This window comes from Pseudomonas sp. NPDC090755 (assembly GCF_044769005.1).
Lineage (GTDB): Bacteria > Pseudomonadota > Gammaproteobacteria > Pseudomonadales > Pseudomonadaceae > Aquipseudomonas.
In genome coordinates, this window is record NZ_JBIVXC010000009.1 from 1 (window position 1) to 55606 (window position 55606).

Consider the following 55606-nt stretch of genomic DNA (forward strand, 5'->3'; position numbering starts at 1 on the left):
CCATGGATGGCCTGCAAGCACCGCAGGGCCATGGATGGCCCTTCGGTGCGCCCCGGCGGGAGCAATGCCGGAGGGAAGGGACCCGTAGCGAAGCGAAGGGCCGGATGCAGGGACGCACGGTTTGCGCCACTTTGCCATGACAAAGTGGCCCGCCGTAAGGGCGCAAAGGTGAGTTCGCGTCACCATCGCGAATGGATCAGCTCGCAACATGCCAGACCAAAACGCTGGCACTGAAGTCGATGGGCATATCCATTCCCTGCGGCGGCTCCAACGGCTGGTTTCGCCCTTTACGGCGACCCACTTTTGAAGGCAAAAGTGGGCAAAACCCGTGTCCCTGCATCCGGCCCTTCGCTACACCCTTGCTCCCGCGGGGGCGCGCCGAAGGGCCGTCCCTGGCCCTGCGGCGCTCCCCACTACGCAAGGGTTCCACTCGGCCTCCTGAAGGGACGATCGGTGGCGCCTGGAATATCGCGCGCTCAGAAGCAAGAGCAAAAACAGAGCAATGCCGAATGCAGGGACGCACGGTTTGGCTACTTTGCCAAGACAAAGCAGCCGCCGTAAGGGCGCAAAGGTGATCCGGCGCCACCTTGGCAAATGGAGATGCACTCATCCCTCAAGGCCAACGCCACGGCCAACCACAGCCTGACGCCGCATGCGCTGGGCCAGTTTCGCAATGAGCTTCAGCGCAATGGCCGCAAACATCGTCGAGAACGCCAGCACATACCAGCCCCCCATGGGAATACGCTTGAAAAACGACAGACAGAACACCAGCGCAATGACCCACACACCCATGCTGTGCAGACGCTTCCAGGCCGTACCCCCGAGCCAGCGCATCGGTGCCTTGAACGACGTCAGGGTCAGCAACAGGATGAACACATAACCGAAGGTGCCGGGCAGGCTCGAAGTCACGGTTCGCCCGGCCCAGAACAGCGCCGGAAAGTGCTGGGCATACTGATAGATCAGCACCCCGTGCACCGCATGGGAAAAGGCAAACGCCAGGCCCAGGTAGCGCCGCTCGCGCAGCAGCCTGCGGGTGCTCTCGCCCGGCAACAGGATCGCCAGCGATGAGGCCAGGAAGGTCAGCAGAAACAGCGCATACGAACTGCGTGCAGTAGCACGAATGGCGCTGCGCAGGCCGTCTGAGCCCAGCGGGTGGGCGGCCAGGGTCAGCGCGGTCATGGCCAGGGTGAGCAGGGCGAGGAGGCCGAACAGCTTCCAGCCTGAAGGCAAGGCGGTGAGTTTCATGGGGGGCTCCGGGTGCAGAAGGCGACGACGGAGTGCCGTCGCCTGGTCTGCCCGGGAGTCTTGCAGGGGCGTTTATCTGCAGTGTGTCGGCCATTGGCGCTTATGTATCGGCATGTACAACCGACCTCACGCAGCGGCCGGACGCAACTCGATCTGCGCGCACAGGCCGCCACCCTCGCGGTTGCTCAAGGTCAGGGTGCCGCCAATGGCCTGGGTCAGTTGCTGGGCGATGGCCAGTCCCAGGCCCGTGCCACCGGTGTTGCGGTTGCGCGAACTTTCGAGCCGGTAGAAGGGCTTGAGCACCTCATCCAGCTCGTCGGCGGGAATACCGGGGCCGTTGTCCAGCACACGGATCACGGTGCTGTGGTTGGCGCCATGCTGGACCTCCAGCTGCGCGGCGCCGGCGAACTTCAGGGCGTTGTCGATCAGGTTCACCAGCACCCGGCGCAAGGCGTGGGGGCGGGTGTCGATCACCGCGCCATTGGTGGCCCCCAGCGCAACCTGCTGGCCACTGTCCTGGTAGTCGAGCACCAGGCTGTCGAGAAAGGCGTCCAGTTGCACCCGGCAACTAGCCTCGGTGCTGCCGTCGATGCTGCGGGCATAGGCCACGCCTTCGCGCACCAGGTGTTCCATGGCCTCCAGGTCGTTCCAGAGTTTGTCTTTTTCCGTGGAGGCGTCCATCACCTCGACCCGCAGCTTCATCCGCGTGATCGGGGTCTGCAGGTCGTGGGAGATGGCCGCCAGCAGCTGCATGCGCTCCTTGAGGTAGGCGCTGATGCGCGATTGCAGCGAGTTGAACGCCACCGCCGCGTAACGCACCTCCCGCGGCCCGCTTTCATCCAGCTTCGGGCCCGGGGCGTTGGGATCGAGGCTGTCCACCGCGTGGGCCAGGCGGGTCAAGGGGCCGATGGCCGTCTTCACCGCGAGCCAGGTACACAGCAGCAACAACGCCAACTGGATCAACAAGACCACCGGCAGCCAGGTCGACAGCGGCACCGACGCAGGTGTGACATCCACGGTCAGTGGGTTGCCATCGGCCAGGCGCAGGTGCACCTGAAAGTGCGGGCGCGGCCCTGGAATGCTCTGGTAGTCCAGCGCGTACTGGCTGCCGATGGCCTTGTCGATGGACTGCGCGGCCATCGGCGCATCGGCCAGGTTCAGGGGCCGGCCCGGTTTGCCGGTGTCCAGGCGGTACCGGTAGTTGCGCCGCTCCAGCCGTGGCAGCCAGGTCGCGCGCTCGGCGGCCGGCAAGCGGTCGAGGATGGCCACCGAGGTGGACACGTCCTGCTCCAGGTTGCCCAGCATCATCGAGCGGGAACTGACATAGCGCTCGTAGAACTGGAAGCTGAACGACAATCCGTAGGCCAGCACCAGGCCGGTGAAGAAGATCAGCGCCAGGCGCGAGGCCAGGGTGTGCGGCCAGCGCAATTGCAGCTTCATGAGGGCGACTCGACCAGTTGCACCGGCAGCGAGAACACATAGCCTTCGCTGCGCACCGTCTTGATATAGGCCGGCTCGCGGGCGTCATCCAGCAGGCGTTGGCGCAGGCGACTGACCAGCAGGTCGATGGAACGGTCGAAGATGTCCGCCTCGCGGCCCTGGGTCAGGTTGAGCAGTTGTTCGCGGCTGAGCACCCGCTGTGGGTGGTCGAGAAATACCCGCAGCAAGCGGTACTCGGCGCCGCTCAGGGCCACCAGGGTGCCCTCGGCATCGAGCAGGTGCCGCGCGGTGGTGTCCAGGCGCCATTGGCCAAAGGCGATCAGCCGGCTGCTTTCGCTGATGGTCAGGTTCGGCGGCAGCATGCGCGTGCGGCGCAGCACGGCGTTGATCCGTGCCAGCAGCTCGCGGGCCGAGAAGGGCTTGGTCAGGTAGTCGTCGGCGCCCATCTCCAGGCCGATGATGCGGTCGGTTTCATCGTTGCGGGCGGTCAGCATCAGCACCGGCGTGGCCTTGTGCTTGCCGGCGCGCAGCTCGCGGCACAGCAGCAGGCCGTCGTCGCCGGGCATCATGATGTCGAGCACGATCAGGTCGACCACATTGGATTCGAGAAAGGCACGCATCTGCCGGCCATCGGCGACGATGGTGGTGCGCAGCCCGTTCTTTTTCAGGTAGTTGCCTACCAGCTCTCTGATTTCGCGATCGTCGTCGACGATCAGCACATGATCGACATGATCCATGCCTGGCTCCTGTTCAGCGCTTTGGCGCCAGTGTACAGAGCGCCGGTGGCGCTTGCCTGCCGGGGTTTGTATTGCAGTGTATCTGCTGCGCCGAGAGATACCTGCTGAAGCAATGCGCAGGTTTACGGACACATCGTCGATACCTGGAGCGCCTCAAATAGGTCTCAACGGGAAGGGCTGTTCCTCCCCGGCAAAAGGGTGAAGCCTCACCCGGGAGACGCGAGATGAACTTCAAGACCCTGGCCCGCATCGGCCTGTTCGCCACCCTTGGCCTGGGCGCCTTCAGTGCCTTCGCCGACACCGCACAATCGGTACCCAGCTACCATTACGGCCAGCATCTGGATGTGAAGAAGGTGGTGGCTATCCATGACGACAACGCCAACCAGTGCGGGATCGTCACCGCGCAAATGGACTACCTGGACTCCCACGGCCAGCCCCATAGCGTGAAATACCAGAACTACGCCACCGGTGCCTGCCACGAAGGCGGCTAAGCGGCCTCAAGGAGAGAGAACGTCATGGCTTTGTTCACATCTTTGGGCGGCGCCCTGCGCCGCCTGAGCCCGGCGCGGCGCAGGGTCGGTATCGCCGCCGCGCTGGCCCTTGCAGTGGTCGTGCTGGGCCTGGGCGGCCGGCTGTTCGCAGGCGCCTCGCAAATGGACAGCCTGGGGCCGATGCCCGAGCTCAGCGGCGCCGTGCAATGGCTCAACTCGCCGCCGCTGGACCGCGAGGCGCTCAAGGGTAAGGTAGTCCTGGTGGACTTCTGGACCTACGACTGCATCAACTGCCGGCGCAGCCTTCCGTACGTCAACCAGTGGGCCAAGCGCTATGCCGACAAGGGCCTGGTGGTGATCGGCGTGCACACCCCGGAGTACGACTATGAAAACGATATCGGCAACGTCCGCGAGCAGGTGAAAAAGCTCGGCATCGAGTACCCGGTGGCCATCGACAACCGCTACACGATCTGGAACGCCTTCTCCAACCAGTTCTGGCCGGCGCACTACTTCGTCGATGCCCGCGGCCAGGTGCGCTACGTGCACTTTGGCGAAGGGGCGTATGACACCCAGGAGCAGGTGATCCAGCAATTGCTGGCGGAATTGCCAGGGCAGGCGGGCGCTGCTGCTCAGTCCCTTGAGAAGTAGCCTGTGGGCAGGGGCTGGTCTGCCGTCGCAGGGGCCCGCAGGGCTGCGGACAGCCGCACCATGGCCGTTTCGATCTCCCGTTCGCTCAGCGAGGCGTAGCCCAGCAGCCAGCCTTGGCGCTTGTGCTCGCCCTGGTACAGACGGCTGAGACCCGGCAGCAGCACGCCGGCCCTGGCGGCCAGGTCGATGGTGTGCGATTCGGACCAGCCCGGTTCCAGCAGGCAGGGTATCTGCAGGCCGCCCGGCGGGCGCAAGGCGGTGACGATGCCGGGCAAGTGCCTGGCGATGGCGTCGAGCAGGTAGCGGCGGCGTTGGGCATAGAGTTTGCGCATGGCCCGGACATGGGCGTTGTAGTGGCCGTCCTCCATGAAGCGTGCCAGGGTCAGCTGGAGTACCTGCGGCGTGTGTCCGTCGATGATGCTGCGTGCGTGGCTGAAGGGTTTGACCAGTTCCGGCGGCAGCACCATGTAGCCCATGCGCAGTCCTGGAAACGTATTTTCAGGGTTTCAAGCTCGAACGCGATTGCCATGTGGTCTGCCGTTTGTGGGTGAACTGGCCGGATCAGGCAGGCCAGTTTATTCGTGGACTTGCGTTTGCGTCACGCGCTCCACGGGATGGCGCGTTAGACTGAGCAATCCCATATCTGCAACGAGGTCACCTGTGAAATACGCCATTGCCCTGCTGCTGAGCCTTGCGCCGTTGCTGACCAGTGCTGCCCAGGTCGGCGAGCACCTCAAGCCCTGGACCTTGCTCGACCAGTATGACCAGGCCTACAGCCTCAACGAGCAGACCCGTATCTTGCTGGTGGCGCGCAACATGGACGGCGCCAAGCTGGTCAAGGCGGCCCTGGCCGAGCGCCCCAAGGGGTATCTGGAAGCTCGGGGGGCAGTGTTCGTCGCCGACATCCAGCGCATGCCGGCGCTGATTTCAAAGATGTTTGCCATTCCAGCCATGCGTGACTACAGCTACCGCGTGTTGCTCGATCGCGAGGGCAGTGTGGCCAGCCGTTATGCCGGTGCCGAGGACAAGGTGCTGTGGCTGCAACTGGACAAGGGGCAGGTGGTGGCAGAGCACGAATACGCCACGGCCCAAGCGCTGCGCCAGGCGCTCGAACACGCGGTAGGAGAGGGCTCGCCCCGCGATTGACCCCCACCACCGCATCGCGGGACAAGCCCGCTCCTACAGCCCCGTAGGGCCTTGATTTGACCGCTGTCAGCGTCGGTATAGACTCCATGCACATCGTTGCTCAATGTGCAGTTTGAAAGGAGTTCGAACATGAAGTTGGGATTACCGGTGTTCCTGGCTGCGGCCGCGCTTTGCGTGCCAGCGGCACAGGGCTTTCAACTGCAACCGCAGATCAAGCATGGCAACGAGTTGATCGTCGCGGCGGACAACAGCGGTTGGTACCGGCGCATGAACGATATCGGCGCATGGGCCGTGGACAAGTATTCGCACCCGGTGCATGAAGCCATCACCGCGCTGATGTACCAATGCAAGGGGGGTGTCTGCCCAGAGAACCTGGTGCCCGTTACCGCCCCGCCTGCCGTGCTGGCCGGGGTACGCTGGAACGACAACCCGCCATTCATTCTCAAGCGCACCTCGCTGGCAGGCTGCGCCAACCGCTACATCCAGTTACCCATCGAACCGGTGTGCTGGGCCGATATCTTCAAGGCCGGGCAGCGTGATGCCAGTAAATCGAAGAACCCGGTGTTCTATCAGTACGATCCGGGGCAGGCAGAGCAATATGCCTTGCTGTTGCGTTCGCACTTCGGTGACCTGCAGTTCCTGCATGCGATGGCCTCCCGGCCTGATGAGCGTGCCGGGCACACCCGCGACAAGATCATGATGTGGGTCGAGTTCACCTGGCGCATCACCACCGGCGAGTTCGACCGCGGTACCGACATGGTCCAGGCGAGCCAGCGGATGAGCCTGGGTTCGCCGACCTTGCTGGATTACTTCGGCCGTGGAGAAACGGTGCAGTTGTTGTTTTTCAAGGGGGAGCCGGCGTTCGCCCGGGAGTTCAAGGACTTCGCCTTTGGCTCATTGCTGCACCTGGTTCAGGACAGTTACTCGACGGCCCACCTGTCTCGCACCTCGGCCAGTGGCAAGTTGTGCGAAGGTACGTCGTACGAAGCACCGGGCAGCATCGAGCAGTTCTACAACTATGTGGGCCAGAATGCCAATGCCCACTCCGAGCGCGACACCCACAACGCCTTTGTCAGCCACTGGCGGCAGGAGCCTCCGCCCAATCTGGTGGACGTTGGCGCCGTGTTGATCGAAATGAAGCAGCGCAACGACACTTGGGAAACGGCAAGGCCGTACTTCGAGTGCCTGTTCCGGACCGTCGATCCACTGGCCAGGCCAGGGCATGGCGGAATCTAGTCAGGAGGCCGTTGTCAGCACGGGTACCTGCAGGGTCGACTTCACTCGCTCCAGCACCACGATGGTCCTGAACCACTTCACATTGGGGTTATCGTGGAACAGCCGGTGGGTCAGGGCCTGGTACTGGCTCATGCTCGCCACCGTCAGCACCAGCATGAAGTCGGCATCGCCGGTGACGTAGTAGCACTGCTGGATCTCGGGCCCGGAGAAGGTCTGCTTCATCAGCTCAAGGTCCGCCGACTGGGTACGGTCGGCGTGCACCTCGACCATCAGGGTAATCACCTGACCGACCTTTTCCGGGTCGATCACCGCCGTGCTGGCCTGGATGAAACCGGTTTTCTTCAGCCGCTGGATACGCCGTTGCACCGATGCCGTGGACAGGTGCACCTGCTCGGCCAGGGTGCGTAGCGGTACGCTGTTGTCCTGCTGCAGGGCATCGAGCAGGGCGAGGTCGAAGTCGTCGAGTGCAGGTTTGGCGTGCAAGATTTTCTCATCCAGGCAGGGAAAAACGAGGGCACTTATCAGCGGCGATGCAATAAATTACCACGCATCGCTCCCTCACAAGAAGAACGCCGACATGGACTCTCATACCTCATCCAACGCTACCCTTGGCGTGCTGCTCAACGTCCTGGCGTCGGTGCTGTTCGCCGTGATGTACGCCTACACCAGCCTGCTCGCGCCCCTGGATGGCGAGGAAATCTACGGCTGGCGGATTCTCCTGACCGTGCCCTGCCTGACCCTGATGGTGATCGCCAGCGGGCACTGGCACGAAGTGCGCCGGCTGTTTGCACGGTTGCTGCGCGAGCGCCTGTTCTGGGCCGTGCGCCTGCTGTCGGCGGCCCTGCTCGGGGTCCAGCTGTGGCTGTTCATGTGGGCGCCGGTCAATGGCTACGGCCTGGATGTATCGCTGGGCTACTTCATCATGCCGCTGACCATGGTGGTGCTTGGCCGCCTGGCCTTCAACGACAGCATCAGCCGCCTGCAACTGCTGGCCTGCGCGGTGGCGGCGGTAGGCATCATCAACCAGGTCGCCATTGCCAAGGCCATTACCTGGCCGGTGCTGGCGGTGGGGCTGGGGTACCCGTTGTATTTCTGGCTGCGCCGGGTCAGTGACAGCAACAACATGGGCGGCCTGTGGTTCGACATGACCTTGAGCCTGCCGGTCAGCCTGTGGCTGGTGCTCAAGGGGGGCGTGGTGCTTGAGGTGGCCGGCAGTGGCTCGACCTTGCCCTGGCTGGTGCTGGGCCTGGGGGCGATCAGCGCTTCGGCACTGGCACTGCAGGCACTGTCGGGGCCGCGCCTGAACCTGACCCTGTTCGGCCTGCTGGTCTATGTCGAGCCGGTGCTGCTGGTGCTGGCCGCGATCCTCCTGGGTGAAAGCATCGCCCCGGCGCAATGGCCGACCTACATCGCCATCTGGCTGGCGGTGCTGGTATTGGTGGTGGAGGGCGGCCTGAGCCTGAACGGCGGCCGCCGCCGCGGTTACTCGCCCAGCCGTTGCTCGCGTGAAGGCGGATAACCGAAGTAGGCGCTGTAGCACTTGCTGAAATGCGAGACCGAGACGAAGCCGCAGGCAATTGCCACATCCATCAGCGGCAGGTCGGAATACTGCAGCAGGCGCCGGCTCTTGGTGATGCGCAGTTCCATGTAGTAACGGCTCGGCGAGGTGCCCAGCTGAGCCTGGAACAGGCGGTCGATCTGGCGTCGCGAGCGACCGCTGTAGGTGGCCAGCTGGTCCAGGCTCAGGGTCTCTTCCAGGTTGTTTTCCATCAGTTCGACGATGGTACGCAGCGGTACGCTCATGGACTTTTTCGAGCTGCTGTCCACCCGGCGAAAGCGCGCCCCGGAGAACGCCAGGATTTCCTCGACGCCGGCCGCCAGGGCTTCACCCTGTTGCAGCTTGAGCAGCGCCAGCATCATCTCCAGCGCACCGTTGGGGCTGGCGGCAGTCAGGCGGTCGCGGTCCAGGACGAAACTGGCCGGGGTGATGCTGCTCTGCGGGCTGCGCTCGGCCAGGCTCGCCCGTTGCTCCGGGTGAATGGTGCAGCTGTAGCCGTCCAGCACCCCCGCGCGGCCGAGAAAGTAGGCGCCGTTCCACAGACCGCCCAGCGCCAGCCCGTGGTCGGCGGCATCGGCCAGCAGCTTGTCCAGTTCGGGGTATTTGAGCGGCGTGCGCAGGCCGCCGCAGACCACCAGCAGGTCCAGTGCCGGCCGCTCGAACGGCGTTGCATAGATCTCAAGGCCCAGGTCGCTGGTGACCCGTTCGCTGCCCAGTGACAGCGGGGTGATGCTGAACAGGTTGTTCTGCAGCAGGTTGGCGGTGACCAGCACATCCATGGCCACGGTGAAGCTGGCCATGGAGAAGTTTTCCAGCAGCAGGAAGCCCACGCGCCAGGCGGGTGAGGACGCAGCTTCCGGGTGCTTGAGGTTCAGCATGTTTGTTGTACTGGTTTTCTTGCTGAAGTGGCGAGGGGTGGGCAATTTGAGCTCCGCGGGGCAAAGATGACGGCATGCATCGAATGATGCCAGAGATTGGGTGTTGCGACTGCTGCGCAATCAATCGCAGGCTTCGCCAGCTCCTACAATGTATGGGCCTCTGCCTGTGGGAGCTGGCAAAGCCTGCGATCGAGCGCGAAGCGGTCGCTTGCTGTAATTGGCCAGCAATGGCACGGTTACCCGCAAACCTCAGGAGCCCACCGCCATGCACGGCCAGCCCTTCCATCCCTGCCAGGCCCTTGCCGACACCTTGCTGCCCCATCTGCCCGATAGCAGCGGTGACGGCGCCCACGACCTGGCGCACATTCACCGGGTCTGGACCAACGCCCGGGCCATACAGGCCGAGGAGGGTGGCGACCTGGAGATCCTGCTGGCCGCGACCCTGCTGCACGACTGCGTGGTGGTCGAAAAAAGCTCGCCGTTGCGCAACCAGGCCTCGACCTTGTCCGCCGAGCGGGCCTCGGCAATCCTGGCCGGGGAGGGCTGGCCCGCTACGCGCATCCAGGCCGTCGCCCACGCCGTACAGACCCACAGCTTTTCCGCAGGCCTGACCCCCACCAGCCTTGAAGCGAAGATCCTGCAGGACAGCGACCGCCTCGACGCCATCGGCCTGGTTGGCGTGGCCCGCTGCTTCTATGTGGCCGGGCGCAATGGCAGTGCCCTGTACGACTTCAGCAATCCCTACGCCCAAGGACGCGGGTATGAAGATAACCACTACGCAATCGAGCACTTTCACACCAAACTGCTAAAACTGGCCTCAGGTTTTCAAACTGCAGCCGGCGCACGCATGGCCTCTGAACGCCACGAACGCCTGGAGCAGTTCCTGCGCAACTTCATGCACGAGATCGCGTCCAACCACACCTGAACACTAACGCCGAGCCGCACCATGCCCACATCCCACCTGGACCCGCTGCGCAAGGAGATCGAACAACTGCCGATCACGCCACCGCCTGCGCCCTGGCAGCTGAAGGCGCGGTTCACGGTCGCAGGTCTTCTGGAAGTGGGCTTCGACCGCGACAGCGAACTGTTGCTGATCGCTTCGAGCTCGGGCCGCAGCGTGATCGATTGCCGCAGTGGCGAGCGGGTCGCCCGCGATCGCACCGACAACCTGGGCAGCGACCGCCACCTGGAAACCCGCGGCATCGGCCCGCTGCAGGAGAGGATCATCCGCATGGCCGGCATCAATGGTGGCGGCCTGCCAGTAGCCACGGCCGATGGCTGGATGATCGAGGACATCACCCTGGTATGGCCTGCGCAGCACCTGCTGCTGGTCGAACCCGGCTCCTGGCTGCACGGCGCCCGCTATCACCGGCCGGCGGTGTTTCACAAACTGGCGGTGGAGCTGGAGGTGAGGGCGTTCGGGTTTTCCTATAGCGGGTTGAGTCTGGTGATTGCCAGTGGAGGGGAGGTGGTCGTTTTTGGGCGATGCTGACCGATTTTTCGATCCCTTCTTCAGGGAGAGGGTGTTCGAAATCGGGGAGAGTGCAGGCTGGTGTGGATTCAAGCAAGCATCCATCTAACGGCCTGCTCGCGTCGGATGATCTTGTCAGTGAAGGGCCAGGGGCGCGGGTAGCGATGTTTGACGTTGTGCGTCGGCATAATCTGGCCCTGTTCGAAGTAGCGCACCACCTCTTCGCTCCAGACCGACTTGGGCATGTAGTGCCAGTTGATTTTCCAGTAGCCGCTCACCGGGCAGGCCTCGCCGCTGTGGGCGCTGGAGTTGAGGGGCAAGAGGTGTGACTGGTTGAAACCCGCTGCGCCTGGCATTGGCTTGCCGGTGGCAGGGTCGAGGCGTTTGGCCTTGGCCAGTTCACCGATCAGGGTTTCGCTGGGCTTGGGAGGGGGGACATTGGCGAGGCGCTCTTCCAGCCATTGCAGCTTGCCATCCCAAGGGGGCAGCTTGGCGGGGGGCAGGGGCACGATTTCGTTGATTTCGGGGACTTTGGGGTTGGCGTAGGAGTAGTTGGCGAGGATACGCCAGATTTTTTTGTAACGATCGGCACGCTCATCATCTTTTTGCTGACCTAGATAATGTATTATATTATTTGGTTTAGGGTCACGAAAAGCAGCGGACAAACGAGAGGCTGCGCTCTCGTGCCCTGCAGCTACACCGAGTTGGAATATTTTAAGTGCATCTTGGTATTGTCCCAGTCCTTTTAAGTTGACCCCTAAAGCTACAGCAGCTTTTCCATGACCTTGCTCCGCAGCACAGCGATGCATCTGGCGGGCAATATCGGGAGCGATATCGCTCGGTGCCAGCTTTTCTGCAATGTAATACTGCGCCTCGGCGTTACCTTCATCTGCTGCCTTGCGATAATATCGTAGCGCCATCTCTGGATCGTTTTTTAAGGCCACCGCCCGTTGCAAGAAATAGCCTATAAAGAAATGGCCCGTAGCAACTTCCGCATCAATGAGTTGTTGGCTCATCCGCAGATGCTCTTCTCTTCCAAGTTGGTAGTGACCGCGCAGCGCACCATTCTGCAGGTTGATGTTAGCCTTGTAATGGCCACTCTCCAGTGCTATACGGTAGAGTCGTTCTATCTGAGCATAGATTGCTTCTTCCTGCCTGAGTTGGTTATTTTTCTCCAGCCAACGGGCGTACTTGAACAATTTATCGCTATCCACGGAGGTTTCGGGGAATTGCTCATGTTTACAGGTAAAGACCAAGTTGTCCTTGATTTGGGAGGGCGAGCTCACGGGAGTATCCTTCTTCAAGTCAATCATGGTGGGAGCTGCAATAATAACTCCCGCTAGCAATAGGCAAGTAATTAATAATGATTTGTGCATCAATCCAAGTTACTCAGGGTTGGTTCGTCATAACGGAATTCGACCAGTGAGGCGTATGGGGCTCCATGCTGTTTGTCATTTTGACGGTTTTTATTATCCTGGATTATCTCGCTCCAAGCTTCGAATGCCTCCGCTGGGGCATCCTGTACCCCCTCTCCATTAGTGTGTAAATCCCACAATTTCCGTCTCAGCGCCTGAGTCTCACTCGCCCATTCATGGGCAATATTCAACTCACTATCGACCTGCATACTGCGTGTATTGATATTGGCCGAGCCGAGGGTGGTGAACACATCGTTGACGATCATCAACTTGGAGTGGATGTACACCGGCATCCACGGCTTCCCGGCGGGCGAGTCGGGGGCGACCAGGGAGCACACATGGATCTTCAGGCCTGGGCGCGGTTCCGGGGTGATGGTGCTTTCCTCGATCTTCCTGATCTGGTCCTTGAGTACGGCTTGCCGCCAACGACGGTCGCTGGCGCGCTGCTGCTGAGCGTCCCTGGCCTTGCTGCTGGCCTCGCCACCGCCCAGCGTGTCGGTGAGGCTCGTCATGGTGATCAAGGCCTGCATTTCGAGCAGCTCGGCGAGCGTCGGTTCGGCTTTGGCCGCTTGGGCTTGCGCCTGGTTGATGCGCTGCAATTTGGTGACCTGGGGTATGGTGTCGGCGCGACCAAGGCTTGCAAGCATGCGCTGGGTGTTCACGGTGCCTGCGCCAATGCCGTCGTCGGTGGCGTTGGTGATCACAAACAGGTGCAACGCGCCGTGCAGGCCGGGATCACGTCCTTCGCGGGTCTGGTCGGCGGCCGCTTGCTTGATCGCCTCGGCCAGGGGCGGCCAGCGGAAGTACTGGTTCTCGATGTAGATGAACTGGGTCGCGTTGTTGACGGCCTTGAAGTGCAGCGCTTCGATATCACGCTTGCCTTCCTGTGGCTGGGTCCGGAGCAGTTGGACGAGCTGCTTGGTGGCCTCGGGACTGCATTGAAGCTTCGGCCCCACTAACCTGGCCTGGCGCAAGGCGAACAGGTCTTCGCCGGTCTCCTTGCGCCAGGCGCTGGCGAAGTTGTGGTGCAGGTGTTCTAGGATCGGCCCGCTGACCCGGCTGGAAATGTCCTGGCGAGGTGTATCGCCCCGTGGGCCACGGTTAGGCGCAGGCTTGGCGTCTTGCGAACGGTTCAGCGCAGTGTGATCGTCGGTGTCCCAGTACTCGTCAAGCATGTTGTGGCCCATGACAAAGCCGACGGCACGGTCTTCCAGTTCGTAGTCAACCAGCACAGCCTTCTGATGATGGGTCGGTGCGATGGTCATTGCGAAGTTGGTGCTGGGGCTGAGCTGCGGATCAAGGCTTTTGTAGCGTGCCTGGTAGGCAATTTCAGCCCGTTCGAAGAGGCCGAAGCCGCGACCGACGAACACCGGAATATTCCGCTCTGCACGAAGTGCTGCAGCCATGTTGTCGGGCATTGCGCAGAGGTTGAACCATTCGCGGTCATAGGCGTATTGGTCTTGTGTCGAGCGTTGCAACACTCGATCCCCAAGGCGAAATGGCCCCTTGCCGGGCAGGTTGGCTTCGCCGCCAAACCCGGCACTGTTGAACGGAAACTCCCAGCCGAGGATACGCACCTCCACCCCCTTGCGGGCTTTGGCCATCAACAGTTCGCCAATACAGGGCGCGTTGCCGTCCCTGATGAAGTACATCGACGGCTGAAAGCCCCAGCAGATGATGTCGACGGACTTTTCCGCCTGGGCGATGGCCAGGTGCACCGCCCTGAAGGCGACTTCGCCGTTGATCAGGGGCTCGAAGGTGGCCGTCGCAGGGGGGTATTCGGTGTTGGTCACATACCAGGGCGATGAGCACGTCGCCTGCTGGGTGTGCTGGAGTGCAAGTGGCACAACGATCTCGGGCTGGCTCATTGTGTCTTTCCTTTCTGCGCCGTTGTACTTTCCATCGCCGCTGTGTAGAGGGCGCGGTGGTCCGCATGTGAGTCGGGCTGGCTCAACTCGCCATCGGTTTGCGAGGGGTGATTGTGCAAACCCTGGTTGGCCAGGTGCCCCTGCTCGACGTTGCTGTACTCGTCCGGCACCGGTATGCGGAAGGTCACGCCATTGGCCATCTGCAGTCGGTAGTGGCGGGTCACCACCTGATGCTCGACCGACAGTTGCCCGCTTGCGTCCAGCACCCCTTGCTGCAACACGCCGCCGTCGGCGAAGAGGGTGTAGGGCATGCCGGTCCAGGCCGCGTGCGGAGCATTAGGGGCCTGGGGGATGTTCAGTGTTACGGTTTGCGGCAGCACCTGACGCTTGGGGTAGTCCGGGTGCGCGGCGGTCATGTTGGCCGCCCCGCTGTATTCGAAGCGCGCCGACTTGACCTCGTAGTCGCCCGCCGTACCCGACTCGATGCGCCCGGCGTCGAGGGTGATGTAGCTGCCACCGGCATTGAGGGTGATCTTTTTCTTTGCGGTGAGGCGGATCTCGTCTTCCGTGCTGGTGATCTCCAGGCCCTGGCGCGCCAGTACCTGCAGGCTGTCGTTCTGCGCCTGCACGCAGACCGGCCCCTGGTTGGCCACCAGCTTGATACCCAGCTTGCGCACGAACAGGCTCAGGCCCTGGCCGACACCGATGAACAGGCGCTTGACCACACTGAGGTCGGCTTCGCCACCGGCGTTGAGCATCAGGTTGTGCTGCGCCGCCAGCTGCAGGTGCGCGCCACTGCTCAGGGCGATGCCCTGCGGAGCGCTGAGCAGCAGCACTGCCGCTTTCAGTTCATCGAGTTGCTCGCGTAGCAGGGCCACCTGCGCGGCCACGTCGGCGGGTTCGACCTGGCTGGCCTGGGCATCGACGCTCAGTGCTTGCAGTTGTTCGCCGGCCTGTTGCAGGCGAGCCCGCGCCGCGCTCATTTCCAGCACCGGGCCCTGGGCCTTGACCTGCCCATCGGCGCTGATGAACACCCCCTTGCCCGCGCGGATCGCGCCCCAACCATCGCTGCGCAACTCGAAGCCTTCACCGCGCTTCTGCTTCTTACTGTCGACCAGATACCCCAGGTTCAACTGGCTCTTGCCGCTGTGCTCGGTACTGAGCTTGATGTGCTCCTGCCCCCGCGTGTCATCCAGGCGCAGCTTGTTGTTGGCCGGCGTGCGCAGTACGTTGCGCTTGTAGTTGCGCAGGCTGACATGATCCGGGTGCTGGTCGTCGTGCAGGGCGTGGGCAATGTACGGACGGTCCGGGTCGCCCTGTTCGAAGGCCACCGCCACTTCGGTGCCGGCCAGCAGCGGCAGGTGCAGGCCGTGGGTGTCGCCGGCGTAGGGCCGCGCCAGGCGCAGCCACAGGCTTTCTTCGCCCAGCCGCCAGCTGTCGCGGTCGAACAAAAAACGCACCTTGTAACGGCCGTGCAGGTCGATGTGCCCGTAAGGGTCGTTGGCCCGCGTGCTGCTGACCCGCGCCGGCACGGTGCCGGCGATCTGCGGCTTGTCCAGCAGGGGTGGACGAAAGCAGATCTCGTAGTCGAACGGCATGCCTTCGAAGGTCACCCGCAGGCTGCTATCACGCGCGGCCTGCACACGCACGGCGGTGATCAACGCCCGCTCGGCGAAGGCCGCAGGCGCCTCGCCGGCGACCTCCAGCACCTGCCCCGGCGCCATGGCGGCACTGCTGCTGGCCCCGCTCAGCCGGGTGCGTTGGTTGAGGTAGCGCTCGTGGCGCAGGCGGGCGTAGAAGTAGCCGCTCTCGCTTTGCAGGCGTTCGTCGCGGGCGTAGCGATCGCCCAGTTCGCGGTAGGCTTCGGCGTAGTGGTAGGCCTCGCCGTAGGTGCCTTGCGCCCCTCGGCTGTGGTCGATTTCGCCGTCGAGATGAGCATGGGCATCGCGGTGGTCATAGGCGCGGATGTTGACCTGTTGCTCCACCACCTGGTGGCTGGCCTGCAACTGCCACACGGCATCCTGGTCAGCGCTGCTCAGCCCCGACGGCGATAACTGCGGCAGTACGAGGCCGAACTGGTAGTGGCGGGTGTCGTCGTGGAATTCCACCACTTCGATCCCTAAGCGCTCGTCGCTGCTGAAGCGGTACCAGATGCCGACCTCGGCCAGCAGCCGGCTGATGAAGGCCAGGTCGCTTTCGCCGTACTGCATGACCTGTTCGCGTCGCGGGTACTCGCGGGCCAGGGTGAAGAGGAAGTCCTCGCCGCGAAAGTCGTGACGCTCGCGCAGGATCTGCTCGACGATCTGCGGCACCGAGCGGTCCTGGTAGATCCGGTACTGGCGGCCCAGGCCAAGCCGGGCCAGGCGCGGCTGCAGGGTGACCTGGTAGCGCGCCTCGTCGCGGGAGGCGGACAGGCGCTGGAAGGCGCCGATCATCCCGTAGCGGGTGCGCAGCGGCTTGATCTCGGGCTCGGGCAGGCCCAGGTACAGCAGTTTTTGCGGCGGCGGATGCAGGCTGAACGCGGCGCTGCGACCGAGCAGTTGGTCGGCGGCCAGGTCCAGCACCGTGCAGGTGAACTCGATGGTGTAGCTGAACGGCTGGCTCAGTTGCTCCCTGCCGTCGAAGGCCAGCACGTCGAGCGGCGCGTCAAGGCGGGTGACCTTGAGGCGGTGGCGGTTGTGGGTGAGCAACGGACCGATGACGCTGGACATGCTGGCGAGCCTCCCTGGCTGGTGGTGTGCAGGGGGCGTTGTTTCCACCCTGACTACAGCATCGGGAAGCTTTTCATGGTGGTGCTTTTAGCGGATATGGGAAATGTCCTGTGCTGGAGTAGGGCGCTTCTTTGATGGCAATATCGGCTCCGTTGTTGAGAACGGAATTTCCTTCACTCCTCACAGGGCACACATCCATGGTCACCTGCTACCTGCGCTACGTCCTCGATCCCTACAAGCTCGCCGAGTTCGAACACTACGGCAGACTCTGGATTCCCCTGGTCGAGCGCTTCGGCGGCCAGCACCATGGCTATTTCCTGCCCAGCGAAGGCGCCAACAATATCGCCCTGGCGATGTTCACCTTCCCGAGCCTGGCCGAGTACGAGCGCTACCGCCAGGACTCGATGAACGACCCCGAGTGCCTGGCGGCCTTCCAGTATGCCCAGGACACCCAGTGCATCCTCAGCTACGAGCGTTCATTCTTTCGCCCGGTGTTCGGCAAGGACTGATCCGTTGAAACGGCGCTGGCGGTCGAGCACCGCCAGTGCAACGTTGAAAGCCCCTCCCTGAATGACCCCTCGTCGCTTTTCGGTAGGATTTTTCCCATTGTGTGGGAATCCTGTTTCACCCTTTGGGAAAACCTTGTGCACCATGTTCACAAGGAGCCCATATGAACTACACCACCCCGACCGACCGCCTGCTGCAGATTCTCGTCGCCCTCGGCCAGGCCCATGAAGCCGTGTCGGCCAAGGAGCTGAGCCTGCAGCTGGAGCAGCCCTTGAGCAGCACCTACCGGCACCTCAAGACCTTGCTGCGATGGGGCCTGGCCGAAGACAACGGCCATGGCCGCTACCTGCCGGGGCCGGCGTGCCTGCAACTGGCGAAGAAGTTCGACCGTGAGGCGCTGCTGGTGTCGCAGGCCAAGCCCGAACTCAAGCGCCTGGCCGAACTGAGCCAGGAAAGCGTGGCGCTGATGGTGCCGAGCAATGGCCAGGCCATCTGCATCGAGCTGATCGACAGCCCGCAACCGCTGCGCTGCTGCTACCAGAAGGGCCTGGCCCAACCGCTGCTGGTGGGGGCTTCGGCGCGGGTGCTGCTGGCCCATATGGAACCGGAGCGTTGCCAGGCGATCCTCGCCGAGCACGGGGTGGACGCCGACGGCATTGATGCCTACCGGCAAAGCTTTATTGCCATTCGCGCCCAGGGCTACGCCGTGAGCCTGGGCGAAATCGACGACGGCATCTGGGGCGTCAGCGCCCCGGTGCTCGACAGCCGCGACCGCCTGCATGGCGCGATCAGCCTGATGGCCCCGGCCCTGCGCGCGGCGCAGAACAGTGAGCGCCTGACCCGCTGGACCCGTGAGGTCGCCCTGCGCGTAGGGGCGCGGCTGGACTGAATCAACCTGGAGTACCTTGCATGAGCGCCAACCTTTCCTTGCCGATCTGGCAGGGCCGTATCGATGCAGCCGAAGGATCGTCCGCCCTGCGCTGGCATCAATGGGTGCAGCCCTACCACAGTGAGCAACCGGCCGGCACCGCGCTGGTGGGCCTGGCCTGTGACGAAGGGGTCACCCGCAACCAGGGCCGCAGCGGCGCCCGCCAGGGGCCACCAGCCCTGCGCAAGGCGCTGGCCAACCTGGCCTGGCGCGGTGAGCGCCCGGTGTATGACAGTGGCGATATCGTCTGCCTCGGCGCTGACCTGGAAGGCGCGCAGCACGCCTACGCCCGTCGTGTCTGCCAGTTGCTCGACCAGGGCCATCTGCCCCTGGGGCTTGGCGGCGGTCACGAAATCGCCTATGCCAGTTTTCTCGGCCTGGCCGAACACCTGTGCAAGCAGGAGGCACGTCCGCGCATCGGAATCCTTAACTTCGACGCCCACTTCGACCTGCGCCACGCCGCGCAAAGCAGCTCGGGCACGCCGTTCCGGCAGATCGCCGAATACTGCGAGCAGGCCGGGATGGCCTTCGACTATTGCTGCCTGGGCGTGAGTGAGCTGAACAACACTCAGGCCCTGTTCGACCAGGCCGAGCGCCTCAATGTGCGTTACCGCCTGGACCGGCAGATGCAGCCGTGGTGCATCCCGGCCCTCGAAGCCTTTGTCGATGAATTTCTCGACGGCATCGACCACCTGTACATGACCCTGTGCCTGGACGTGCTGCCCGCCAGCCAGGCCCCCGGCGTCAGCGCGCCGTCAGCCCATGGCGTCGACCTGATGGTGGTCGAACACCTGGCCCGACGCGCCAAGGCGAGCGGCAAGCTGCGCATGGCCGACGTCGCCGAACTCAATCCCGGCCTCGACCAGGACCAGCGCACCGCCCGCATAGGCGCACGGCTGCTGGCCAGCCTGGTCGACTGACCTTTTGACCCGACTCTCTCCAGTATAAAAACAAGAGTGCTTACCCATGCTGACCCTGCAACTCGATGCATTGACCACCGTCGCCCTGGCATTACTGCTGCTGGCGATGGGCGCGAAACTGAAAAAGCACAGCCACTGGCTGCGTCAATTGTGCGTACCGGCCCCGGTGATCGGCGGCTTCGGCTTTGCCCTGGTGGTGTGGCTGCTGCGTGACCAGCAGTGGCTGGACATCAAGCTCGACACCGCCATGCAGACTCCGCTGATGGTGTTGTTCTTCACCACCGTCGGTCTGGGCGGCAGCCTCGGCCTGCTGCGCCAGGGCGGCAAGATCCTGTTCATCTACCTGGGCGCCTGCTGGGGCCTGGCGCTGCTGCAGAACGTGGTCGGCGTGAGCATGGCCAAGGTGCTGGGCATCGATCCGCTGCTGGGGATCATGGCCGGCGCCGTTTCGCTGGAAGGCGGCTTCGGTGCGGCAGCGGCCTTCGGGCCGATTGCCGAAAGCCTCGGCACGGCCGGCGCCACCACCGCGGCATTGGCTTCGGCGACCTTCGGCATGGTGGCCGGCGGCCTGCTCGGCAGCCCACTGGCGCGCTACCTGATCGACCGCAAGAAGCTGGCGGTGCAGACCGACCGGGTCGATTCCCTGCAAGCCCTGGAAAAGGCCAACGAAACTCCCGCCGTCACCCTCGACGCCACGGTGATCCTGCGCCTGTTGACCTGCATGCTGGTGATCATGGTGATGGGTTTCTGGATCGGTGATGCCTTGAAGGCGCACCTGGGGATCGTCCTGCCGGTGTATGTCGGCGCCATGTTCGTCGCCATCGTGCTGCGCAACTTCAACGACCGCGCCCGCCTGATCGAGATCCCCGACAACGCCGTCAGTACCATCGGCGACATCAGCCTGGGCATGTTCCTGACCATGGCAATGATGAGCCTGAAGTTCTGGGAGCTGGAACAACTGGGCCTGCCGCTGCTGGTGATCCTGGTGGTGCAGGTGGCGATCATGGTGCTGCTGTGCGTGTTCGTGCTGTTTCGCCTGTTCGGCGGCAACTATGACGCGGCGGTGCTGTGTGCCGGCTACATGGGCCACGGCCTGGGCGCCACGCCGAATGCGGTGGCCAACATGGGCGCCATCTGCGACCACTACAAGGTGTTTTCGTACAAGGCCTTCATCATCGTGCCGCTGTGTGGCGCGGTGCTGATCGATATCGTGGCCTTGCCGTTGATTACCTGGTTCATGAACGCCTTCAGTTGATCGGGTGATTCGTATCGCGGGGCAAGGTTGTAGCCGCTGCCGCCAGGCTGCGATTGGTGGGAGCGGGCTGTCGATCGCAGCCTCATTCCAGAGCAGCGGCTACGGGGAATTGGCGTTCAGTGGCCATCGCCGGCGTTGCCGGCTCCCACAGGGTTTCGGTGTAAACCGCCCCCTGTGTGGGAGCTGGCGAAGCCTGCGATCGACTGCGCAGCAGTCGCAATGCCTCTACGACCGCTTCGCAGCCGGGCGGCAGCGGTACACGCCATGGGTCATACCGGTTGACGCGCCGTACGCCGCTGCAGCGCGCCCCGCGACAGGCGATCGAGCAGCAGCGCCACCGCGACGATCGCAAGGCCCGCGCGAAGGCCCAGGCCCATCTCCATGCGTGTCAGGCCACGGGTGACTTCTGCTCCCAGCCCCCCAGCCCCCACCAACCCGGCCAGCACCACCATGGCCAGCGACAACAGGATGCACTGGTTCAGCCCCACCAGCAGGGTGGGCATGGCGCAGGGCAGTTCGATCTTGAGCAGGATCGTGCGTGGTTTGGCACCCGTGGCCTGGCCCAGCTCCAGCAGGTCCTTGGGTACTTGGTTGAAGGCCAGGGTGGTCAGGCGCAGCATCGGTGGAATGCCGTAGATGATGGTGGCGATGATCGCCGGCACCTTGCCCAGGCTGAACACCATCACTGCCGGGATCAGGTACACCCAGGGCGGCACGGTCTGCATGACGTTGAGCACCGGGCCGAGGATCGCCTCCAGGCGTTTGACCCGCGCCGCGACGATACCCAACGGAAAGGCGATGGCCACGGAGATCAGTACCGAGACCGAGACCAGCGCGATGGTTTGCATCGACGCGCTCCAGAAACCACTGATCCAGCAAAAACCCAGCATGCAGGCGGCCAGCAGCCCGGCCCGGCGACTGATGAACAGGGCCGTTACGCCGGTGATCAGGACGATCATGGCCCAGGCTGGCAACGCCAGCAGCCCCCCTTCGATGCCGCCCAGCGCCGCCTCGATGAAGCGGCTGATGGCAGCGAACAGTGGGTGCAGGTTGGCGTTGAGCCAGTCGACCGCCGGGGCCAGGTAGCTGCCCGGGGAGAAGGTGATGTCAGTGAGTGCCATGGCCGATTCTCCGGGTGGTGCGAGTGGTGCTTTGTGCCAGGCGATCGAGGATCAGGGTGAGGATCACGATGGCAATGGCGGCATTGATCGAACGGGCGATATCCAGGGTGCGGATGGCGCCGTAGATCACCTCGCCCAGACCGCCAGAGCCGACGATGCCGGCGATCACCACCATGCCGAAGGCCATCATCAGGCTCTGATTGACGCCGGTCATGATGCTCGGCAGGGCGAAGGGCAGGCGGATCTTGAAGAACTGCTGCCAGGCACTGGTGCCGCTGGCATGGCCCAGCTCCAGGAAGACCTTGGGCGTCATGCTGATACCCAGGGCGGTCAGGCGCAGCACCGGTGGCACCGCGACAATGAACGTGGCGACCAGGGCGGTGGCGGTGCCATAACCGAGCAGGGCAATGGCCGGCAGCAGGTAGATGTAGGGCGGAAGGGTCTGGATCAGGTCCAGTACCGGTTCGAAGATGCGCTTGAGGGGCGCCGACAGGCCCGCTGCGACGCCCAGTGGAATACCCACCGCCAGGGCCAGGAGGGTCGCGGTCAGCACCAGTGCCAGGGTGCTCATGGTTTCGGGCCACAGGCCCATCAGTGCACACAGGCCCAGGGCCAGTGCCGCGCCGATGGCAAAGCGCAACTGTCGGGTCAGGTACCAGGCCAGCAGACCGATCAACAGCGCCATGACCGGGAAGGGCGCCAGGCTGAACAGCCAGTACACGGCCTGGTACAGGCCCTTGAGCATTTCATCGAACAGGTCGAACACGGCGGCCCCATGGTCCGACAGCCATTCCAGCGCGGCATCGACCCGGGCGTCGAACGCGTCGGCAAAGTCATCCGGGTTCATAGCGATTTCTCCAGCTGCGTTACGGACGGTTCGAGCCCCTCGCTGGCTGGCGATCCCTGCACCCCACGCAGCAGGTCGCGCTGGGTGACGATGCCGACCACCACGCCCTCCTGGACGATGCCCAGGGCATCCTGGCCGCAGCGCACCATCAGGTTGATCAGGGTGTCGAGGTCGCTTTGCGGGCTGGCGCTGGCGAGCGCGGCAAGATCGACCGCGGGATGCGCGGCGCGGTAGTCGGCCGGCGAGGTCATGATCGAGTGAGCCTTGACCAGGTGCAGCCGGGAGATACCGGCGACGAACTCCGCCACATAGTCATCGGCGGGGCTCAGCACGATCTCTTCGGCGGTGCCTTCCTGGATGATCACGCCATCCTTCATGATCGCAATGCGGTCGCCGATGCGGATCGCTTCCTCCAGGTCATGGGTAATGAACACGGCGGACTTGCCCAGCGACTTGGTCAACTGGCGGAACTCATCCTGCAATTGCCGACGGATCAGCGGGTCGAGGGCGCTGAAGGGTTCGTCCATGAGGATGACCTCCGGGTCGGAGGCAATCGCACGGGCCAGGCCGACCCGTTGCTGCATGCCGCCGGACAGTTCGTCCGGATAGCGGGCAACCCAGTCGCCGAGGCCGACCTTGGCCAGTGCCCGTTCGGCCACGGCATGGCGTTCGGCCTTGCCCACGCCTTGCACCTCAAGGCCAAATGCGGCGTTCTCCAGCACCGTGCGGTGCGGCAGCAGGGCAACGCTCTGGAATACCATGCCGATATGTTTGGCCCGTACCTCGCGCAAGGTGGCGGTATCGAGCCTGGCGATATCCTTGCCCTTGACCAGCACTTCACCGGCGGTGGGGGTGATCAGCCGGTTGAGCAGGCGGATCAGCGTGGACTTGCCACTGCCCGACAGGCCCATGATGCAGAAGATCTCGCCACGGCGTACCTGCAGGCTGACGTCCGAGACGCCGACCACGCAACCGAAGTCCTGCAGGATCTGCTTCTTCGACAATCCGCGCTCGCGGTAGGCCTGCATGGCGGCAGGGGCCCTGTCGCCAAATATCTTCCACACGGATCGGCAATCAACCAGTACTTCTTCAGCGCTATTCGTATTCATATCGCACCCGACGAACCAGAGGTTTCTGGTTTGTTCTTGTCAGTTCAAGTTCGGCAGTGGCAGTAACAGGACAACTCAGTACTTTTTAATGTTGTTCCAACGCTTGAGCAGCTCGGCGTGGCTGTCGGTCCAGTCCTTGATCGCCTGGTCCATGGATTTGCCATCCTTGACCGCACCGTTGATGGCGGTGATGTCGGCCAGCGGTACATAAACGCTGGCAATCACTTCACGCGCCTGCGGGTTGTTCGCCGAGAAGCCCTTCTGGCCGATCCAGTAGTAGCCCTGGGGCGGGGCGAAAGCGCCTTTGGGGTCCTTGAGGAACTTGACGTCGAATTTCTGGAACATCCACGACGGCTCCCACAGGGTGACGGCGACCCACTCCTTGCGGTCCACGGCCGACTTCAGGGCTGCGGTCATGGCCGCGGTGCTGCCTTCGAGCAGGTTGAGTTTCAGGCCGTATTCCTTGACCGCGGTGGCAGCCTCGCTCATCAATCCCGAGCCGGGTTCGATGCCGACGATCTTGTTGCCGAACTTGTCAGCCTGTTCGTTGAGCTGCTCCAGCGAGTCGATGGTCACGTACTTGGGCACGGCGATGGCCTGGTAGAGGCCGTGGGACACCGGTGAGATCTTCTCCAGCTTGTTCTTGTTCTTGTTCCAGTAATCCTGGGCAACGTAGTCGATCTGCGAGGCGAGGACCTGCACATCGCCCTTGCTCAGGGCGGCGTAGGCGATGCCCCATTCGGAGAAGGACGTGACATTGACCGTGTAGCCTTGATCCTCCAGGGCTTTCTTGGTGATGCCGGTGATCGGGGTGAGGTCTTCCCAGGACAGGGTGCCCATGTTGATGACTTTTTCTTCAGCCTGTACCTGGGCGATGCCCAGGCCGACCAGTGCCAGAGTGCAGAGTGCCTTGCAAAAGCGATTCATAGTGAAGCTCCTGTTGTGGTGTCGGTTGGGGCGCGCAGGCCCCGTGTTGTTATTGAATTTCACCTGCCTGCGCCGAATCCGGCGCAGGGTTCACCCCGCAGGCTTCTTGCCGCGTACCGTGCGTGACTCCTGTCGTCACCGGTTCAGAAAGTGCTGGTGCCGGTTTCAGCCAAACCTGTCATCGATCAGTGCGTCGGCATTGATGGAATCGGGCGCGATGAACATCTGCATGTTTCCCCGCGACAGTTCCCAATGCTCGAACACCAGGTCGACCACGGCGGACTCATCGTGTTTGCCAAAGGCCTCGATAAAGGCGTCGTGGTGCTCGACGGCCAGCACCAGGTGCTGTTCCATCTGTTCGTTGCGCGGGCGGAAGAAGGTGTGGCCGATGCGCGCATGATCGATCAGCAGGCGGCCCAGGCTCGGCTCAAGGTATGGATTGCCCGACATCTCGCCCATGATCTGGTGGAAGCGGTTGTTCTCCACCACCATCGACAGCGCGTCGTGGCCCAGGCTTGCGCGACGAAAGCGCTCCTGGGTGGCCTTGAGGTCGTTGAGCTGGCCCGGCTTGAAGTTCTGCACGGCCAGCCGGCCGATGGCCGCATAGACCATGGGCGCCACCAGAAAGAAATTCCTCAGGGTCGAGTGGTTCATCGGTGCGACCCGGGCACCGCGGTTTTCTTCGATGGCCAGGTAGCCTTCGCCCGCCAGGCGGCGGAACACTTCCCGCACCGGGGTACGCGACAGGCCGTAGCGTTCGCTCAGGCCCAGCTCGTCCAGCACCTGGTCCGGATCCAGCTCCATGGTCAGGATCTGGCGTTTCAGATCCTCGTACAAATCGCTCTTGCCACTTCTCACCTTGGAACCTCCGTATGTGACGGACTACCCGGATTCGTTGACTTCCAGAGCAGACTCGCACGGGTTTCGGGAGTGGTCAATCGAATTGTATTCTTTGTGTATACCGACAGAATTCTGTGAAAATACACTCACACCGCGGTTTTCCTAGGCTTTTCATCGATCTAGGTAAAGCCTGCGTGCCCTGGTCGCTGGCGCGAACGGAAACGTACCCGTCGCGGGCGGACAAAAGGTTGCCAAAGCCCCATAAGCAGGGGACATTCGCTGGGGAAACCGTTCATCGAATCAGCTGTAGACACATTGTCTAACGCTGCCCTATAGTCATTATACAAATTGTAGACACAGACCTATGACCACCAAGAAGGCTGCCATGAAAGCCACCGCTGACGCCCAATCGACCACCGCAGAAGTGCCTCAGGACCGCAAGGGTTTGCTTGCCGATTCCCTGCGCCGGCGCATCCTGAGCATGGAGATGGCGCCAGGATCGGTTGTCGACGAACTGGCCTTGAGCGACGAGTTCGGTCTGTCGCGCCCCCCGGTGCGCGAATTGCTGCGCCAGATCGCCGCCGAGGGCTATATCGAGCTGGAGGCCAATCGCGCACCGCGGGTGGCGGCCATGAACCACGACTCATTGCACAGCTTCTTTCTGGCAGCACCCCTGATCTACATCGCCACCACGCAGCTGGCCGCCACCCACGCGACCCAGGCCGAGATCGAGGCGCTCAAGGGTATCCAGGCTTCGTTTCGCAAGGCGATCCAGGAGCAGGACGTGGAGAACCGCGTGCTCTACAACGACGAATTCCACCTGGAGATCGGCAAGATGGCGCACAACGACTATTTGATGCCCAGCCTGCGACGCCTGCTGATCGACCACACCCGACTGGGCAAGATCTTTTATCGCCACCCGACCACCGACGACATGCAGCGTGACCTGGAGCTGGCCTGTGACCAGCACGACCAGATGATCGAGGCCATCGAGCGACGTGATCCGGAACGGGCCGGGCAACTGGTGCGCGCCCACTTCGAGCTGTCGCGTCGACGCATGGCCGAATACGCGGCACCGGAGGGCATGGATGTGGCGCTGGTCTTCTGAAGATTGAAATCCCGGGCTCAGGGTTTCGACCCTGGGCCCGGGAGGATTGAACGCTAACAACAAAACCCAGGTTCACGCTATGACAAAAGTAACCTCGCTGCCTGCCGATGATGCCACCTGTGGCTGGTTTCACCTGAGCAAGCCCCGCAAGCCCCGGCCTGCCCACTTTGGTCATACCCGGGCGCGCTGGGTCGTGCTCGGTGCCGGCTTCACCGGCCTTGCCGCTGCACGCCAGCTGGCGGTGCATTTTCCCGATGAGGAAATCGTGCTGATCGAAGCCCAGGAAGTGGGGTTCGGCACCTCCGGGCGCAATGCCGGATTTGCCATCGACCTGCCCCATGACATCGGTGCCGAGGATTACATTGGCGATATCGCTATCGCCAGGACCACCTTGAAACTCAACCTGGGTGGCCAGTCCTTCCTCAAGGAACTGGTCGAGCGTTACAACATCGATTGCCAGTTCAAACACTGTGGCAAGTACCAGGCGGCCGTGGAAGACCGCGGTATTGCGGTGCTGGAAGCCTACCGGCGCGGTCTGGACAAACTCGAACAGCCCTATGAAATGATCGAGCAGAATGACCTGCCCGACCATATCGGTACCTCGTTCTACCGCAAGGCCCTGTTCACCCCGGGCACGGCATTGATCCAGCCGGCAGCCCTGGTGAAGGGCCTGGCCGACAACTTGCCGGCCAATGTGACGCTCTACGAGCGCACCCCCATCAGCGATGTCGAATATGGCGAGAAAACAGTCCTGCGCCATGCCAACGGCAGCATCACCGCCGACAAGCTGGTGCTGGCCAACAACGCCTTCGGCATGAGCTTCGGCTTTCTCAAGGGTCGCATGCTGCCGGTGTTCACCTACGCCAGCCTGACCCGTGTGCTCAGCGCCGAGGAGCAGGCGCGCCTGGGCGGCAAGCCGTACTGGGGCGTGATCCCGGCGGATCCGTTCGGCACCACCGTGCGGCGCACGCCGGACAACCGCCTGCTGATCCGCAACAGTTTCAGTTTCAACCCCGACGGGCGCAGCAACCGCAAGTACCTGGCGCGTTTTGCCACCCGTCACCAGGCCTCGTTCGAACGCCGGTTCCCGATGCTCCCGGATGTGCCGTTCGAGTACACCTGGGGAGGCGCGCTGGCCTTGTCGAGAAACCACATGGGCTTCTTTGGCCAGCTGGCACCGAATGTCTATGGCGCGTTGTGTTGCAATGGATTGGGCGTGACCCGCGGTACGGTCACCGGAAAACTTCTGGCCGATTGGCTGGCAGGTGAAAACAATGAGTTGATCGACTTTCTCCTGCAAGCACCAGGGCCCTGTGCGAATCCACCGAAGCCGCTGGTTTCGCTGGGTCTGAACCTCAATCTGCTGTGGGGACAATACCGAGCCGGCAAAGAAAGCTGATCTTCCTGAGTTAGTTATTCATATACAACTGGCTGGACAGTCACTGTTCGGCGTGCGGACCTTATTGCTCGAAATAACTGATCGGCGCGGTGTGTCGATCTGTCGGAACTGAAGTGTGTTTTCAGTTTCGCGGATTCGCTCGCGCCTAATTCAGCCAGGCACTTAGTAATAGAAGGGAACAATAATGACAATTCCTAATATTTCAGTTGAAGATGTACCCCTTAATCGCTTCCACCAATTGCTCACGGTTCGTTCCGGTGGCGGCTCCTTTGTCGACGGTTATGTACTGAGCATCATCGGCGTGGCCATGGTGCAGATGTCCGCCGGCCTGAGCCTGTCCAGCTTCTGGCAGGGCATGATCGCCGCGTCCGCGCTGATCGGGATTTTCTTCGGTGGCTTTCTCGGTGGCTGGCTGACCGACCGCCTGGGGCGCAAGCGCCTGTTCTTCGTCGGCCCGACCCTGTTCATCCTCGCGTCCGTCGCCCAGTACTGGGTGGAGTCGGCGCTGGTGCTGTTCCTCTTGCGCTTTGCCATCGGTATCGCCGTCGGCATCGAGTACCCGGTGGCGACCTCGTTGCTGGTGGAGTTCCTGCCCAAGAAGAACCGCGGACCACGCCTGGCGACCCTGACCATCCTCTGGTTCGCCGGTGCCGCGTTCGCCTACGTGATCGGTGAGTTCCTGCTGCGCCATGGTGGCGAGGACGCCTGGCGCCTGGTGCTGGCCAGCGCCGCGGTGATCGGTGCGGTGCTGTTCGTGCTGCGCATCGGTACCCCGGAATCGCCGCGCTGGCTGCTGAGCAAGGGCAGGGCGGCAGAAGCCGAATCCATCATCAAACAGGTGTACGGCCCGTCGTTCTCGTTGCGCAACCTGCCCGAGCAGCCCGAGGTCAAGAAGCTTTCGGTCTGGAACCTGCTGCACTCCGGCTATGGCAAGCGCATGCTGTTTGTCACGGTATTCTGGACCTGTTCGGTGATTCCCGTGTTCGCCGTCTATGCCTTCGCCCCGAAAGTGCTGCAGGCGCTCAATCTCAAGGGCGACTGGGCCTCCATCGGCTCGGTGGCGATCACCTTCCTGTTCGTCGTCGGCTGCATCGTCGCCACCCGCCTGATCAACACCATGGGCCGGCGCAGCATGCTGATCTACAGCTTCCTCTGGTCGGGCCTGGCGCTGTTCGGCCTGGGCGTCTTCCACGCCGGTTCCGAGGTGCTGATTCTCGCCCTGTTCGGCGCCTACGCCTTGTTCATCGGTGGTGCCCAGGTGTTGCAACTGGTGTACCCCAACGAGCTGTTCCCCACCGAGATCCGTGCCTTTGCCGTCGGCGTGGGTACCTCGTTGTCGCGAGTCGGCGCTGCGGTCGGCACCTGGCTGGTGCCCCTGGCCCTGGATCACCTGGGCATCGCCCAGACCATGTACATCGCCGCCCTGGTCACCCTGGTCGGGCTGGTGTTCGCCTGGGCCCTGGCCCCCGAAACCCGCTCGTTGAACCTGCAGCAAGCCGCATCCCTGGGCTGATCCCCAATCCGCCGTGCCGGACACTCCGGCGCGGCCCGAATGACCTGTTGTCCTCATGGAGAAACCATCGTGAAATTTGAAGGCATCTATACCCCGGCAATCACCCCGCTGACCGCAGAGGGCAGCATCGACAAGGCAGCGTTCGCCGAGGTGCTGGAGTACCTGGTCGAGTCCAGGGTGCACGGCATCGTCATCGGCGGCTCCACCGGCGAATACTACGCCCACACTACCCAGGAGCGCCTCGAACTGGCCGCCCAGGCCAAGGACGTGCTGCAGGGCCGGCTGCCGCTGATCGTGGGCACCGGCGCCATCCGCACCGAAGACTCGGTGGCGTTCGCACAGGCTGCCAAGGCCATCAAGGCCGACGCGCTGCTGGTCGGTTCGCCGCCCTATGCGCTGCCGACCCAGCAGGAAATCGCCCGCCATGTACTGGCCGTCGACCAGGCTGCCGGTCTGCCGATCATGCTCTACAACTACCCGGCGCGCATGGGCGTGAGCATGGGCCCGGAATTCTTCGAGGCTGTGGCCTCGTGCAAGAACATCGTCGCCATCAAGGAAAGCTCGGGCGACCTGGCCCAGCTGCACCGCCTGGCCTGCCAGTACCCGCACATCTCGCTGTCCTGCGGCTGGGATGACCTGGCCCTGGAGTTCTTCGCCTGGGGTGCGCCGAGCTGGGTGTGCGCCGGCTCCAACTTCATCCCGCGTGAGCATGTGGCGCTGTACGAGGCCTGCGTGATCGAGAAGGACTTCGCCAAGGGCCGTCGGATCATGGCTGCCATGATGCCGCTGATGGACTTCCTCGAAGGTGGCAAGTTCGTCCAGTCGATCAAACATGGCTGCGAACTCAACGGCTTGCGCGCCGGTGGCGTGCGTGCGCCGCTGCAAGGGCTGGACGCCAGCGAGAAGGAAGCGCTCAAGGATGTCATCGCCGTGCTCAAGCGCACCGTTGCGCAGATCACCGAGGGTGTCTGAAATGACCGAACTATTGAGTAAAGCGCAATACGCGGCGATCGCCGCCAGGCTCGAACCGCGAACCCAGGCCTTCATCGACGGCGAGTTCCGCGATGCCTTGTCCGGCCGCACTTTCACCACCACCAACCCGGCTACCGGGCAGGTGCTGGCCGAAGTCGCCGCCTGTGACGTGCAGGATGTCGACGTTGCCGTGGCGGCCGCCCGGCAGGCGTTCGACGATGGTCGCTGGCAGCGGCAAGCGCCGTCGGCGCGCAAGAAGGTCCTGCTGCGTTTCGCCCAGTTGCTCGAAGACAACGCCCATGAACTGGCGGTACTGGAAAGCCTGGACAGCGGCAAGCCGGTCAGCGAGTGCCAGAACGTCGATGTGCCGGAGACCATCCACACCCTGCGCTGGCATGCCGAGCTGATCGACAAGATCTACGACAGCACCGCACCGACCGGCTCAGGTGCCGTGACCCTGGTGGTGCGCGAGCCGATCGGCGTGGTCGGTCTGGTGCTGCCCTGGAACTTCCCGTTGCTGATGCTGGCCTGGAAGATCGGTCCGTCACTGGCCGCCGGCTGCTCCATCGTGGTCAAGCCGGCCAAGGAAACCACCCTGAGCGCATTGCGCGTGGCGGAGCTTGCGCATCAGGCCGGAATCCCGGCCGGTGTGTTCAACATCGTGCCGGGCGGTGGTCGCGAGGCGGGTGAAGCCATCGGCCGGCACATGGATATCGCCATGGTCAGCTTCACCGGTTCCACCGACACCGGCCGGCTGTTCCTCAAGTACGCGTCCGAGTCCAATCTCAAGCGCGTGGTGCTGGAGCTGGGGGGCAAGAACCCGGCCGTGGTGATGAACGACTGCGAGGACCTGGACCAGGTCGCCCAGCATGTGACCGCCGGTGCCTTCTGGAACATGGGTGAGAACTGCTCGGCGTCTTCGCGCCTGATCGTGCACAAGGAGGTGAAGGACGAGCTGCTGCAGCTGGTCGGCAAGCACCTGCGTGACTGGAAGCTGGGCGATCCGCTGGACCCGGATAACCGCCTGGGCGCCATGGTCAGCAAGGCGCATTTCGAGAAAGTGCGCTCCTATCTGGACTATGCCGCCGAGCAGCAACTGGCGGTGGTACGGGGTGGCGAAACCGAAGCGGGCGTGTTCGTGCAGCCGACCATCATCGATGGCGTGGCGCGCGATAGCCGGCTGTTCGTCGAGGAAATCTTCGGACCGGTGCTGAGCGTGACCACCTTCTCGACGCTTGATGAAGCGATCGAACTGGCCAACGACACGGTCTACGGCCTGGCCGCCTCGGCCTACACCGGCAGCCTGCGCAATGCCCTGCGCCTGTCGCGGGAGATCCGCGCTGGCGTGGTCACGGTCAACTGCTTCGGCGAAGGGGATGTGTCCACGCCGTTCGGTGGCTACAAGGAGTCCGGCTTTGGCGGGCGTGACAAGTCGATCTGGGCCCACGATCAGTACACGCAGATCAAGACCATCTGGATCGATGCTTCGTAACCTGCAACCGGTGCTGTTCTGACGGATAGCACCCTGGCCACCGCCCCACGCAGGCGGTGGCCAACCTGACGTACCTACCGATTGACGGTGAATAAGCAGCACGGCTCAGCAATGGGTCAGACAAGGCTGCGGCGCCGCAGGCTACCGGGTGTCCCGGTGGCTACATTGCTTCCCCGAATTCATCGAACCCGTGCACAAGACCGCTGGGGAGTGGCTGCGTGCGCCTTATTTGTAAGTTGACTGCCCATGATCGCTTCAGATGTAAACCAGATCCTACCCGCGACCCAGCACCGCAACGCGCTGATCGTCGCCCACATCGCCGCGGTGCTGTTCGGCCTGACCGGTATCCTCGGCGCCTTGATCCACGCCGATGCGACCATCATCACCTATGGCCGTGCCGCCTTTGCCGTGATTGCCCTTGGCCTGGTGGCCCAGGTGCAACGTCGAGCGCTGTTCAAGGGCCTGAGCTGGCGCAAGCTGGGTGTCATGCTAGTGACCGGTGCGTTGCTGGCCTCGCACTGGGTGACCTTCTTCATTGCCATCAAGGTCGGCGGCGTGGCCGTGGCCACCCTGGGGTTCGCCAGCTTCCCGGCCTTCATTGCCGTGCTCGATCTGTTGGTGTTCCGCGAGCGGATCAAGGCCGGAGAGGGCCTGTTGTTGCTGCTGGTCAGTGTCGGCCTGGTGCTGGTCGTACCGTCGTTCGACCTGCTCGACCAGGGCACGGTCGGCCTGCTCTGGGGACTGGGTTCCGGCTTGTCCTTCGCCTTGCTGGCGATCGCCAACCGCCGTGCCGTGCGTGGCATGGATGCGCTGCAGGTGGCGTTCTGGCAGAACGTCACGGTTGCGCTGCTGGTGGCGCCGTTTGCCTTGCACAACTTCGTCGTGCCGGGCCTTCAGGTGTCGGACTGGGTCTACCTGGCGCTGCTGGGCGTGTTCTGCACCGGCCTTTCGCAGTACCTGTTCGTCAAAAGCCTGGAGGGGCTCGAAGCGCGCAGCGCGGGGATGATCATTGCCCTTGAGCCGGTGTACGCCATTGCGTGCGCCTGGTGGCTGTTCGGCGAACAGCCTTCGCTGCGCATGGGCGTGGGAGCGGGGTTGATCATCCTGGCGACGGTGCTGTCGGCCTGGAGCAAGGAGCGGGTGGGCTAGCGCCGTCCAACCCCTGCCGTTCCTGTAGCCGCTGCCGTCAGGCTGCGATCGGCCGTGAAACGGCCGTAAACCTGGACACCTCCGTGCGTCAGGTACAACGTGGTAACCGGATTACGACTGCTGCGCAGCCGATCGCAGCCTCGTTCCTCGGCAGCGGCTACACAGGACGCAGTAGGCCTATGGTCCATGGCCCGTCCTCTCCCATGCAGGCATATGGGAGAGGGCGGGCATCGGCACTACGCGTGATGAATATCCCGATCCTTGGTCTCGGGCATGAAGAAAATCCCCAGGACCGCCGTCATTACCGCAATGGTGATGGGGTACCACAAGCCGTAGTAGATATCCCCGGTGGCCGCCACCATGGCGAACGCCACCGTTGGCAGGAAGCCGCCGAACCAGCCGTTGCCGATGTGGTAGGGCAGGGACATGGAGGTGTAGCGGATGCGCGCCGGGAACAGCTCCACCAGCCAGGCGGCGATCGGGCCGTAGACCATGGTCACGTAGATCACCAGGATGGTCAGCAGCAACAGCACCATGGGGTAGTTGGTCTTGGCCGGGTCGGCTTTTTCAGGGTAGCCGGCGTCCTTGAGGGCGGTGCCGAGGGTGGCGACGAAGGCGTCGTTCTGGGCCTTGAAGTCGGCGGCCGGCATGCCGGTACCCTCGAAGCTCTGCAGTACCTTGTCGCCGATGCGGATCTGCGCGACGGTGCCGGGCTCGGCTTTCTCGTTTTCATAGGGGATGGCTTTTTTCGCCAGCACGCTCTTGGCCAGGTCGCAGGAGCTGGTGAAGCGGGCCTTGCCCACCGGGTCGAACTGGAACGAGCACTGAGCGGGGTCGGCGACCACGGTCACCGGGTTCCTCTCCTGGGCGGCGAAAACGTCCGGGTTACCGTACTCGGTCAGACCCTTGAAGATCGGGAAGTAGGTCAGCGCGGCGAGAATGCAGCCGGCCATGATGATGCCCTTGCGGCCGATGCGGTCGGAAAGGCTACCGAACAGGATGAAGAATGGCGTGCCGATCAGCAACGAGCCGGCAATCAGCAGGTTGGCGGTCTGCGGGTCGATCTTGAGCATCTGCAGCAGGAAGAACAGCGCGTAGAACTGGCCCGTGTACCAGACCACCGCTTGCCCCGCGGTACCGCCGAGCAGGGCCATGATCACCACCTTGAGGTTCTCCCAGCGGGCGAAGGACTCGGTCAGCGGCGCCTTGGACGCCTTGCCTTCGGCCTTCATCTTCTGGAACACCGGCGACTCGCTCAGTTGCAAGCGGATGTACACCGAGATGATCAACAGCAGGATCGACAGCAGGAAGGGAATTCGCCAGCCCCAGGCTTCGAAGGCCTCGGTGCCAAGGATCGTGCGGCAGGCGAGGATCACCAGCAGCGACAGGAACAGCCCCAGGGTGGCGGTGGTCTGAATCCAGGAGGTGAAGTAGCCGCGTTTTCCCTTGGGCGCATGCTCGGCCACGTAGGTCGCGGCACCCCCATATTCGCCGCCCAGGGCCAGGCCCTGCAGCAGGCGCAGGGTGATCAGGATGATCGGTGCGGCCACGCCGATGGAGGCATAACTGGGCAGCAGGCCGACGATGGCGGTGGACACACCCATGATCACGATGGTGATCAGGAAGGTGTGCTTGCGACCGATCATGTCGCCCAGCCGGCCGAACACGATGGCGCCGAAGGGGCGCACGGCAAAGCCGGCGGCGAAGGCGAGCAGGGCGAAGATGAAGGCGGTGGTTTCGTTGACGCCGGCGAAGAAGTGCTTGGCGATGATCGCGGCCAGCGAGCCGTAGAGGTAGAAGTCGTACCATTCGAACACGGTGCCCAGGGAGGAGGCGAAAATGACCTTGCGCTCCTCCCGGGTGACACCTCGGTTGGGCGTGGTGCCCGTGGATGTGCCGTCGATTGCCGCCATGGTTTTCTCCGTCTTGTTCTGGTAGGCCGGAGCACTCCACACTGATTGCCGCACCCAGGCCCTGGGGCTGATGTCATGGGATTGCATGAAGCGTGAACACAGACTGACGGCCCCGCATCGCTGCAAGGTCTCTTGAAGCATAATCAGGTTCTTGCAGATATCCACTGCAGGGGGTGGGTGTAGCCGCTGCCGAGGTACGAGGCTGCGATCGACTGCGCAGCAGTCGCAACCGGTTCGATGCGTGGAGTCAGGTTTTGCGGCCGCTGCGCGGCCGATCGCAGCCTGGCGGCAGCGGCTACAGGGAGTTGGCGTTCAGAAGCCATCGCCGGCGCTGCCGGCTCCCACAGGGTTTCGGTGCAAGCCGCCCCCTGTGTGGGAGCTGGCGAAGCCTGCGATCGACTGCGCAGTAGTCGCAATGCCTCTACTTCGACTACAACCGTATTCAAACACCACCGAGTATCTCGCCATGGATCATGTCATCCAGACTGGATTCGCCCCCGTCAACGGCTTGCGCCTGTACTATGAGATCCATGGCGTCGCCAGGCCCGATCAACCGCCACTGGTGCTGCTGCACGGTGGTGGCGACACCATCCAGACCTCGTTCGCCCAGCTCCTGCCGGTAATGGCGGCGCAACGCCAGGTCATCGCTTTCGAACAGCAGGGCTACGGCCACACCGCCGATATCGTCGAGCGTCCGTTCAGCTTCGAGCAATCGGCCGATGACACCGCCGCGCTGCTCGTGCACCTGGGCATCGACCAGGCCGACCTGTTCGGCTTCAGCAATGGCGGCACCATCGCCCTGCAGGTGGCGATCCGGCACCCACAGCGGGTGCGCAAGCTGGTGCTGGCCTCGACCCTGGTCAATCGCGCGGGCGCTTATCCGTGGCTCTGGGAGGCCATGGCCAATGCGCGCCTGGAGAACATGCCCGAGGACCTGCAGGCCGCCTACCTGCAGGTCGCACCGCAGCCTGAACACCTGCGCCTGATGCACGACAAAGCCGCGCAACGCATGCGTGACTTCAAGGACATTGCCGACGATGCCGTTGGCAGCGTCGTCGCGCCGACCCTGGTGGTGGTTGGCGATGCCGATGTCATCCGGCCCGAACATGCCGTCGAGCTGTTCCGGCTGCTGCCCCGGGCGCAACTGGCCGTGCTGCCGGGCACCGACCATATGCAGCTGACGGCGCGCACCGGCTGGCTGATGGAAATGCTGGGCCGCTTTCTGGCGTGAGCCGCCCGCCCTCAGGCCAACGTCAGTGCCACGTGCCCGCGGTTGTTGCCGTAACAGTTCCAGGCGTCATTGGCATAGGCATACAGGTACCCCGATCGCTTGGGCGTGTAGGCGCAGCCCTTGCCGATCTTGAAGGCCTCGGGCTTGACCAGGTAGCCCTTGGCATCCACACCGTCGCCGTTGGCGATGGCGCCCATCAGGCAGAACCAGGGGTGCTGTTCGTGGCGCCGGGTGTAGTTGAAGTTGACGTCGGGGTTCTTGAACAGCTTGCCGTAGAGGGTCTCCAGCTTGCCGAAGGCACTGGCCACCAGGTGGGCGACTTCAGCGGGCTGGAAGTTCCCGTCCTCGGTGCCTTCGGGGCCACAGCTGATCGAGCTGTCAAGCCACTCGCCCGACGCACTGAAGCTGTAGGTCACGCCGGCTTCAAGCCACACGCCGGTCTCGTTCCACGGTAGGCGCGCCGAGATGTCCAGTACCAGGGGCAGGGGTTTGGCAATCAGGCGGGACTGGCGATAGGGCGACTGGCTGATGGGTGGGTCGACCTGGCGTTGCAGGGCGGAGTCATGGAAGCTGGTTCTGGCGCCGACAATATTGGCAATGCTGCGAGGCTGGGTCGGCAGCAGGCTGAACACGCCGTCGCAGGAGTCATGCATCATGTCGTGGTGGTTGGGCCTGACCTGTTTGATCGCCGTGTTGAACTGCAACCCGCACTTTGCGGCTTCATCGATCATCCAGCGCAGGGCGCCGTCGGCCAGGCCGTTTTCGCGATAGCCACCGCCGACATCCGAATGCACACCGGGAAACCACAGCTGCTTCACATCCTGCCTGGCCGGTACGTTGGTCCACAGCGTCGGCTGGAACGAGGCTCGGCGTTCATCCATGGCCAGTGCATGGCGGGCCGTCTTCACCGCCTTGTTGAGGGTGGTGTCGTGGAAGGTGTAGCGGTTGCGATCGTCGAGCAGGTTGAGCAGCGCCATGTCATCGGGAATGCCCAGCGCGCCGACGGTGTCCCACACACCAATGAAGCGTACGGGAATGCTCGTGCCACCCGCGTTGTGGAAGGCCCAGCCCGCGGCGTCCCAATCGGCACGGGTTTCGGTCTTGCGCCGGTAGCCGCGTTTGAGCAGTTGATCGATCCGGCGCCACACCTCGGCAGGTTTGAGGTCGGCGATCTTCAGCAGGCCGCAACTGTGCATGAACCCACACAGGCTGCGTACCGTGTAGGCACCACGGCTGAAACCGAACAGGTAGATGTCGTCGCCCGGCTGGTAGCTGTAGCACAGCCGCTGGTAGGCACTCTTGATGTTGTCGTCCAGGCCCGCACCGGTGCCGCCGCCAATGGCTTTGTCCCACCAGGTGCCGGCGGTGCCTACGCCAGGGTGATAGTAGTTGTCCTGGGCCACACCCTGGGCGTCGGTCGGCGCCACGGCGTTGTGCAGCCTGACCACGTTGGTGGGGGCGGGCACGCCCTGGTCGAGTTGGTCGGGGGTGTTCCAGGTGCCGTCGCAGCAGATCACGATGTTGGCCATGGGAGAGGTCCTTGCCCGGCTGAGGGAGGGACGCCGACCACGAAATTCCAGCGGTGGTGTGAGTCAAGATGAGTTCGGCAGGGGCGTCAAGGACGGTGCCGATGCAGCGAGTGGGCTATCGTGAGCCAGGGCCAGCGCGATTGATAGCTGCGGGCTTTGTGCATGAACAAATCGGGTAGCGGATTTTTCGGGTTGATCCGCAGCACACCCTGGTCGATATCGTCCAGGCCGTAGGGGGCGTGGACGTCACCGGTCTGCACATCCAGGGCGATGCAGGTTCCGGCGATCAGGTAACGATCGACACCGTCCCGGGCCGACTGCAGCGGAGGATAGGCGCTGCCGAATTTTTCCGGGTACCACAGGTGTACCCGTGCCTGGTTCCTGATTTCGATATTGGCGTTCAGGTCCTGGAACAGATGCCGGGCGCGGCGGATGACGTCATCCTCGGCTTCCCAGGACAGGTCCGGGTCGAAGTAGAACACGTCGTAGTCCTTCACGCCCCGATCGACTGGCCATTGCGAGCGATGATTCCACACCGCCTGGAACAGGCAGCCGGCGGTGAGCAGGCACTGGTCCAGGCCCAGGGCGGGGAGGCGGGTGGCAAGTTCAAGGTTGATCGGGTTGGTCATCGCGATGTTGACCAGGGTGTCGACAGTCAATGTCATGGGCATGCCTTTGCGTTTGATCGGGTCCTGGGGCGTGACGATACCGTCGCGGTGACCGGGTGTCATGGGCTGCTGCGCAGCGGTCGCAACCGCCCCCGCGCTTGCCCCGGCCATTGGCTTTGCGCTGAATTGCTGTCATCGTTCACCGACCTCACCATAGCAAGGACCGCTCCATGGCGCTGCACCTCTGGCTGACCTTCTCCCTGGCTTACCTGCTCACTTCCCTGACCCCGGGCCCGAATGTGCTGCTGACCGTACGCAATGCCTTGCGCCACGGTCCGTCCGGCATGGGGGCGACCATGCTCGGCAACCTGCTGGCCCAGTTGCTGGTGATCAGCGCCGTGGCCCTGGGTGTGGGCGCCATGCTGGTTTCGCTGCCGTCGGCGTTCCTGGCCTTGAAGATCGTTGGGGCGGGCTACCTGATTTACCTCGGCCTGCGCCAACTGTTCGCCCGCACAGCGGCACCGGTGCCAGCGGCTGAGGGGGTTGCGCGCGCGGCACAAGGGAAATGGCGGATCGGCGCCGAGTCCTTTCTGGTCTCGGCCAGCAATCCCAAGACACTGATCTTCTTCTGCGCCTTCCTGCCGCAGTTCCTGGAGCAGGGCCGGCCGATCGCCGAGCAGTTCGCGGTGATGTACCTCACCATCGCCGCGATTGTCTTCGCCGTGCACTCGTTCTACTGCTACACCGCCTATCGCTTGCGCAAGCACATGAAAGGGTCGCGGCTGGTGGCGTGGTTCAAGCGCGCCACCGGGGCGTTGTTCATTGGCCTGGGGGTACGCCTGCTCAATACCCGGGCGGTGTGAGCCGCGACCGGCCTCAGAGGTGGATGGTCCCGCGCAGGAACAGCGCACCGTGGCCGCTGATGATCACCCGGTCAGTGCCCGGTACCTCGCACTGCAGCTGGCCCTTGCGCGCCCCACCTTGTTGCGCGCTCAGGCTGCGCTTGCCCAGGCGCCCGGCCCAGTAGGGCGCCAGGGACGTGTGGGCGGAGCCGGTGACCGGGTCTTCGTTCACGCCCACCCGTGGGCCGAACCAGCGCGAGACGAAGTCGAAGTGGCGACCGGGGGCGGTCACCGCAATGCCGCGGACGTCGAATGCCGCCAGTGCCGCGAAGTCGGGGTTCAGGCCTTCAATGATGGCCTCGTCCTCGACCACCACCAGGTAGTCATCGGTGCGATACAGCGCCTCGATCCGCGCCAGGCCCAGGGCCTCCAGCAGCCCGGGCGGCACCGCGACCTGTTCGGGGTGCTTGGCGGGGAAGTCCATGGCCAGGCGCGTGCCGTCACGGCGTACGCGCAACTCCCCGCTGCGGGTGGCAAAGCGCAGCACTTCGCGGGTTTCGCCCAATTGCTCGAACAGCACCCAGGCGGTGGCCAGGGTGGCATGGCCGCACAGGTCGACCTCTACCGTGGGGGTGAACCAGCGCAGTTCGAACCCCTCGCCCTTGGGCACCACATAGGCGGTTTCGGACAGGTTGTTCTCGGCGGCGATCTGTTGCAGCGTCGCATCCGGCAGCCATTCCTTGAGCGGACACACCGCCGCCGGGTTGCCACCAAACACCTGGGAAGAAAACGCGTCCACCTGGAAAATATCGAGTTGCATGCTGGTCATTCCTGCCCGTTGGAGGCTTCAGTTGCCCGGATCTGCTCCAGGTAGTTGTAGATGGTGTAGCGGGTCACGCCGAGGGCGGCTGCAGCCTTTTCGATCCCGCCCTTGACGATGAACATCCCGCGATCCTGCATTTGCCGCACCGCTTCAAGCTTCTGGGCCTTCTTCATGCCGACGACCCCGCCCGGACACGCCGCCTCGATGATCTGTGCCATCAACTGCTCCATGTCCCTGGGCGCCTCACGCCGTGCGACGGGGGCAGCGCCCAGCCCCAGCAGGCCGGCAAGCACGGCGTGGGCGGCGGCCACGGCGCTCAGGTCGGCATTGATGCACAGGCTGGCGAAGGGCTGGCCGCTGCTGTCGCGATAGACCAGGGTGCAGCTGCGCAGTGGCCGCCCGTCAGGCGCCAGGGTCGCGTAGTTCTCCACCAGCAGGGGTTCGCTGCTGGAGCGATCGTCCATGGCACGGCGCACGGCCTTGAAACCCAGGTCACCTTGCGGCCCCCCCAGTATCGACCCCCCCACCTGGCGACCGGTGACATGGCCGTTGGCGATGGCGAGGATGGAGCGCTCGGGCCGGGTCAGGTCGTGCAACACGATTTCGGTGTCGGGACCGACCGCATGGCTGAGCAGTGTGAGTGCGCTGTGCAGCACGCGCAGCACCTGCTGCCGCTCTGCGAAGACTTCAGGGGCTGTCATGTGGGGGCGTTGGGGGTAGGGGGTGGAGGTTTTGAAAATATCAATTGAATGTTGAACTATCAACGATTTGTTGTTTTTCATGCGAGGCGTCTGGCACTGTTCAAGACGATCTGCATCAAAAGCTGTACGCACGGCGCCCTTGCGTCTATCCGCCTCGGCAACACTAGCCTCACGCCCGATGTACTTCGCGTCGGACTTTGGAGGCCTGATCATGAATACCTTGAATCTCGAACGCTGCAGCGTTGACCCCGTATCCGCAAAACGCTCCCTGGGCACCAGGATCACGGCCCTGGGCATCTACGGTATCTACCTCGCACTGGCGCTCATCTACTTCTGGTTCGGCGGCATGAAGTTCACCCACTACGAAGCTCAGGGGCTGGTGCCGCTGGTGGGCAACAGCCCGTTGCTGGGATGGGTGTACCTGGTGTTCAGTGTCGACACCTTCTCCAGCCTGCTGGGTGTGCTGGAGCTTTCGATCGGTGTGCTGATTGCCGGCCGGTTGCTGTCACCCAGGCTGTCACTGGTGGGGGGTGCGTTGTCGGCGGGGCTGTTCGTCACCACCTTGAGCTTCATGCTTTCGACGCCGGGCGTCATCGAGCCCGGGCTGGGTTTCCCGGCCATCAGTGTTGCGCCTGGCCAGTTCCTGCTCAAGGACATCGGCCTGCTTGCCGCATCGTTGTTCGTAGCGGGGCATTCGCTCACGGCGCTTGAGTCGCGCTGAGCCTCACCGGCAATGGCCTGAAGGCGCAACGGCCTTCAGGCCATTTCGCCTGTGCGCCGCTTCACCCAGTCACGGGGGCTGCAACCGGTCTTGCGACGAAACGCCCGGGCCAGTGCCGAAGGGCTCTCATAACCCACTTCGGTGGCGATCACACTGATCGGGCGACCTTCACCCAAGCGCTTTTGCGCCAGGCTGATACGCCAACTCAACAGGTAGTCGGCGGGCGTTTGCCCGACGACGTCGCGAAAATACGCGGCATAAGCGGCGCGCGACATATTCGACTCTCTGGCAAGCTCGGCGATCGACCAGGCCCGCTCAGGGGCTTCATGCATCTGCACCAGCGAGCGCGCCAGGCGCCCATCGGCCAGGCCTGCCATCAGGCCGGTATGCAACTGGCGCTGATCGAGCAGGTGGCGCAACAGTTGGATGACCAGCAGCTCGAACAGACGATCCAGTGCGGCATCCCGACCGCAGTGTGCGCCCTGGGCCTCGGCGAACATCCAGTTCAGGGTGTCGGCCAGTTGCGGCAACGCGTCCAGGGCCAGTACCAGGATATCGGGCAATGAAGCGGCCAGCGGGTTGTCGATACCGCCTTCGAAGCGCATCGATGCACACAGCAGTTGTACCCCTTCGGGCGCTTGGGCGATCAGCTGATGGCGGCTTGGCCGTGGCAAAAAAATAAGGCTGGGGCGGGTAAGCAACAGGGGCTTGCGATCCGCCCCCTGTAAGGTGAGGGTACCGGCGCGCAGCAGATGGACATGGCCGTGCAGGTCCTGTCCGTCATAGGCGGCCATGCCGCACAGCGTGCCGTTGTAGAACAGGCTGGCGCGCACGCCGAAATGCGACAGCAAGGTAGACAGGCGATCCATGGGCAGTCCCGTTGCGAGCGATGGACGCCGGGTATTCTATCATTGGTGTTTTGTACCCGATCCGAGTGGCGTGCTCGCCCTGTCGAATTCCCCGTGCCTCGTTCGACTATCAGTCAGGGTATGCAGCGTTGTGCACTCGAGCATTCCCATGACAACAACGAACCAGGAGAAGCCTATGCGCACACTTACCGTTGCCGCGTTCATGAGTCTGGATTGTGTCATGCAGGCGCCGGGCGGGCCGCAGGAAGATACTGACGGCGATTTTCGTTTCGGCGGTTGGGTAGTGCCCTATGCCGACGAAGACTTTGGCCAGGCCATGGGCGAGCTGTTCTCGCAGCCGTTCGAACTGCTGCTGGGGCGGCGCACATACGACATTTTCGCAGCCTACTGGCCGGGCGTGCAGGCCGATTCGGAGGACCATGGCATCGCCGAACTGTTCAACAGCGTGCCCAAGCACGTGGCCACCCATCGACCCGCTACGCTGGCGTGGCAGAACAGCCACGCACTGCCGGGCAACCTTGTCGACGCCATCCACGCGCTCAAGCAGCAGGACGGCCCACGGCTGCTGACCCAGGGCAGTGGCGAACTGGTGCGTCAACTGCTCGCCGCCGGGCTGGTGGACGAACTCAGGCTGATTACCTTCCCGATCCTGCTGGGCCGCGGCAAGCGTTTGTTCGATGACAACGCCCACCCGTCGGCGTTCACCCTGGCGCAGTCCCGTTGTACGCCGGGTGGGGTGTTGATCAACCGTTATGAGCGCAGCGGCGAGGTAAAGACCGGATCGTTCATGTAGGCGTCTTGACTGGCTCGCTTGGTCGCCATAACCCAACGCGTGGAGAACCCGAATGATCAGCAAAAACACCATCTGCCTCTGGTTCGACGGCGCCGCCGAGGACGCCGCGAATTTCTATGCCAAGACCTTCCCGGACAGCGCAGTGCATGCCGTCCATCGTGCCCCCGGCGACTTTCCATCGGGCAAGCAGGGCGATGTCCTGACCGTCGAATTCACGGTGATGGGCATCCCTTGCCTGGGCCTGAACGGCGGGCCGATGTTCAAGCACAGCGAGGCGTTCTCGTTCCAGGTGGCGACCGATGACCAGGCCGAAACCGATCGCTTGTGGAATGCGATTGTCGGCAATGGCGGCCAGGAAAGCGCCTGCGGCTGGTGCAAGGACAAGTGGGGACTATCCTGGCAGATCACCCCGCGGGCACTGACGGCCGCGTTCACCCACCCTGACCGGGCAGTGGCCAAGCGTGCGTTCGATGCCATGATGGGCATGACCCGGATCGACATCGCGGCGATTGAAGCGGCCGTGAAGGGGTGAGCCGTCAGCGCAGTGCGCGAAACGCCGCGCGTACTTCGCTGCAGAACAGCGCCGGCTCCTCCCAGGCGGCGAAATGACCGCCCTTGTCGACCCGGTTGTAGTAGGTGAGGTTGGGGTAGGCGCGCGTCAGCCACTGGCGAGGTGGGCGGTACACTTCGCCGGGGAAGATGGTCACGCCCACCGGCACCTTGACCGGCTCCGGTTTGGCCATGGCCGCACTGGCCTCCCAGTAGATGCGGGCGCTGGAGGTGCCGGTGTTGGTCAGCCAGTAGAGGGTGATGTTGTCCAGCATCGCCTCGCGGCCCAGGGCCCGCTCCGGGTCGCCGCGGCTGTAGACCCAGTCGGCCTGCTTGTCGTAGAGCCAGGCGGCCAGGCCCACCGGTGAGTCCGCCAGGCCATAGCCCAGGGTCTGTGGCCGCGTCTGCATGATCGCGGCATAGCCGAAGCCCTTGTTCAAAAAGTCCCGGGCCTGGTCGAACACCTCACGTTCTTCGCCGCTCAGGTTGCCCGGTGGCGGGTCGCCATTTTTCAGCGCCCTGGCCAGTTCGGGGGGCAGGGTGGTGGCCCGTTCGATGCGATTGACATGAATGCCCGCCAGGCCTGTGGGGGCCTGGCGACCGAGGGCGTCGCAGATGATCGCACCCCAGTCACCTCCCTGTGCCACGTAACGCTGATAGCCGAGCCGTTTCATCAGCTGGTCCCAGGCCCTGGCAATGCGATCGGGGTTCCAGCCGCTCTCGGCGGGCTTTTGCGAAAAACCGAAGCCGGGCAGTGACGGGATGACCAGGTCAAACGCCTCCTCGGCCTGTCCTGCGTGGGCGACCGGGTCGGTCAGGGGGGCGATGGTGCCCAGCAACTCGAACACCGAGCCAGGCCAGCCGTGGGTCATGATCAGCGGCAAGGCATTGGCCTGGGACGAGCGCACATGGATGAAATGGATATCCAGGCCGTCGATGCGGGTCATGAACTGCGGCCAGGCGTTGAGCCGCGCCTCGGCACTGCGCCAGTCATAGTCCCTTGCCCAATAGCGCACCAGCGCTTGCAGGCGACCCAGCTCCACGCCCTGGCCGCTTGCGGTCTGGGCTTCTGGCCAACGGGTGGCGGCCAGGCGCAGGGCGAGGTCATCCAATGCCACCTTGGGTACGTTGGCCTGGAACGGGCGTAGTGATTCGCCCGGGTCATCCGACGTGGCAGCGGGGCTGGCCGGCACGGCGGCCCGCAGTGCTTGCGGGAGCACCGACAGCCCGGCGCTGGCCGCGCCACCGAGCAGCAGGGTGCGGCGGGAGAGGGTGGTCAGGGCTGCGACGACGGGCGGTTTCATCGGGATCACCTCGCAACACAGAGCATAGTCCGGTTGCGCGGTCAGTGTGCCTGGCTCATTGGATCAAGCGGTCCACCTGGGCTTGCAGGCGCGGGCCGATCAGCAGGATGGCCGGGATCACGATCAGGTACGCCAGGCCCCAGGAGCGCAGCCAGACCAGGGCAAAATCCTTGGAAAAACCCAGGTTCAGCGCCAGCAGGGTGAAGGAGATGATCCCGGTGGTCACCACCCCCATCGACAGCGCGAAGGCGATCTTGCGTTTCAATTGGATGCTCATTCGACGTCACCTCAAAGTTATATACCGATCGGTATATTTATGCCCAAAAAAATTCACGACAGGTCGTGAACGATGTTCTCCAGCGTCTGCATGACGCCACGGCTGTAGTTCCGTTGCCCGGTGAGTCGGGAAATCATGATGGCCCCTTCGATCAGGGCAATCAGGGTAACGGCCGTCTGCTCGGCATCCACCGCCTGGCGAAACTCCCCGGCGGCGATGCCGGCCTCGATCACCGTCACCAGGTGCTGCTTCCAGCCGGCGAAGGCCGCCATGGCCATGGCGCGCAGCGCCGGGTGGGTGTCGTCGGCCTCGATGGCGGTATTGAGCAGCGGACAACCCCCTTCAGGAAAGCCGGGTGGCAGATCGCGGTAGGTGGCGGCCAGGGCCAGCAGCCTGGCCTTGTTGCTCTGCTCGCGCGCCATGATCGCCCGGACCGTGGCCTGGGCCTGCTGCCAGTTGTATTCGAAAGCTGCCAGCGCCACCGCCTCCTTGTTGGCGAAATTGCCATAGACACTGCCCTTGGTCAGGCCCGTGGCTTCGGTCATGTCGGCCAGCGACGTCCCGGCATAGCCCTTGGTGTTGAAGAGCGGTGCGGTCTTTTCGACGATCAGTTGGCGGGTACGCTGTGCTTTGTCCATGGGAAGAAAATATACCGATTGGTATTTTGTCGTCAAGCGGGTTGCCGACCACTGGTCGAGGCGCCGTTGGCCTGCCGCTCACAGGGCGTACTGGGCAATCCCGTTGCCGAACGACCAGTTCTCCTTTTTCACCTCGACCAGGTTGATGAACACATCCTCCAGGCGCACACCTGCCTCCTTGTGGAGCCCTTCGGCAATCAACTGGAAGAGCCGTTTCTTCTGTTCGAGGGTGCGCCCTTCGCTGAGGGTGATCTGGATGAATACCTGCCTGTCCGAGCGCTCGATGCCCAGGTACTCCCGGTCGTTCACCAGGCGGTCGTCGTCATGCTCGGTCAGCACCTGGAAATTGTCGTGGTCGGGGACGTTGATCGCCTGTTTCAGGCAGGCATAGACGACCTGGCCGAGCTTGTTGATGTGGGTGGGGTCGGGGTGTTTTCGGGTGTCGATACGCACGAGCGGCATGGCGTCTGTCCTGTTGGTGGGATGCACAGGACAAGATAGCGTGCCCCGGTTGCGACCGCTGTGCGGTCGATCGCAGGCTTGGCCAGCTCCCACAGTGGATGCAGGGGGAACTTTGTGGGAGCCGGCAGCGCCGGCGATTGCGGTTGATCAGGCGCATGGCATCGCGGGGCAAGCCCGCTCCTACAAGGCGTCGGTCGTGGCTTCCTTGAGCCAGTCGATGAACGCTTGCACCTGCGGGCGTCGCAGCGACTCGGGCCGGGTGACGGCGTAGTAGGCGAAACGCGCGGGCCAGGGTTTGTCCAGGGCAACCACCAGCTTGCCGCTTTCCAGGTCCTCGCGGGCAAGGTTGTCCTGTACCAGGGCAATGCCTTGCCCGGTGGCCGCCGCCCGCAGCAACAACAGGTCCTCGTCGAAGCTCGGGCCGCGCCTGGCGCTGTTGTCAGTCGCCACGCCGTGGGCCTGTAGCCACAGGTCCCAGTCGGCGCGATCGGCGTCCTGCAGCAACGGGTAATGCAGGCAGTCCTGCGGTTCGCGGATCGCCGGCCCATTCGCCAGCAAGGTGGGGCTGGTGACCGGCAGCAGCACCGGTGCCAACAGCGGGATCGATTCGAGCCCCGGATAGTGGCCCAGGCCATGGCGCAAGGCGATGTCGATGCGCTCGCGCTGGAAATCCACCAGTCTCGCCGTCGCCTCCACCTGTACTTCGATCTCCGGGTGGCGGGCGCTGAAGTCGGCCAGGCGCGGAACCAGCCAGGTGGACGCGAAGGAGGGCACGGTGCTGATCGTGAGGGTCTGCTCGTGGACCTTGGCCTCGAGTTCGGCCAGGGCGCTTTCGATATGGCCGAAGCCGCGTGTCAGCCCCGGATGCAAGCACGCGCCGGCCTCGGTGAGGTGCACGCCATGGCGTCCGCGTACCAGCAAGACCACACCCAGGCGGTCCTCCAGCTGGCGAATCTGCTGGCTGATCGCCCCGGGGGTCACGCCCAGGCGTTGTGCAGCCGCTTTCAGGCTGCCAAGGCGTGCGGTTTCAGTGAAGGCCCGAAGTGCCAGCAAGGGGAGAACAGCGCCCATGGTGGGGTTCCTAGGTTTAGAAAAACTAAAGCGGTAGCGCAGAACCTATCGTTTCCGTATCGCGAATCCGCTCATTAGCATGTAGCTCAGATCATTCCACACACGTTAGCCTGACTGAGGTAAAGGATCCATGCCCGATCCCGATTTGATGCTCTACACCGACAGCTCGCCCAACGGCTTCAAGATCACCATCGCCCTGGAAGAAATGGGCCTGGCGTACACCCTGCATCATGTACGCATCGATCAGGGCGAACACCGCCTGCCGGCGTTTCTGGCGCTCAATCCGTATGGCCGCATTCCGGTGTTGGTGGACCGTGGCCGCGGCATCACCCTGTTCGAGTCTGCCGCCATTCTCCTGTACCTGGCGCAGCGCAGCGGGCAACTGCTTGACCCGAACCCCCAGGCGTACTGGGCGACCGTGACCTGGTTGATGTTCCACAGCGCGAGCATGGGCCCGCTGCTCGGCCAGCGGGTGCACTTCGAGTGCTTCGACAACGGCGCCAACGCCCCGGCCATCGACCGTTACCGGCAGCTCACCGAGGCGGCCTTCGCCACCCTCGACCAGCACCTGGCCAACCAGCCGTGGCTGGCGGGGGAGGCCTATTCGATTGCCGATATCGCCACGTTCGGCTGGATGCATATCGCCCGGTTGGTGGCCTTCGATTTCAGCCACTACCGGCACTTGAGCGACTGGTACGAGCGCATCGACCAGCGTCCTGCCGTGCAGCGCGGCCTCCGCCTGCCCGCACCTGCGACAGGCCCGTGACACCCACACCCACAACCAAGGATTCGGTATGAACGCGACGACTCACCCTTGCACACCTGCTGTGACCTGCGGCGCCAATGCCTCGGCGTTTGCCAACCACCCCGGCTATCGGCGCATGTTCGCGCCCGATCAACTGACGCTGGGGATTTTCCTGCCGCTGCGCTTTTTCGCAGGCGACATGGCCGTGCTTGCCAACCAGGCGCAGCAGGTCAGCGAAATCGATCGACTGGGCTTCGCCGCAGCCTGGGTGCGTGACGTGCCACTGTTCGATCCGTCGTTCGGCGATGCGGGGCAAGTGTTCGATCCCTTTACCTACCTGGCCTATCTGGCAGCGCACACGCGGCGGATCGCCCTGGTGACCGGCAGCGCCATTTTTTCCCTGCGTCATCCCATCGATCTGGCCAAGTCCGCCGCCACCCTCGATCATCTGTCTGGCGGTCGCCTGGTCATGGGCATCGCCACCGGTGACCGGCCGGTGGAATTTCCGGCCTATGGCCTGGCACATGCCGAACGAGGAGAGCGCTTTGCCTGGTCGGTGGATTACTTCCGACAACTGCTGGCAGCCGGGACGGCGAACATCCAGTCGCCGCTGGGGCAGTTGCATCAGGCGCAACTGCTGCCCAAGCCTGTCACCGGGCGCATCCCGCTGATCGTGACGGGTTCATCGCAGCAATCGATGGGCTGGCTGGGTGAACAGGCCGACGGCTGGCTGACGTACCCGGATGCCACCCATAACGTTTTGGGGCCGCGCCGTCTGGCGGAAAAGATCCGTGCCTGGCGGGCAGCGATTCCCGGGGGAGGGTTTCGCCCGCACATGACCAACGAATGGATCGACCTGGCCGACGATCCGGACTTTCCGCGCACACCGCTGCAGGGGGGCTATGTGCTCAAGACCGGGCGCAACGGGTTGATCGACCTGTTGGGTGAATGGCGCGATGCCGGGGTCAATCATGCCGCCCTGGGCATCCAGATGGCCCGGCGTCCGGTAGCGGAGGTCATTGAGGAGCTGGCGCAGGAGGTACTGCCGCTGTTCCCGGCGCTGGCCGGTCCCGAGCCACGGGCACAAAGCTGGTAGGCGCGATTTATGCGCTAAGGCTATATGCATGTATCCAACGGGTCTTGCCCGGCCAACCGCAGCCCTTGCCGGTTGGCAGGGTTAGCGTTTAGCTGGTCGCTGCCGTAGGTGCATGCGTGCGCCCTGCGGACACTCCAATCAAATCAACGGCGCGTTGGCCGCCGGGCGGGGGGACGGCCACGCGGACACATCAGGTGCAGACGATGAGCACACCCCTGGATTTGAACGCGTTGAAGGCCCGCCAGCAGGCGGCGTGGGCCAGCGGCGATTACGCGGTGATCGGCACGACCTTGCAACTGGTCGGCGAACGCCTGGCCGAGGCCTGTGACTTGCGCTGGGACGAAAAGGTGCTGGATGTGGCCGCCGGCAACGGCAATGTCACCCTGGCCGCCGCACGACGCGGTTGCCAGGTCACCTCCACGGACTACGTGCCCGAGCTGTTGAAACGTGGAGAAGAGCGGGCGAAGGCCGAACACCTGAACGTGGTGTTTCAGACCGCCGATGTGGAAGCCTTGCCGTTTGCCGACGGGGCCTTCGACGTGGTCGTCTCGACCTTTGGCGTGATGTTCGCCCCCGATCACGCGCAATCGGCGCGGGAGCTGGGTCGGGTCTGTCGCCCGGGCGGCCGCATCGGCCTGGCGAACTGGACGCCGCAAGGTTTCATCGGACAGATGTTCAAGACCCTGGGCCGGCATGTCCCGCCACCGGCCGGCGCACTTCCACCCTCGCGCTGGGGCGACGAAGAACAGTTGCAGCAGCTGTTCGCCGACACCCTTGGCTCGATGAAGGTCAGTCGCCAGCATTTCAACTTCCGCTATCGCTCGGCGGCCCATTTCATCGAGGTGTTCAGGACCTGGTACGGCCCGGTGCACAAGGCCTTTGCCGCGCTGGACAGCGAAGCCGCCAGTGCACTGGAACGCGACCTTACCCAGTTGCTGAACGACAGCAACGTGGCCGGGCCGTCGTCGCTGGTGGTGCCCAGCGAATACCTGGAAGTGGTCATCAGCCGCCGCTGAGAACGACGCCTGCGCGTGCCTGGCCGGCGCGTTCAGACGAGCACAGGCTGTAGCGTGCAGGCGTGCAGGTCTTCGAGGAAGGCCTGCAGGATCGGTGGTGGCGACACGCCGCGGCGGGTGATGACATCGAAGGGGGAGGTCAGGTCCAGGGTGCTGGCACCCAGGCGACGCATGTCGCCGGTCTTGACCCACTGCTCGGCGAAGTGCACCGGCAGAAAGCCGATGTAGGCCCCGGAGATGATCAGGATCGCCGCCGCCTCGATGTTCTCCACGGTGGCGGCGGCCTTGCTGATGCCCAGTTGCTCCAGGTCGAACTGGTGCATGTAGCCGCGCACGACGATATGACAGTCGCGGACCTCCTCGAGCAGGCGACCGTTCGCCGCCTTGCTGGCGTACAGCGGATGGCGGCGGCCACAGTAGAGCCCCAGGGCTTCGTCGTAGAGCGGCAGGTAGGACAGCCCCGGTACGTGCAGGGGAAAGTGGCCGATGGCCAGGTGCAGGCGACCGTCCAGCACCCGCTCTTCCAGTTCCGCCGGGGCGCCGATGTAGATGTGCAGGTGGGCGTCGTGGCCGCGCGAGACAAAGCGCTGGGTAGTGCGCGGCAGCGGCGAGGCGGAATCGGTCAGGGTGGAGTCGATGATGCCGAGGTTGAGCTTGCCGCTGATGTGCTGCTTGAGCACGTCGGCGTCCATGCAGAAGCTTTCCACGGCGCTGAGCAGGCGCAGGGTGGCTTCATGGATGGCCACGCCCTGCTCGGTGAGGCGAAAGCCGCTGCGCCCACGCTGGCAAAGCTTGACCCCCAGGCGAGTCTCCAGGTGCGTCATCTGTTCGCTGATGGTCGACTGGCCGGCGTTGAGCGCGGCCTGCGCCGCAGAAAAGCCACCGCATTTGACGATGGTGGTGAATACCCTGAGAAGCTTCAGGTCGACATCGTGGAGCTGGATCACCGTAGCCTCCCGGCCGGGCGTCACATCGCACTGGCTGATATGAACGTCCGGGCATTGTTTTTTTTCCAAGCTAACCATGGGCATGTGATCACTGCAATGGCTGGCGTTGGGAAATGCCTTCGGCGGCGCCGGCGCTTCTACCGCAACGCTCGACACTCAAGCGGATACTTCGGATCTGGCGATGTATGCATCTGCACTTGCGCATTTTTCCCTGCCTGGGCTGCCGCCATAGTGGCTGCAACGGTGGTCGAGCAGTCGCCCCGTCTCCTGACCAGAACAATAAGTGGAGAAACCTGAACATGGCAAAGCACGGTTATGAATCCGGCCGCCTGAACCTGCCTTTCGTGGGGCATTGCACCTTCGCCAAATCGCCTATCTGCACCGACTGGGCGGCCATCGACGCCGATGTCGCGATCCTCGGCGCCCCCAACGACATGGGCACCCAGTGGCGTTCCGGCGCACGTTTCGGACCGCGCGGCATCCGCGAGGCATCGACCCTGTTCTCGTTCGGCCACGCCGGCGCCTACGACTTCGAAGATGACGCCACCTACCTGACCGAAGACCAGCTGCGCATGGTCGACGTCGGCGATGCCGATATCGTCCACACCGACATGGCCACCAGCAACGCCAACATCGAATCGGCCGTACGCCAGATCCTCGCTGCAGGCGCCATGCCGGTGGTACTGGGCGGTGACCACTCGATCCACGCACCGGTGATCAAGGCTTTCGAAGGTCACGGGCCGATCCACATCGTGCATTTCGATGCCCACCTGGACTTCGTCGACGAGCGCCACGGCGTGCGCTACGGCCACGGCAGCCCGCTGCGTCGCGCTTCGGAGCTGGATCACATCGTCGGCATGACCCAGATGGGCATCCGCAACGTCTCGTCCTCCAACCGCGACGACTACGACGCCGCCCGCGAAGCCGGTTCGCAGATCCTTTCGGTACGCGACGTGCGCCGCCTGGGCTGTGAAGGCGTGCTGGCGAAGATCCCCGAAGGCCGCGACTACTACATCACCATCGACATCGACGGCTTCGACCCGTCCATCGCCCCGGGCACCGGTACCCCGAGCCACGGCGGCTTCCAGTACTACGAAGTGCTGGAAATCATCCAGGCGCTGGCCCGCCGCAGCAAGGGCCGGATCGTCGGCATGGACCTGGTGGAAGTGGCCCCGGCCTACGACCCGGCAGGTGTGACCTCGATCCTCGCCGCGCAGCTGCTGATGAACAGCATCGGCTTCATCTTCCACGCGCGCGCCCAAGCTCGCTGACCCGGAGATTGCACAGTGGACAACACGGTAAAAGCCTACCTGCAGGCCTTCGGCGTATCCGAAGCCACCCAGCGTTTTCTCTCCAAGCCCCAGCGCATGTTCATCGGCGGGGCCTGGCTGCAAGCCAGTGACGGCGCCAGCGCCGAGGTCATCGAGCCTTCCACCGAAGGTGTGCTGACGCGTATCCCGATGGGCACTAGCGAGGACCTGGACCGCGCCGTGCGGGCTGCCCGTGAGCAGTTCGACGGCGGCCCCTGGAGCCAGCTCAAGCCCCTGGAGCGCGAGCGCCTGATCCATCGCCTGGCTGATCTGATCGAAGCCAATGCAGAGGAGCTGGCGCAGATCGAGTCCATCGACATGGGCAAGTCGGTCGCCCAGGCCCGCGCCGTGGATATCCAGGGCACGGTCGATACCCTGCGCTATTTCGCCGGCTGGGCCAGCAAGATCCACGGCCGCACCGTCGAGCCGTCGCTGCCGGGCAACTACCTGGCCTACACCCGCAAGGAAGCGGTGGGCGTGGTGGGGGCCATCGTGCCCTGGAACTTCCCGCTGCAGACCATGGCCTGGAAGCTGGGCGCCGCGCTGGCCACCGGCTGCACCGTGGTCGTCAAGCCGGCGGAGCTGACTTCGCTGTCGGCCCTGCGCTTTGCCGAGTTGGTGCAGGAATCGGGTATCCCAGACGGCGTGCTGAATATCGTCACCGGTCGCGGCAGCGTGGTGGGTACGGCCATGTCCAGCCACCCGGGCATCGACAAGCTGAGCTTCACCGGCTCCACGCCAGTGGGCTGCTCGGTGGGCAAGGCGGCGATGGACCAGATGAAGCGCCTGACCCTGGAGCTGGGCGGCAAGTCGCCGGTGATCGTGTTCGCCGATGCCGATATCGAGGCGGCGGCCGAGGCGGTCGCCAACGGTGTGTTCTTCAACTCGGGGCAGGTCTGCGATGCCGGTACCCGCGCCTATGTCGAGCGCAGTGTCTACCCGGCGTTCCTCCAAGCGCTGGCCAAGTACACCGCGACCCTGAAGATCGCCCCGGGCCTGGATCCGGACTGCTTCATCAGCCCCATGGTGTCGCGCCAGCAACAGCAGCGGGTGCTGGAGTACATCGCCCTGGGCAAGGCCGAAGGGGCGCAGGTGTACTACGGCGGCGAGCCGGTCGAAGGCCCGGGCTTCTTCGTGCAGCCGACGATCTTCGCCAACTGCAACAACGACATGCGCGTGGTGCGCGAGGAGATTTTCGGCCCGGTGCTGGTAACCGCACCGTTCGACACCCAGGAGCAGGCCCTGGCCCTGGCCAACGACTCGGAATTCGGCCTGGCGGCGGCGATCTACTCCAACGACCTGGGCAAGGTCCACGGCCTGATTCCGCGCCTGCGCGCCGGCACCGTCTACGTCAATGCCCACAGCACCCTGGACCCATCCATGCCGTTCGGTGGCTACAAGCAGTCGGGCTACGGCAAGGACATGGGCGCCGAACAACTGGAGTTTCTGCTGGAGACCAAGGCGGTCTGGATCACCTTGCCCTGAGGTAACAGGGCGGGCCTGCGTCGCTGACGGTTGGCGAGCGACGCAGGTTTTTTGGATGCATCGAATTTCAATAACAAGAACCTGTCGAGGTGATGCCCATGAACAGCCAAGTGGATGTCGAGCGTGCGCAAGACCTGGAAAGGCGCCTGCGCGCCTATGAAGAACTGGAGAAGAGGGCGCACTGGCCAGGCGCCTTGAGTGCGGGTGACTTCGTCGCACTCATCTTGCTGACGCTGGTGATGGTCGCCGGGGCGTATTTCCTCGGAGGCCAGCCATGAACCCGTCCAGAGAGCAGGCGTTTCGCCTGGCCGCCGAACGCGGCGATACCCCCTTGTTGCCCAGTGAGCGGGTCTGGGGCTTCTGGGGTTATGCCTACGCCAACTCGGCGCTGGCGGTGGCCACCTGGGTGTTTTTGATCGGCGGCGCCACGGCGCTGTTCGTCGGTCCCTTGCAGGGGATCGCCGCGATTGTCATCGGCAACATCATCGGTGTGATCCTGGCGGCGGCGTCCACCTGCCTGCCGTGCGGCAAGTACGGTGTCGAGCAGTTCACCTACCTGCGCAGCATGTTCGGTATCAATGGCAGCCGCCTGGTCTACTTCCTCTCCGTAGTGGTACTGACCATGGGCTGGCTGGCGGTACTGGGGCTGATGTGCGGACGGGCGCTGGACAACCTTCAAACCCTGGTGCAGCAGACCCAGCCCGACGCTGACGGCTGGATCGTGCCCGCAGGGGCCTTGCTGGCCATCGTGCTGGCGGCGCTGGTGGCCATGCGCGGGCCGGACATGATCCGCCGCCTGAGCGCGGTGATCGCGCCCAGCCTGATCCTGATCATGCTGGCGCTGATGTACTTCATCTCCCAGCGCTACAGCCTGGGCGAGCTGCTGGCCATGCCGCCGCTGCAACCGCCGTTCGAGAACCCCCATGTCAACTTCATGATCGCGGTGGAGATCAACATCGCCGCGGGCTTCTCCTGGTGGCCCTACATCGGCAACCTGTCGCGCCTGTGCAGCAACCAGCGCACGGCCTTCTGGCCCAACCTGGTGGGCATCTTCGGCGCCGCATCGCTGGGCGAGTCGGTCAGCCTGTTCGCCGCCACCACCCTGGGCAGCAGTGACCCTACCGCCTGGATGCGCCTGGCCGGTGGCATGGGCTTTGGCGTGATTGCCCTGAGCTTCCTGGCGCTGGCCAACCTGACCGGTATGGTCAACATCCTCTACACCGCGGTCATCGGCCTGCGCCAGCTGGCCGGGGAGCATCTGCGCAGCATGGGCTGGGGGGTACTGATCGGGCTGTTCTGCATCATCCCGGTGGTCATCGTGGTGTTCCTCCCGGGTATCTACGACGGCTTCTTCATCTTCCTGGTGTGGACCTCGGCACTCAACAGCGCCCTGGCCGGCATCGGCATCGCCGACTACTTCTTCCTGCGCAAGCAGCGCCTGAACCTGCGTCACCTGTATGCCGAGCAGAGCGGGTCGCCGGTGCGCTTCTGCAAGGGCTTGAACCCCATCGCGCTGGTGGCGCTGGTGGCGGGCTTTGCGATCTACGTGGTGGTGTTCAACCCGCAGACCCTGGCCCACACCGACTTCTTCACCTTCGCTACCGCCTCGCTGCCGTCCTGCCTGCTGGCCGGGCTTGTGCACTACGGCCTGACCCGACTGCTGGCGGCGCGCCTGGGCTGGGGTGGCTACCCAAAGGGCAATGAACGCAACGTCGAGGCCGCGGGCCTCCGAGTACAGGACTAGA

The 55606-nt window shown here is 63.8% G+C and carries 54 protein-coding genes and 1 pseudogene; 29 read left to right on the forward strand and 26 right to left on the reverse strand.

What is annotated here, in order from left to right:
- Positions 1-606: 606 nt before the first annotated feature.
- The 3 genes from ACIQUS_RS14680 to ACIQUS_RS14690 form a co-directional block, all read right to left on the reverse strand.
- Positions 607-1245: a hypothetical protein gene (locus tag ACIQUS_RS14680; protein WP_403048053.1), complete on the reverse strand. Its 639-nt coding sequence runs from the start codon at positions 1243-1245 to the stop codon at positions 607-609.
- 126 nt (positions 1246-1371) lie between these two features.
- The gene (locus ACIQUS_RS14685; RefSeq protein ID WP_403048253.1) at positions 1372-2673 is read right to left on the reverse strand and encodes an ATP-binding protein; all 1302 of its coding nucleotides are present in this window, start codon (positions 2671-2673) and stop codon (positions 1372-1374) included.
- A gap of 8 nt (positions 2674-2681) precedes the next feature.
- On the reverse strand, positions 2682-3422 hold the full coding sequence (locus tag ACIQUS_RS14690) for a response regulator (protein WP_403048054.1): 741 nt from the start codon (positions 3420-3422) through the stop codon (positions 2682-2684).
- A gap of 224 nt (positions 3423-3646) precedes the next feature.
- Between ACIQUS_RS14690 and ACIQUS_RS14695 the strand changes: the two genes are divergently transcribed.
- The gene (locus ACIQUS_RS14695) at positions 3647-3913 is read left to right on the forward strand and encodes a DUF2790 domain-containing protein (protein ID WP_403048055.1); all 267 of its coding nucleotides are present in this window, start codon (positions 3647-3649) and stop codon (positions 3911-3913) included.
- Positions 3914-3937: 24 nt separating this feature from the next.
- Positions 3938-4561, forward strand: coding sequence for a thioredoxin family protein (locus tag ACIQUS_RS14700; RefSeq protein WP_403048056.1), 624 nt, complete (start codon positions 3938-3940; stop codon positions 4559-4561).
- Here ACIQUS_RS14700 and ACIQUS_RS14705 read toward each other — a convergent pair.
- Positions 4543-5052 (reverse strand): annotated as a pseudogene (locus ACIQUS_RS14705) (PLP-dependent aminotransferase family protein); the annotation flags it as partial. The gene ACIQUS_RS14700 and the pseudogene ACIQUS_RS14705 sit on opposite strands and share 19 nt — an antisense overlap.
- A 169-nt stretch (positions 5053-5221) precedes the next feature.
- Between ACIQUS_RS14705 and ACIQUS_RS14710 the strand changes: the two are divergent.
- Together ACIQUS_RS14710 and ACIQUS_RS14715 are read left to right on the forward strand one after the other, a co-directional pair.
- Positions 5222-5707, forward strand: a complete 486-nt coding sequence (locus ACIQUS_RS14710; RefSeq protein WP_403048057.1) for an FAD/FMN-containing dehydrogenase — start codon at positions 5222-5224, stop codon at positions 5705-5707.
- A 129-nt stretch (positions 5708-5836) separates the two neighbouring features.
- Positions 5837-6943, forward strand: coding sequence for a hypothetical protein (locus ACIQUS_RS14715; protein WP_403048058.1), 1107 nt, complete (start codon positions 5837-5839; stop codon positions 6941-6943).
- On the opposite strand, the gene ACIQUS_RS14720 is transcribed toward ACIQUS_RS14715, so the two are convergent.
- Complete coding sequence (locus ACIQUS_RS14720; protein WP_403048059.1) at positions 6944-7426, reverse strand: Lrp/AsnC family transcriptional regulator; 483 nt, start codon at positions 7424-7426, stop codon at positions 6944-6946.
- Between the two features lie 94 nt (positions 7427-7520).
- Between ACIQUS_RS14720 and rarD the strand changes: the two genes are divergently transcribed.
- Positions 7521-8462 carry an EamA family transporter RarD gene (rarD, locus tag ACIQUS_RS14725; protein WP_403048060.1) on the forward strand — a complete coding sequence of 314 codons (942 nt, stop codon included), beginning with the start codon at positions 7521-7523 and terminating at the stop codon, positions 8460-8462.
- Here rarD and ACIQUS_RS14730 read toward each other — a convergent pair.
- A complete protein-coding gene (locus ACIQUS_RS14730; protein WP_403048061.1) occupies positions 8426-9424 on the reverse strand; it encodes a GlxA family transcriptional regulator in 999 nt (332 codons plus the stop codon). The genes rarD and ACIQUS_RS14730 overlap by 37 nt on opposite strands.
- A gap of 220 nt (positions 9425-9644) precedes the next feature.
- Here ACIQUS_RS14730 and ACIQUS_RS14735 point away from each other — a divergent pair, with 220 nt between their 5' ends.
- Positions 9645-10304, forward strand: coding sequence for an HD domain-containing protein (locus ACIQUS_RS14735; protein ID WP_403048062.1), 660 nt, complete (start codon positions 9645-9647; stop codon positions 10302-10304).
- A 21-nt stretch (positions 10305-10325) separates the two neighbouring features.
- A complete protein-coding gene (locus tag ACIQUS_RS14740; RefSeq protein WP_403048063.1) occupies positions 10326-10871 on the forward strand; it encodes a hypothetical protein in 546 nt (181 codons plus the stop codon).
- 68 nt (positions 10872-10939) lie between these two features.
- On the opposite strand, the gene ACIQUS_RS14745 is transcribed toward ACIQUS_RS14740, so the two are convergent.
- The 3 genes from ACIQUS_RS14745 to ACIQUS_RS14755 form a co-directional block, all read right to left on the reverse strand.
- Positions 10940-12136, reverse strand: a complete 1197-nt coding sequence (locus ACIQUS_RS14745) for a sel1 repeat family protein (RefSeq protein WP_403048064.1) — start codon at positions 12134-12136, stop codon at positions 10940-10942.
- Between the two features lie 89 nt (positions 12137-12225).
- Entirely contained in the window at positions 12226-14133 is a 1908-nt protein-coding gene (locus ACIQUS_RS14750; protein WP_403048065.1) for a phosphatidylserine/phosphatidylglycerophosphate/cardiolipin synthase family protein, read from the reverse strand.
- On the reverse strand, positions 14130-16844 hold the full coding sequence (locus ACIQUS_RS14755) for a type VI secretion system Vgr family protein (protein WP_403048066.1): 2715 nt from the start codon (positions 16842-16844) through the stop codon (positions 14130-14132). The genes ACIQUS_RS14750 and ACIQUS_RS14755 overlap by 4 nt, the downstream gene beginning before the upstream one ends.
- Positions 16845-17041: 197 nt before the next feature.
- Here ACIQUS_RS14755 and ACIQUS_RS14760 point away from each other — a divergent pair, with 197 nt between their 5' ends.
- The 4 genes from ACIQUS_RS14760 to gltS all read left to right on the forward strand — a co-directional run bounded on the left by ACIQUS_RS14760 (position 17042) and on the right by gltS (position 20454).
- Positions 17042-17353: an NIPSNAP family protein gene (locus tag ACIQUS_RS14760; RefSeq protein ID WP_403048067.1), complete on the forward strand. Its 312-nt coding sequence runs from the start codon at positions 17042-17044 to the stop codon at positions 17351-17353.
- A 161-nt stretch (positions 17354-17514) separates the two neighbouring features.
- On the forward strand, positions 17515-18240 hold the full coding sequence (locus ACIQUS_RS14765; protein WP_403048068.1) for an IclR family transcriptional regulator: 726 nt from the start codon (positions 17515-17517) through the stop codon (positions 18238-18240).
- Positions 18241-18260: 20 nt separating this feature from the next.
- Entirely contained in the window at positions 18261-19199 is a 939-nt protein-coding gene (gene hutG / locus ACIQUS_RS14770) for a formimidoylglutamase (protein ID WP_403048069.1), read from the forward strand.
- A gap of 46 nt (positions 19200-19245) precedes the next feature.
- A complete protein-coding gene (gltS, locus tag ACIQUS_RS14775) occupies positions 19246-20454 on the forward strand; it encodes a sodium/glutamate symporter (protein ID WP_403048070.1) in 1209 nt (402 codons plus the stop codon).
- Between the two features lie 269 nt (positions 20455-20723).
- On the opposite strand, the gene ACIQUS_RS14780 is transcribed toward gltS, so the two are convergent.
- The 5 genes from ACIQUS_RS14780 to ACIQUS_RS14800 all read right to left on the reverse strand — a co-directional run bounded on the left by ACIQUS_RS14780 (position 20724) and on the right by ACIQUS_RS14800 (position 25316).
- On the reverse strand, positions 20724-21575 hold the full coding sequence (locus ACIQUS_RS14780) for an ABC transporter permease (protein ID WP_403048071.1): 852 nt from the start codon (positions 21573-21575) through the stop codon (positions 20724-20726).
- Positions 21562-22422: an ABC transporter permease gene (locus tag ACIQUS_RS14785; protein WP_403048072.1), complete on the reverse strand. Its 861-nt coding sequence runs from the start codon at positions 22420-22422 to the stop codon at positions 21562-21564. Before ACIQUS_RS14785 ends, ACIQUS_RS14780 begins: the two co-directional genes overlap by 14 nt.
- On the reverse strand, positions 22419-23531 hold the full coding sequence (locus tag ACIQUS_RS14790) for a glycine betaine/L-proline ABC transporter ATP-binding protein (protein ID WP_403048073.1): 1113 nt from the start codon (positions 23529-23531) through the stop codon (positions 22419-22421). Before ACIQUS_RS14790 ends, ACIQUS_RS14785 begins: the two co-directional genes overlap by 4 nt.
- A 75-nt stretch (positions 23532-23606) precedes the next feature.
- Positions 23607-24458, reverse strand: a complete 852-nt coding sequence (locus tag ACIQUS_RS14795; protein ID WP_403048074.1) for a glycine betaine ABC transporter substrate-binding protein — start codon at positions 24456-24458, stop codon at positions 23607-23609.
- A gap of 165 nt (positions 24459-24623) precedes the next feature.
- Positions 24624-25316: a GntR family transcriptional regulator gene (locus ACIQUS_RS14800; protein WP_403048075.1), complete on the reverse strand. Its 693-nt coding sequence runs from the start codon at positions 25314-25316 to the stop codon at positions 24624-24626.
- Positions 25317-25683: 367 nt separating this feature from the next.
- On the opposite strand from ACIQUS_RS14800, the gene ACIQUS_RS14805 reads away from it, so the two are divergent.
- From ACIQUS_RS14805 to ACIQUS_RS14830, 6 genes are all read left to right on the forward strand, one after another.
- Positions 25684-26406 carry a GntR family transcriptional regulator gene (locus tag ACIQUS_RS14805; RefSeq protein ID WP_403048076.1) on the forward strand — a complete coding sequence of 241 codons (723 nt, stop codon included), beginning with the start codon at positions 25684-25686 and terminating at the stop codon, positions 26404-26406.
- Between the two features lie 79 nt (positions 26407-26485).
- Positions 26486-27805 (forward strand): NAD(P)/FAD-dependent oxidoreductase, encoded by a 1320-nt coding sequence (locus ACIQUS_RS14810; RefSeq protein WP_403048077.1) that lies wholly within the window; start codon positions 26486-26488, stop codon positions 27803-27805.
- Between the two features lie 184 nt (positions 27806-27989).
- Positions 27990-29318 (forward strand): MFS transporter, encoded by a 1329-nt coding sequence (locus ACIQUS_RS14815; RefSeq protein ID WP_403048078.1) that lies wholly within the window; start codon positions 27990-27992, stop codon positions 29316-29318.
- Between the two features lie 69 nt (positions 29319-29387).
- Positions 29388-30290: a dihydrodipicolinate synthase family protein gene (locus tag ACIQUS_RS14820; protein ID WP_403048079.1), complete on the forward strand. Its 903-nt coding sequence runs from the start codon at positions 29388-29390 to the stop codon at positions 30288-30290.
- A 1-nt stretch (position 30291) separates the two neighbouring features.
- Positions 30292-31782 carry an aldehyde dehydrogenase gene (locus ACIQUS_RS14825; protein ID WP_403048080.1) on the forward strand — a complete coding sequence of 497 codons (1491 nt, stop codon included), beginning with the start codon at positions 30292-30294 and terminating at the stop codon, positions 31780-31782.
- A gap of 246 nt (positions 31783-32028) precedes the next feature.
- Positions 32029-32931, forward strand: coding sequence for a DMT family transporter (locus ACIQUS_RS14830; RefSeq protein ID WP_403048081.1), 903 nt, complete (start codon positions 32029-32031; stop codon positions 32929-32931).
- Positions 32932-33167: 236 nt separating this feature from the next.
- Here ACIQUS_RS14830 and ACIQUS_RS14835 read toward each other — a convergent pair whose 3' ends face one another.
- On the reverse strand, positions 33168-34844 hold the full coding sequence (locus ACIQUS_RS14835) for an MFS transporter (protein WP_403048082.1): 1677 nt from the start codon (positions 34842-34844) through the stop codon (positions 33168-33170).
- A gap of 466 nt (positions 34845-35310) precedes the next feature.
- On the opposite strand from ACIQUS_RS14835, the gene ACIQUS_RS14840 reads away from it, so the two are divergent.
- A complete protein-coding gene (locus tag ACIQUS_RS14840; RefSeq protein ID WP_403048083.1) occupies positions 35311-36075 on the forward strand; it encodes an alpha/beta fold hydrolase in 765 nt (254 codons plus the stop codon).
- Between the two features lie 11 nt (positions 36076-36086).
- On the opposite strand, the gene ACIQUS_RS14845 is transcribed toward ACIQUS_RS14840, so the two are convergent.
- Together ACIQUS_RS14845 and ACIQUS_RS14850 are read right to left on the reverse strand one after the other, a co-directional pair.
- On the reverse strand, positions 36087-37604 hold the full coding sequence (locus ACIQUS_RS14845) for a DUF2235 domain-containing protein (protein WP_403048084.1): 1518 nt from the start codon (positions 37602-37604) through the stop codon (positions 36087-36089).
- Positions 37605-37690: 86 nt separating this feature from the next.
- Complete coding sequence (locus ACIQUS_RS14850; protein WP_403048254.1) at positions 37691-38269, reverse strand: nucleotidyltransferase family protein; 579 nt, start codon at positions 38267-38269, stop codon at positions 37691-37693.
- 173 nt (positions 38270-38442) lie between these two features.
- Here ACIQUS_RS14850 and ACIQUS_RS14855 point away from each other — a divergent pair, with 173 nt between their 5' ends.
- Positions 38443-39075, forward strand: a complete 633-nt coding sequence (locus ACIQUS_RS14855) for a LysE family translocator (RefSeq protein WP_403048085.1) — start codon at positions 38443-38445, stop codon at positions 39073-39075.
- A gap of 13 nt (positions 39076-39088) precedes the next feature.
- Here the strand turns inward: ACIQUS_RS14855 and ACIQUS_RS14860 are convergent, their stop codons facing one another.
- Both ACIQUS_RS14860 and ACIQUS_RS14865 read right to left on the reverse strand, forming a co-directional pair.
- Entirely contained in the window at positions 39089-39874 is a 786-nt protein-coding gene (locus ACIQUS_RS14860; protein ID WP_403048086.1) for a PhzF family phenazine biosynthesis protein, read from the reverse strand.
- A 5-nt stretch (positions 39875-39879) separates the two neighbouring features.
- Positions 39880-40578 (reverse strand): transcriptional regulator, encoded by a 699-nt coding sequence (locus tag ACIQUS_RS14865; RefSeq protein WP_403048087.1) that lies wholly within the window; start codon positions 40576-40578, stop codon positions 39880-39882.
- Between the two features lie 211 nt (positions 40579-40789).
- On the opposite strand from ACIQUS_RS14865, the gene ACIQUS_RS14870 reads away from it, so the two are divergent.
- Positions 40790-41299, forward strand: coding sequence for a YkgB family protein (locus ACIQUS_RS14870; protein ID WP_403048088.1), 510 nt, complete (start codon positions 40790-40792; stop codon positions 41297-41299).
- Positions 41300-41334: 35 nt separating this feature from the next.
- Here ACIQUS_RS14870 and ACIQUS_RS14875 read toward each other — a convergent pair whose 3' ends face one another.
- Positions 41335-42168 (reverse strand): cupin domain-containing protein, encoded by an 834-nt coding sequence (locus tag ACIQUS_RS14875; RefSeq protein WP_403048089.1) that lies wholly within the window; start codon positions 42166-42168, stop codon positions 41335-41337.
- A gap of 175 nt (positions 42169-42343) precedes the next feature.
- Between ACIQUS_RS14875 and ACIQUS_RS14880 the strand changes: the two genes are divergently transcribed.
- Both ACIQUS_RS14880 and ACIQUS_RS14885 read left to right on the forward strand, forming a co-directional pair.
- Positions 42344-42961 (forward strand): dihydrofolate reductase family protein, encoded by a 618-nt coding sequence (locus tag ACIQUS_RS14880; protein ID WP_403048090.1) that lies wholly within the window; start codon positions 42344-42346, stop codon positions 42959-42961.
- Positions 42962-43013: 52 nt separating this feature from the next.
- Complete coding sequence (locus tag ACIQUS_RS14885) at positions 43014-43493, forward strand: VOC family protein (protein WP_403048091.1); 480 nt, start codon at positions 43014-43016, stop codon at positions 43491-43493.
- 4 nt (positions 43494-43497) lie between these two features.
- Here the strand turns inward: ACIQUS_RS14885 and ACIQUS_RS14890 are convergent, their stop codons facing one another.
- The 5 genes from ACIQUS_RS14890 to gcvA form a co-directional block, all read right to left on the reverse strand.
- Entirely contained in the window at positions 43498-44814 is a 1317-nt protein-coding gene (locus ACIQUS_RS14890) for an epoxide hydrolase family protein (RefSeq protein ID WP_403048092.1), read from the reverse strand.
- 55 nt (positions 44815-44869) lie between these two features.
- Positions 44870-45091, reverse strand: coding sequence for a DUF2798 domain-containing protein (locus ACIQUS_RS14895; protein WP_403048093.1), 222 nt, complete (start codon positions 45089-45091; stop codon positions 44870-44872).
- 53 nt (positions 45092-45144) lie between these two features.
- The gene (locus ACIQUS_RS14900; protein ID WP_403048094.1) at positions 45145-45729 is read right to left on the reverse strand and encodes a TetR/AcrR family transcriptional regulator; all 585 of its coding nucleotides are present in this window, start codon (positions 45727-45729) and stop codon (positions 45145-45147) included.
- A gap of 78 nt (positions 45730-45807) precedes the next feature.
- The gene (locus tag ACIQUS_RS14905) at positions 45808-46191 is read right to left on the reverse strand and encodes a tautomerase family protein (protein WP_403048095.1); all 384 of its coding nucleotides are present in this window, start codon (positions 46189-46191) and stop codon (positions 45808-45810) included.
- 180 nt (positions 46192-46371) lie between these two features.
- Positions 46372-47262 carry a transcriptional regulator GcvA gene (gcvA, locus tag ACIQUS_RS14910; RefSeq protein ID WP_403048096.1) on the reverse strand — a complete coding sequence of 297 codons (891 nt, stop codon included), beginning with the start codon at positions 47260-47262 and terminating at the stop codon, positions 46372-46374.
- A 130-nt stretch (positions 47263-47392) separates the two neighbouring features.
- Between gcvA and ACIQUS_RS14915 the strand changes: the two genes are divergently transcribed.
- The 3 genes from ACIQUS_RS14915 to ACIQUS_RS14925 all read left to right on the forward strand — a co-directional run bounded on the left by ACIQUS_RS14915 (position 47393) and on the right by ACIQUS_RS14925 (position 50119).
- Positions 47393-48028, forward strand: a complete 636-nt coding sequence (locus ACIQUS_RS14915) for a glutathione S-transferase family protein (protein WP_403048097.1) — start codon at positions 47393-47395, stop codon at positions 48026-48028.
- 28 nt (positions 48029-48056) lie between these two features.
- A complete protein-coding gene (locus ACIQUS_RS14920) occupies positions 48057-49103 on the forward strand; it encodes an LLM class oxidoreductase (RefSeq protein WP_403048098.1) in 1047 nt (348 codons plus the stop codon).
- A gap of 203 nt (positions 49104-49306) precedes the next feature.
- On the forward strand, positions 49307-50119 hold the full coding sequence (locus ACIQUS_RS14925) for a class I SAM-dependent methyltransferase (RefSeq protein WP_403048099.1): 813 nt from the start codon (positions 49307-49309) through the stop codon (positions 50117-50119).
- A gap of 32 nt (positions 50120-50151) precedes the next feature.
- Here ACIQUS_RS14925 and ACIQUS_RS14930 read toward each other — a convergent pair whose 3' ends face one another.
- Positions 50152-51066: a LysR family transcriptional regulator gene (locus ACIQUS_RS14930; RefSeq protein ID WP_403048100.1), complete on the reverse strand. Its 915-nt coding sequence runs from the start codon at positions 51064-51066 to the stop codon at positions 50152-50154.
- A 299-nt stretch (positions 51067-51365) separates the two neighbouring features.
- Here ACIQUS_RS14930 and speB point away from each other — a divergent pair, with 299 nt between their 5' ends.
- The 4 genes from speB (at position 51366) to ACIQUS_RS14950 (ending at position 55605) form a co-directional block, all read left to right on the forward strand.
- A complete protein-coding gene (gene speB / locus ACIQUS_RS14935; RefSeq protein WP_403048101.1) occupies positions 51366-52337 on the forward strand; it encodes an agmatinase in 972 nt (323 codons plus the stop codon).
- A 15-nt stretch (positions 52338-52352) separates the two neighbouring features.
- Positions 52353-53861: an aldehyde dehydrogenase family protein gene (locus ACIQUS_RS14940; protein ID WP_403048102.1), complete on the forward strand. Its 1509-nt coding sequence runs from the start codon at positions 52353-52355 to the stop codon at positions 53859-53861.
- A 98-nt stretch (positions 53862-53959) separates the two neighbouring features.
- Positions 53960-54139, forward strand: coding sequence for a hypothetical protein (locus ACIQUS_RS14945; protein ID WP_403048103.1), 180 nt, complete (start codon positions 53960-53962; stop codon positions 54137-54139).
- A complete protein-coding gene (locus ACIQUS_RS14950) occupies positions 54136-55605 on the forward strand; it encodes a cytosine permease (RefSeq protein WP_403048104.1) in 1470 nt (489 codons plus the stop codon). The genes ACIQUS_RS14945 and ACIQUS_RS14950 overlap by 4 nt, the downstream gene beginning before the upstream one ends.
- Position 55606 lies beyond the last annotated feature (1 nt).

Excerpts from the sequence above, each read along its gene's own strand:
- ACIQUS_RS14680 (WP_403048053.1), bottom strand. The coding sequence starts at position 1,245 with ATGAAACTCACCGCCTTGCCTTCAGGCTGGAAGCTGTTCGGCCTCCTC.
- ACIQUS_RS14690 (WP_403048054.1), bottom strand. The coding sequence starts at position 3,422 with ATGGATCATGTCGATCATGTGCTGATCGTCGACGACGATCGCGAAATC.
- ACIQUS_RS14695 (WP_403048055.1), top strand. The coding sequence starts at position 3,647 with ATGAACTTCAAGACCCTGGCCCGCATCGGCCTGTTCGCCACCCTTGGC.
- ACIQUS_RS14700 (WP_403048056.1), top strand. The coding sequence starts at position 3,938 with ATGGCTTTGTTCACATCTTTGGGCGGCGCCCTGCGCCGCCTGAGCCCG.
- ACIQUS_RS14715 (WP_403048058.1), top strand. The coding sequence starts at position 5,837 with ATGAAGTTGGGATTACCGGTGTTCCTGGCTGCGGCCGCGCTTTGCGTG.
- rarD (WP_403048060.1), top strand. The coding sequence starts at position 7,521 with ATGGACTCTCATACCTCATCCAACGCTACCCTTGGCGTGCTGCTCAAC.
- ACIQUS_RS14735 (WP_403048062.1), top strand. The coding sequence starts at position 9,645 with ATGCACGGCCAGCCCTTCCATCCCTGCCAGGCCCTTGCCGACACCTTG.
- ACIQUS_RS14740 (WP_403048063.1), top strand. The coding sequence starts at position 10,326 with ATGCCCACATCCCACCTGGACCCGCTGCGCAAGGAGATCGAACAACTG.
- ACIQUS_RS14750 (WP_403048065.1), bottom strand. The coding sequence starts at position 14,133 with ATGAGCCAGCCCGAGATCGTTGTGCCACTTGCACTCCAGCACACCCAG.
- ACIQUS_RS14755 (WP_403048066.1), bottom strand. The coding sequence starts at position 16,844 with ATGTCCAGCGTCATCGGTCCGTTGCTCACCCACAACCGCCACCGCCTC.
- ACIQUS_RS14760 (WP_403048067.1), top strand. The coding sequence starts at position 17,042 with ATGGTCACCTGCTACCTGCGCTACGTCCTCGATCCCTACAAGCTCGCC.
- ACIQUS_RS14765 (WP_403048068.1), top strand. The coding sequence starts at position 17,515 with ATGAACTACACCACCCCGACCGACCGCCTGCTGCAGATTCTCGTCGCC.
- hutG (WP_403048069.1), top strand. The coding sequence starts at position 18,261 with ATGAGCGCCAACCTTTCCTTGCCGATCTGGCAGGGCCGTATCGATGCA.
- gltS (WP_403048070.1), top strand. The coding sequence starts at position 19,246 with ATGCTGACCCTGCAACTCGATGCATTGACCACCGTCGCCCTGGCATTA.
- ACIQUS_RS14780 (WP_403048071.1), bottom strand. The coding sequence starts at position 21,575 with ATGGCACTCACTGACATCACCTTCTCCCCGGGCAGCTACCTGGCCCCG.
- ACIQUS_RS14785 (WP_403048072.1), bottom strand. The coding sequence starts at position 22,422 with ATGAACCCGGATGACTTTGCCGACGCGTTCGACGCCCGGGTCGATGCC.
- ACIQUS_RS14790 (WP_403048073.1), bottom strand. The coding sequence starts at position 23,531 with ATGAATACGAATAGCGCTGAAGAAGTACTGGTTGATTGCCGATCCGTG.
- ACIQUS_RS14795 (WP_403048074.1), bottom strand. The coding sequence starts at position 24,458 with ATGAATCGCTTTTGCAAGGCACTCTGCACTCTGGCACTGGTCGGCCTG.
- ACIQUS_RS14805 (WP_403048076.1), top strand. The coding sequence starts at position 25,684 with ATGAAAGCCACCGCTGACGCCCAATCGACCACCGCAGAAGTGCCTCAG.
- ACIQUS_RS14810 (WP_403048077.1), top strand. The coding sequence starts at position 26,486 with ATGACAAAAGTAACCTCGCTGCCTGCCGATGATGCCACCTGTGGCTGG.
- ACIQUS_RS14815 (WP_403048078.1), top strand. The coding sequence starts at position 27,990 with ATGACAATTCCTAATATTTCAGTTGAAGATGTACCCCTTAATCGCTTC.
- ACIQUS_RS14825 (WP_403048080.1), top strand. The coding sequence starts at position 30,292 with ATGACCGAACTATTGAGTAAAGCGCAATACGCGGCGATCGCCGCCAGG.
- ACIQUS_RS14830 (WP_403048081.1), top strand. The coding sequence starts at position 32,029 with ATGATCGCTTCAGATGTAAACCAGATCCTACCCGCGACCCAGCACCGC.
- ACIQUS_RS14835 (WP_403048082.1), bottom strand. The coding sequence starts at position 34,844 with ATGGCGGCAATCGACGGCACATCCACGGGCACCACGCCCAACCGAGGT.
- ACIQUS_RS14840 (WP_403048083.1), top strand. The coding sequence starts at position 35,311 with ATGGATCATGTCATCCAGACTGGATTCGCCCCCGTCAACGGCTTGCGC.
- ACIQUS_RS14845 (WP_403048084.1), bottom strand. The coding sequence starts at position 37,604 with ATGGCCAACATCGTGATCTGCTGCGACGGCACCTGGAACACCCCCGAC.
- ACIQUS_RS14850 (WP_403048254.1), bottom strand. The coding sequence starts at position 38,269 with ATGACATTGACTGTCGACACCCTGGTCAACATCGCGATGACCAACCCG.
- ACIQUS_RS14855 (WP_403048085.1), top strand. The coding sequence starts at position 38,443 with ATGGCGCTGCACCTCTGGCTGACCTTCTCCCTGGCTTACCTGCTCACT.
- ACIQUS_RS14860 (WP_403048086.1), bottom strand. The coding sequence starts at position 39,874 with ATGCAACTCGATATTTTCCAGGTGGACGCGTTTTCTTCCCAGGTGTTT.
- ACIQUS_RS14865 (WP_403048087.1), bottom strand. The coding sequence starts at position 40,578 with ATGACAGCCCCTGAAGTCTTCGCAGAGCGGCAGCAGGTGCTGCGCGTG.
- ACIQUS_RS14870 (WP_403048088.1), top strand. The coding sequence starts at position 40,790 with ATGAATACCTTGAATCTCGAACGCTGCAGCGTTGACCCCGTATCCGCA.
- ACIQUS_RS14875 (WP_403048089.1), bottom strand. The coding sequence starts at position 42,168 with ATGGATCGCCTGTCTACCTTGCTGTCGCATTTCGGCGTGCGCGCCAGC.
- ACIQUS_RS14880 (WP_403048090.1), top strand. The coding sequence starts at position 42,344 with ATGCGCACACTTACCGTTGCCGCGTTCATGAGTCTGGATTGTGTCATG.
- ACIQUS_RS14885 (WP_403048091.1), top strand. The coding sequence starts at position 43,014 with ATGATCAGCAAAAACACCATCTGCCTCTGGTTCGACGGCGCCGCCGAG.
- ACIQUS_RS14890 (WP_403048092.1), bottom strand. The coding sequence starts at position 44,814 with ATGAAACCGCCCGTCGTCGCAGCCCTGACCACCCTCTCCCGCCGCACC.
- ACIQUS_RS14895 (WP_403048093.1), bottom strand. The coding sequence starts at position 45,091 with ATGAGCATCCAATTGAAACGCAAGATCGCCTTCGCGCTGTCGATGGGG.
- ACIQUS_RS14900 (WP_403048094.1), bottom strand. The coding sequence starts at position 45,729 with ATGGACAAAGCACAGCGTACCCGCCAACTGATCGTCGAAAAGACCGCA.
- ACIQUS_RS14905 (WP_403048095.1), bottom strand. The coding sequence starts at position 46,191 with ATGCCGCTCGTGCGTATCGACACCCGAAAACACCCCGACCCCACCCAC.
- gcvA (WP_403048096.1), bottom strand. The coding sequence starts at position 47,262 with ATGGGCGCTGTTCTCCCCTTGCTGGCACTTCGGGCCTTCACTGAAACC.
- ACIQUS_RS14915 (WP_403048097.1), top strand. The coding sequence starts at position 47,393 with ATGCCCGATCCCGATTTGATGCTCTACACCGACAGCTCGCCCAACGGC.
- ACIQUS_RS14920 (WP_403048098.1), top strand. The coding sequence starts at position 48,057 with ATGAACGCGACGACTCACCCTTGCACACCTGCTGTGACCTGCGGCGCC.
- ACIQUS_RS14925 (WP_403048099.1), top strand. The coding sequence starts at position 49,307 with ATGAGCACACCCCTGGATTTGAACGCGTTGAAGGCCCGCCAGCAGGCG.
- speB (WP_403048101.1), top strand. The coding sequence starts at position 51,366 with ATGGCAAAGCACGGTTATGAATCCGGCCGCCTGAACCTGCCTTTCGTG.
- ACIQUS_RS14945 (WP_403048103.1), top strand. The coding sequence starts at position 53,960 with ATGAACAGCCAAGTGGATGTCGAGCGTGCGCAAGACCTGGAAAGGCGC.
- ACIQUS_RS14950 (WP_403048104.1), top strand. The coding sequence starts at position 54,136 with ATGAACCCGTCCAGAGAGCAGGCGTTTCGCCTGGCCGCCGAACGCGGC.